This is a genomic window from Paraburkholderia sp. (assembly GCF_047605525.1).
In the GTDB taxonomy this organism is placed as follows: domain Bacteria; phylum Pseudomonadota; class Gammaproteobacteria; order Burkholderiales; family Burkholderiaceae; genus Paraburkholderia.
The window spans coordinates 1-57,671 of sequence record NZ_JASGFN010000021.1 but is presented as its reverse complement, the minus strand read 5'-3'; the positions used below and the strand labels follow the sequence as shown (position 1 = coordinate 57,671).

Genomic DNA, 57,671 nt, shown 5'->3' with positions numbered 1-57,671 from the left:
TCGATTCCTCGCAAATAGCGTCAATAAAGCCGGCCTCCGAAGGCCGGCCCACGAAGCGCCGACTAACGCTTGCGCTTATTCAGAATTTCCGTATAACCGAGCCTGGCGGAAACAGCTTCGGCACCCGCCACGATGATCGCCGACAGATTGTGAATTGCGTCCGCACTCGGATAGCGATCCTTCGGTGTCGACACATTGATCGCCGCAATCGCGCGGCCGGCTGCGTCGAAAACGGGAGCGGAAATGGAGAGGTTCCCGGGCATCAACGCATCTTTCGTCACGCAGACCCGTTGCTCGCGGATCGACGCCAGCTCTGCCTGCAGCGCGGAAAATTTCCTGGCTGCATCGTCGTCCTGTGACGAATCCAGATCTAATGCGCTTTTGACTTCCTCGGGCGAAAGCCATGCGAGCAACATCAGCCCCGACGTCGCGAGATTGGCCGGAAAGCGCATGCCAACGGTCACGTTCAGCGAATCGATATGACGCCCCGGGATCGAAGACAGCACAACGATTTCCGCCCCCTCGAGCATGGCGAGCACGCACGTGTCACCGCATTCCTTGTTGATGCTAACCAGTTCATCGTGAGCTTCGCGAACGAGGTCGGACGTCTGCACGAGCGCGTAGCCGCGAAGAAAGACTTTCGACGATAGCCGGTATTTGCGCGTGACCGGATTGCGTCGCAAATATCCGAGCTGCAGCAATGTATACACCAGACGCTGCGCGCCGCTTTTTCCCTGTCCCGCCGCGTCGGCTATTTGCTGAAGCCCCAATTCCGTCGTCATGTCTTCGAAGGCCTCCAACACTTTCAAGCCCTTTTCGAGCGAACTGATAAACAGTCGTTCGTCCCGTTCCGTACCTTCCATACCGTTCCTTGTTTTCGTCGCCATAGTGCATGTTTCAGTCGAGCAACCACTCGGAGAATCGCGCATTCAGCTTCTCGTAATGATCTGCCCAATACGTGTCGCTAATGAAGATGTGCTGCTTGTCGTTGATGTCCGGCATCCATCGGCGTGCGGAAGGGTCGACGAGCTCGAGCGCACCCTTCGCGTTCGGTATTGCAGTGATGTAGTACGCGAAATTCGCCTGCCGGACGGGATTGAGCGCAAAGTTAATGAAGCGCATCGCGGCATCTCTGTTCCGACTGTTTCGCACTACCCCGAGATATTCGGAGCCTATCACGCACTGGCTCAGCGACATGTCCAGCGGAATGCCGGCACGCTGCGCCTCGCGCACCCGGCTGTTATAGACGTAACCAAAATCAACTTCGCCAGTTTGCAGCAGGGCAGTCAATTGCGGCGTTTCTCCAACCCATTTGCGAATATTAGGCTTAATTTTATCGAGCATCGCAAAGCCACGATCGACATCGAGCGGGTACAGCTTGCTCGGCTCGACGCCCGAACCAACGAGCGCGAGTTCGAGCGTTTCGGCGATGCGCGAGCGAAGCGTGCGTGCACCGGGAAAGCGCTTGAAATCGAAATATTCCTGCACGTTGGTCGGATGCGAGCCGGCCGCGTATCGTTTCGAATCCCATCCCACTCCGCCGGCGAACGTTGACATCCGGACAAGGTAAGGCGACGGGCTGGCGATGACGAGTCCGGATTGATCGACGATATTCGGATCGACTCTTTCGAGCAGGCCTGCGTGGGCGGCCGTCACGGCCATCGCGCCCGGCAGGTCGACCAGATCCCATCCCGGGTTGCCGCCTTGCACCTGTGCTTTCATCTTCGCGAGGTCTGGGCCGTCAGCGATCGTGACCGGAATGCCGGTTGCTGCCGTGAACGGCTCCGCCCATGCGACGCGCGTGGCCTTCGTCGCGAGGCCGCCCCATGTTGCGATGACGAGCGGTGTCGCTGCCCGCGTGCGGCGCGGAATGATCAGCGCCGGCGCGGCGACGGAAAGCAGGGCGCCTTTAACGAAAGTCCGCCTGGAGTTCGACTGGTCGTTCATGTAGAAGCCATCCTTGTGTGGCGTTGGGGTGTAGCGTAACCGCGGACAGGAAGCAAAAGCGGACAGCCGTTCAGGTTCGAATGGATTCAACTTGCCGAATGAAGGAATCCCGCAGAAGTCCGATATCGGAGCCGATCGTCAGCATCAGGTGTCCGCGTGCGATGAGCTCGTCGACGGTATAGGGGCCATGGGGCGCCGTACCCAGAATCTTGCCTGCCATCCTGGTTCCGTTTTCGATTGCGTCGAGACATTGGCGATAACGCGGATTGGCAAAATCGCCGATCGAGCCGAGGTCGCCGGACAAGTCAAATGGGCCGACGATCACCGCATCGACGCCGTCGACGGAAGCGATCTGCGACGCACACGAAGACGCGAATTCGCTTTCGATCATCGTTACGATGATGAAATCGTTCACCGATGAATCAGATGCGTGTTGAGGGTCTACACCATATTTCAAGGCGCGGACAGTACTTGCATGGCCCCGTGTTCCGAGTGGTGGGTAGCAGCAGAGCGAGACCAATTCTCTGGTTTGCTCGTCATCTTTGACATTCGGAACGAGCACGCCGTCATAACCTAGATCCATGATCTTTTCGATCGAGCGCCGGTCGCCGCCGGGCACTCGTACTAACGCACTGGTACGGCCGCCTTCCAGGGCGAGCCGCAACTGAAACAGCACGTCGTCGTCGACGAAGCCATGTTCCATGTCGACGACGACGAAATCGTATTGCGCGATCTTCGCCAGTTCGGCCGCGACGACGCTTCCGCTTGCCAGTACGATTCCATAAGCAGGCTTGCGATCTCGCCAAAGTGACTTCAGATGCTGATTGCCGTTCATTCGGATTTCCTTCCGCTCGAATCGGTTTATCGGAGTGCGTTTTGACCACTGTTCATGGGAGGGGGAATATCGCCCGATACGCCTTTGTGCGCTGCATCGCGTCATGCTGCATCACCATTGCCAGACGTCCGTGTCCCGAATGTCCCAGATTTCGAACGGCGTCTTTCCGGCCGGCTGCCGTGTAACCGACAACCGTCCGTTGATGACGCGAGCCGCGGTGGTGAAAAACTCGAAATGCGAGCGCCTGGTCTCCTCGCGCAACTCGTCGTCGAATGGCTGTAAATGCGGCGAAACGTGCATCCGGATGTGACTGGACGTCGACGTGACGATCTCGTGATCCTGTTCGCACGCGGTCAGCAGTGAACTGACGAAGGCACCATACGCCGCTGCACCGGAACCCTCGATCGCCTGGGACTTCATCAGTGCACCGGTAAACTGCACAGCGAGGCATCGCTGGCTTTGCGCGAGAAGGTATTGCGCAACCGTCTCACCGTGGCGTGCAACGAGTGATTCGAAAGCGGCTTTGAAATAACTGCCGACATATCGTCTCCGCGCCTTGAGCACGCGAGCCTGCGGCCACAGAATCGCATCGAGCTTCGGCTGTTCCGACACGATACATTCGGGCGTCCGCCCGGCCACCTCGTAACGCACGCGTTCGTCGGTGCGCAAGTCGTATGGGTATTCGAAAAAATAGCCTTCGTCATACGGATGACCTTCGGTCATCGTCTTCGTAATCACCCAGCCGAGACGCGCGGATCCCAGCAATGCGCCGTCGTTCGGATGCCAGATACCCATAATTTCGCGGCGTATCGTCGAGGGGATGGAGAGCATCGATAGACCCGGAAACGCCCACATCGGCCCCAAGTTTCTGTTCCATACGCGGCTCTGCGATTCCTCGATGTACTGCATATGCAAACCGCCGATCAGGTTGGTAAAGAAGTGATACTTGCCGGCGACGACCGCGGGCGGTCCAGAGCTATCGATGCCTAGTTTCTCCAGACCGCGAAGAAACTGCGACTGAGACGATGCGCCCAGCAGGCCGCGCCAGAGATGGCCGAGTTCCGCTGCGCCTTTCTCCCGATACGTAATCAGATTGAGTGCCGAAAATTGAAGCTGCCATAGCCGGCACGCTAACGCGCATCGCGCCGCATCGGGTGCCGTAGGATCGTGGATCAAAAGATCTTTCATGTCCGATCCGAAATGATCTTCATCGCTTCATTCGCCCATCCGAGGCGTACGCCGTCGCCCGGTTTTAGATCGATCTCGTCCGTTCCTGTCGGTTGTTTCGCGACGATGCTGTGCCCGTTGATCGAAGCGCTGATTCGCGTCTGACCGCCGAAAAAGATAACGTCGTCGACTGTCGCGGAGACTACGTTGTCCGCATCGCTGCGCTCGTCAAGTATCCGTACGTTCTCTGGCCGCAGCAGCAGCAGATGGTTACTATCGATGGCGGCATCGGTCGAAGGCGGCAGGTAAAGTGTCTCGCCGCCCAGTCCTTCAAAGCGTGCGCGGTTTCGCTGACCGACGAACTTTACTTCGAGCAGATTTGCTTCGCCGAGGAAATTCGCCGCGAACTGCGATCGCGGTCTGAAATAGAGGTCTTTCGGGCTGTCGATCTGGACGATTCTTCCCGCATCCATCAGGCAAATGCGGTCCGACATGGACATCGCTTCGTCCTGATCGTGTGTCACATACAATGCGGTGAAGCCGAGCCGATCGTGCAGGCGCTTGATCTCGATTTGCAACTGCGTTCTCAGTTTCTTGTCGAGTGCGCCGAGCGGTTCGTCCATCAGAATGATCGACGGCTCGTACACGAGGCAGCGTGCGATCGACACGCGCTGTTGCTGTCCACCCGACAACTGTTTCGGACGGCGATCGGCGAATTGCTCCATGTCGACGAGCGAAAGCGCACGTTCGACGCGCGAACGAATCTCGGCTTTCGCCATTCTGCGGATTCGCAGCGGAAACGCGACGTTCTCGAACACGGTGAGGTGTGGCATCAACGCATAATTCTGAAACACCATGCCGATGCCGCGTTGGCCCGAGGACAAGTTCGTCACGTTGCGACCGTCGATCCATAGTTCACCGTCGCTTGGTTCAGTAATACCGGCGAGAATGTTCAGCAGCGTCGTTTTACCTGAACCGCTCGGTCCGAGCAGCGTCAGAAACTCACCGGCACGGATATCGAGATCAGTTGGCGCCAGCACGGTGCTGTTGCCATAGCACTTTTGTACGCCGCGAAACGAAATCTTCGTTTCTCTTTGCTGGGCAGTGGGTTCGGCGCGCTTTTCCGATGTCGGTTTGGCATTACGACGAAGCTTATAACCGGACGCATCGAGATCCCAGCAATCGTTAAGGGATCGGGGTAAATCGGGCTTCCTGATGCGATGCGTGGGCGTGCGAGGAAAGTCGTCGACGAACGTTACGTAGCGTGGAATCTGGAAGTACGGCATTTTGTCTTCGCACCACCGGATGAGGTCTTCCGGCTGGAGTGTCGCGCCGGCCGTAGTCCGAATGAAGATTTTCAGATCGTCCTCGCCGACGTCGCTCGGCACACCGATCAGCGCGGATTCCTCGACGCACGGATGCTGATTGATCACCCGCTCGACTTCCCACGCAGAGATGTTTTCTCCACGGCGGCGCACGCTATCTTTCTTTCGACCAACGAAATAGAAATATCCATCTTTATCCCGGTAGCCGAGATCGCCGGAAAAGAATTGGCCGTCACGCGTCATTGCGGCACTCGCTTCGGGGTTGCGGAAATATCCTTTCGAAGTCAGACCGGGAAATTCCGGCCGTACGACGATTTCTCCCGTCACGTTATCGCCGACCGGTCGACCGGCCTCGTCCACGATATAGACGTTAAAAGGCGAAATGGCCTGGCCAATCGATCCTTCGCGTCCGGTCCGGTTCGCTGTGACGAAACTCGTCACTTCCGTGAGGCCGTATCCTTCGCGGATCGTCACGCCGAAGCGTGCTTCGGCTGCATGCCAAACCTGCGCCGGGCAGCCGCCGCCCCATGCGATCCGAACGCGGTGATCGGACTCGGCCGGGCTTGGCGGTTGCTTTAGCAGGATGGGCAGTACGCCACCGAGATAATGAATATGCGTGACGTTATAAAGCTTCGCATCGGACCAGAAGCGCGACGCGCTGAAATTCCTGACAAGTGCGAATGTCGCTTTTTTCAGCAGTGCAATGAGCGGAACCTGCCCGCCCGCCAAATGGTGGAGCGGCTCCCACAACAGCATGACGTCGCCTGCTTCCATACCGGCCACATGGATGCATGTTCCGGCGCTGGCACGCAACGCGCGATCCGTGACGAGCGAGCCTTTCGGCTCGCCAGTCGTGCCGGAGCTGTAACTGAGACACAGCACGTCGTCGGGTGCCGGCGACGGCAACGCGTTTCTCGTCGGAGGTGTGTTCAGCATCTGTTCGAAGCTGAGTTTGGACGTGCCGCCGTCACGCCAGATGACGAGTGGAATCGATTGCGTTTCCAGCAGCCGTTCGAATGTATCGCGATATGTGGCGTCGACGATAGCGGCGGCGGGATCGGCATGGCCGGCCAGAAACGCCAATGCGTCGCCTTTGCTGTGAATGTTGATCGGCACCCAGATTATGCCGGTCCGGAGCATCGCGAAGATCGTGATCACATGATCGATGTGCTGTGGCAACATTACGAGCACACGCTGGCCTGCTTCGATTCCGGTATCAAGCAGCGCGGATGCAAGACGATCGGCTTTCTCCGAGAGTTCGCGAATTGTATAAGCGCGATTCTCAAAATGGCAAAGCACATGATCAGGATCGCTTTCGACGAGCCCGTCGATTAGCTTGCGAATCGTGTAGTCGGAAATGAAGTCTTGAATGGCGCTGGATTGCACTTCGACGTCTCCGGAAAATGACGACTAATACTAAAAATCAGGCGATCGGCTTTTCGGACCGGCTGAAAAATGCCGCGACGCAGATCAGCAACGATCCCATGGTCAACACCGTGGAGACAGCGGCGAGCACTGGCGAAACTTCCCATTGAATCGAGCTGTACATCTTGACTGGCAGCGTCTGCGTGCTGGTACCCGTAATGAACCACGCGATCACTACTTCGTCGAACGACATCAGGAACGCGAGCAATGCGCCGGAAAACACCGAATGCCACATCTGCGGAAGCGTTACCCGAATGAAAATCGTGAACCAGTTCGCGCCCATCAGCCTCGCCGCGACTTCGGCGCCTTGCTCGACCTGCTTTAATCCGGAGGTCGCGGTGACGAAAACGTACGGCATGATGAATGCGGCATGTGCGAAGACGAGTCCGTACAAAGAATCGATCACATGCAGCGGCGAAAAGAGCAGATAGATACCGAGCGCGATGACGACCGTCGGCAGCACGAGTGGACCGACGAACGTCCCGTTCAGGAAGGAGCCAATGAACGTCCGGTAGCGGCCGCGCAATACACGATTGAGCGCGAATGCAGCCGGAACGCCGGTCAGTATCGCGATCGCCGTGCTGCAGACGGCGACGATCATGCTGCGTCCCAGCGCATCCGTCCAGGCCGAGTCGCCGAGGAACGCGCGATAGAGGTCCAGTGACGGATGCGACAGCGCAAGCGTGCCGGTCGGGCTGAACGAGATTGGAATGACGATCAGTGTCGGCAATAGCAGGAACGCATAAATTAGCGTGACGAGAATATTGAGCGGCCGGAATGCCGTGCGCAGCGACGCGGACTTGCGTTGCGATCCCATCGTCAGATCTCCGACTTGTATCGGCGCAGCAACCGCGACCCGACAATCAACAGGCCGGCGATCACGGTCAACGTGATTGCGATCGCCGATGCACCAGGCCAGTCCAGTGTTTCGCGCAGCCGAAGGTCGATCAGGTTGGCGATCATCAAATCGGAGCGACCGCCGAGAAGGGCAGGGGTGATATAAGCGCCGAGACCCAACGTGAACGAAATCATGAACGCCGCGGCGATACCGGGCAACGTCAGTGGTAGCGTCACGCGCCAGAAGACTTCGAATGGCGATGCACCCATAAGCTTTGCGGCGCGCAGAAGGTTCTGATCGATCGACAGAAGATTCGACAGCAACGGGAGTACAACGAACGGAATGATCTGGTGCGCCATCGCGATCGCCACGCCTGTCCGCGTAAAAAGCACCTCGACCGGACCGAACGGGAAAAAGGATGCACGCAGGGCCTGATTGAGCAAACCATCACGCCCAAAGATCACGATAAAGGCATAGCTCTTGACCAGAATGCTTGTCCAGAACGGAATGAGGACGAGCATCGTAAGAAAGCGGCGCGTTCGTTCGCTACGCGCCGACATATGCAGTGCGAGCGGATAGCCAAGCAATATGGCTGCGATGCTTGAAAAGAATGCGATCTGAAACGTGTTGTCGATTACGCGCCAGAAAAGCGAATTCTTCGCGAGCAACCTATAGGCCTCGGTCGTCCAACCATCCGCGCCGTGGAAGCTCGTCCAGATTGCGAGGCCGAGCGGCAGAAGAAAGGCGACCAGCATGATCGCGGTACCTGGCGTCAAGAACACGACAGTGTGTGAATACTTCGGTTGGCGAACTAAAGTTATCACTCGTTCGGCTGGCTTTTGACGGATGCTGCTCACGTCACTCTGATGACGGGGTATCGCGGTCATATTCGTAAGATATATTGATATCCAATATATGTGTTGTGCTTTGCAATACTATTGCTTGCCAAAACGGCAAAGTCAAGCGTCCATGGTGCGGGGTCGATGCACGACGCGATGCGCGGCCTGGCGACGGCAGCGAAGGAAACGGAGCGCTCGAGGCCGCTCGTTGTCGATCCGCCAAAGCCGGTCAGAACCGCGTGCGAAGCCCGAGCGCGACCTGTGTGCTGGAGCGTCCGCCGTTGAAGGTGCCTGACGGTACGAACTTGTCGTTGATCTCCGCTCCGCTGAGACGCGTAAATGCGGCCTCCACATACACGTCGGTCCGCTTTGACAGTAAATAGTCGAGGACCGAATAGACGGTCGTCACGTCGCCTCGTCCGCCGTCGATAGCACCGCTGACGTGATCGCGAAAGAAGCCCACCGAGCCCTGCAATGCCGGCACGAAAAGATAGCTCGCGCCGAGCACGATCACGCCGTCGCGGCGCGTGTTGGGATTGCCGGCGTTGGAAAGCAGGCTTGCGTTTGCCAGCGGCGTGGTCGTGCCCGACGCACCAGGCGTGAAATCCGGGTCACGCAGCGAAAGCAGATATTGCGCATAGAGTTTGGCGTTGCCGAGTGAGAGCCCGGCGTGAATACCGGCGTAATTCATCGTTTTATCGTTCGCGTCGCGCGATTTTTCGAATGTTCCGCCAAGTGTGAAAGGCCCGGTTGAATACATCGCACTGCCGGCCAGGGTGGAACCGACAGTGACGCTGCCCGGTGTGCCGCCGACCGAATATTGGAGCATCGTATTAATCCCGTAGCCGCTGAAGCTGTATTGAATCGTATTGTCGAAACGGCAACCCATCAGCAACGAGGGCCAACTCAACGACAGCGGGTTCGCCCATTGCAGCGCGTCGAACAAGCTCGAGATCAGGAACGGTGCCGTGTACTGACGCCCGAAGGTCAGAGACTGCGTCGTAGCGCTGCCTTTATACGATAGTCCGACGAATGCCTGGCGGCCGAAAAGCTGGCCTTGCTGGCCAAGCTTGCCGTTATAGACGGCGAAGCCGTTTTCCAACGTGAAAATCGCTTTCCAGCCGCCGCCGAGTTCTTCGGCGCCCTTCAGGCCGAAGCGGCTGCCCTGTAGCGCGCCTTCGCTCATCATCGTCTCGCTGCCACCCGCTACGCCTGTCTGGTGATAGACGGCGACGTCGATGAGGCCGTACAGCGTCACGCTCGACTGCGCGTGTGCCGACGACGTACCGCAGCTCACTGCCGCGATCGCCAGAGCCATGCATGGAACGCCGATGGATTTCCGGCGAGTGAATGTGCTCGACGATGAGCGCGTACATTCATGCGTAAGTCGTTCGGCTTTGTTGTTCACATATTCATTGGTATCACGCATTTCGATCAATCCTGACATGGTGTTCCCCGTTGACGGTGAGATGATGGAAATCCTGACGGCAGCACATCGTTCCAGGATCATGTTTGTGAAATGTTAATTAGTAAAACTGAAAAAATTAGGCGCGTTGTCCGTCAAGTTGTTCTAAAAATAGACGGTGAAAGATCTCCAGGAATGCGCAAGACGTCTGCGTTTCGCCTTGGCTGACGGTAAATCAGTGTTGATGCAGGCTTTAGAGATTTTCCGAGGATGTTCCTAGCTCAGCATCCATTCCATGAAACGCGCGTTCAATGCGTCGTAGTGCGTTGCCCAGTAGACATCGTCAACGACGATGTGATTCGGGTCAGCGAGATTCGGAATCCATTTGAGCGCGGAAGGTTGCATCATTTCGCGCGCTGTTCTCGTATTAGGGATGCCGCTCATCGCATTGCCGAATGCAGCCTGCCTGTCGGGTCGCAGCGCGAAGTTGATGAATTTCATTGCCGCTTCCTTGTTTTTGCTGCCTTTGACTACGCAGTAATAAATCGAGGCAAGCGTGCATTGCGCCAAAGACATATCGAGCGCGATGCCGGACGCCTGCGCTGCACGGATCCGGCTGTTGTACGCGTAGCTGAAATCGACTTCGCCCGTCTGCAGAAGACTCGTCATTTGCGCCGTTTCGGCTGCCCATTTACGAACGTAGGGCTTGATTTGATCAAGCGCGCGGAAACCGCGTTCGACATCGAGCGGATAAAGGCCTTTCGGCGAGACACCCGATCCGACGAGGGCCATCTCGAGCGTTTCGCTGACCCGTGCGCGTAGCGCACGCGCACCGGGGAAGGCCGCGGTGTCGAACAATTGCGGGAAGTTCACGGGATGCTTGCCCGCTGCCGCATGCTTGGAGCCCCACGCGGCGCCGCCCGGATAGAGGTACATCCGCACCATGTCGTGTGACGTGCTGGGGAGCAACGCTTTCGACTGGTCGACGATATGTGTGTCGACGGTCTCCCAGAACCCGTTCCGTGCGCCGGCCATCGCCATCGAACCGGGCATGTCGACGATATCCCAGTCGATATTGCCCGTCTGAATCTGTGCCTTAACTTTGGCGAGATCGGGGCCTTCTGCGATGATTACCGGGATTCCCGTTTCCTGCGTGAATGGATCGCTCCATTCGCGTTTGATCGTTTGCGCGGCAAGGCCGCCCCAACTGACGAGAACGAGCGGTTTCTGACTCGCGCGTACGCGGCCCGGAATCAGAATGAAAGGTGCCGCAATCGCTGCGCCGGCCGCTCCGACGAATGCCCGGCGCTTCAACGATATGTTCGAATCCGAAGAACTTGACATGGAATCTCCCGCAATTTTCAACATCGTTTCGCAATCGCGAGCGGCGTTTCGACTGCCGCCCGAGCGACCCCGTCTCACTCGTCGCGTATTTCCGCGGCTGAGCGTAGAGCGCTCGCAATGAAACCGATATCGGGCTGTGTTTCGAGCGTCTTTACCTTTTCCAGCAATTCATGCGCGCCGTGGGGTGGCAGCAGCGCGGACACCTTGTCGGCGAGTTCCTTGTCACCCCAGCGTGTTTCTGCATTCCACGGATCGCCCCACGCGTAATCGCTCTCCGCGCGGAACGTATCGGTACGGGTCCGCAAAACGATCGCGCTCGGCATGTACTTGACGATGCGGTCGCTCGATTTCTCCATCGATTCGAGAAATTCCGACGCGCGGGCGTGTTCGACGACCTTCACGCAATCGCGCAGACGTCGCACGCGCGGATCGTTATCGACGTTGGCGGATAGCCATTGTTCACCGGGTGGCACGTTTAGAAGCCTCATCGCGGTTGCATGAGGATAACTAAACTGTCTACTGATGAAATTGGACGGATTCGGATTCAAAAAACGCTCCGACATCGCACAGAAATTCGTTTCGATGACAATTTCTTCGATGTCTTCCGGCACGATCGTGTGCTGCTCGAGTAGGTGTTCGAGGGCGGTGAGCGGGTAGTGCATCCAGCGGCAGCAGGGCCATGGCTTGTACATGATGTCGCGCAACAGCCAACGCTCGCCGAGACGGTCGAGCAGTGCGTCGAAATCCGGTTCCATGATCGCCGTCATCCGAAACAGCCCGCGCGGGCCGTCGAGAAGCGTCGGTATGGCGGTTGAGCCGGCTTCGGCCGACAACGCGCCGAATACGCCGGCCAGCGTGCACCAGCCGGTGTCGCAATATTTGGTGTTCGGCAGATCGACTTCGACCGACCATTTCGCACCGATCGGGACGGGCGTGTTCGAGCCCGCGATGCCGAAGGCTTGCGCAATCAGCGGCGTGTCGAAATTGAGTGCCTTCGCCGCCGCGCCGACCGCCGCAAAAACGACGCAGGTAGCGATGCCCCATACGTCGGGCAAGCCGACGACCTGACCGTTTTCGACTTTCAGATATGTGCCGCATGCCTCGGAGATGCGGCCGCCGAGTTCGTATCCGGCGATGACGGCAAGCAGGAATTCGCGGCCAGACAGCTTGCGCGCTTCCGCAATCGCCAGCGCGGCCGCGAACGCACCGCAGCCGAAATGAACGCCGGACGGATAGGCCTCTTCGAAGTCCATCGAGTTGCCGAGCCGGCCGTTCGCGTAAGCGGCCGCGGCGACCGTGAATCGCTGCGCGCTGCCGGCAACTGACGCTTCGCTTCCGCTGCCGAGTATGCGAGCGAGTTCGGTGCTCAAGGGGCCGATTTCCGAGCGGGCGGCCGCGCCGACACACGCCGTCAGATCGAGCACGAAGCGCTTTGCTTCGGCGACAACGTCCGCGGGGACGTCCTCCAGACGCAAGTTTGCAATATAGTGCGCGAGCTGCTCGGTCGGATTGGGTACTGGTTCCGAAGCGACGCCGTTGTCATTCATCAATTCTCTCCGAGCCGTTTTTGCGATTAACGAATTGCCTGGTGCGATCCGACATTTCGCCATGCTCGAGCGCCGCGATTTGCGCGGCCTCGGCAAATTCGAACGCTGCATCGATATGCGATTGTTCCCAGCGGCGAAACCATTCCTTCGTCAGCCGGACCGCAGTCGACGATTTCGAGCCGAGCATTGCGGCGACATCGATCGCTTCCCGTAGAACCTGTTCGCGCGGTACGACGCGGTCAATCAACCCCAGCGCCAGTGCTTCTGTCGAATCCAGGGTTCTACCGCTCAGAGACAGCTCGCGCGCACGCGCGGTGCCAATCCGCAGCGACATGATCAGCGAGCCCGTTATGCTCGGAATGCCCGAATTGATTTCGACCTGACCGATGCGCACGTCGGCATGGGCGACGCGAAAGTCGGCGAGCAAGGCGATCTGGAAACCAGAGCCAACCGCGAGTCCGTTCAGCGCGGCGACGAGCGGCTTGCCGAAGCCGCGAATCGATGCATAAAAGCGTCGCCAGGAATCCAGACTATTTTTGACATCGGAAGGCAAAGCGTGACGCGCGATTTCGCCGATATCGGCGCCGGCACAGAACGACTTCTCGCCGGCCCCCGTCAGCACGACGGCGGCAATATCGGCGTCAGCGTCGGCCGCACGCAATGCAGATGAAAGCTGCTCGCGCATCGGCAGATTCCATGCGTTGAGCTTGTCAGATCTCTGCAGCGTGATAACGAGCACATCGCCACGGAGATCCGTCGAAATATACGTTATCGACGTCATTTGTATTGAATAGCAATATTATAGATTCGATAATCGATACTATCTACAGCTAAAATACCCCTGTCAAGCGCGTCAGGATGGGTATTTAACCTGGATGGAGCCGGAAACCGCGCATGCGCTTGCTTCCGGTCCAAGCGGACGGAAGAGGGCGCGCACGTGCTTGAGGAGCAGAATAGGGACGCGTCTCTTGCGGGCGATATCAATGCATGCCCAGATCAGTCACGCTCAGAAGAAGAGGTACACGCTGGAAGAAATCGTGCAGCGGCTTGCTCAGGACGGAGAGCTTTGTCTCGCTTGCGCTGGCCGATTACCTGCAGAAGCAGGATATCCATGTCGTACTGGTGGAAACCGATACCTCGAATCCAGACGTTTCGTGTGGCCGAATGAAACGTGTGTGACATCGTGCAGTAACGCAGCTACGCCGCTGCTTCGTCGAGATCGGCACGACCCCAAGGCCCGAGCGGCGCAGCGTGGCGACGATCCGGTGCGTGGCTGCACAGGCGCCGCATCTCCGGAAGGCCGGGCGGCCACCCGACAAAAAAGCCAATCGCCGCGACTATCGTTCGCTCACTCCACGGACGCACTACGTCGCCGTAGAGCGGCCGCGTGTTTCCGGCATGCGCAGATAGACTACGAGCGAGATCGCCGCCCACACCGTCACGTACCAGTAGAAGTACGGTTCGTGTCCGCTCGCCTTGAACCGCAAGGCGACGAATTCGGTCGTGCCGCCCAGGATGGCGGTCGTCAACGCGTAGGGCAATCCCACCGCAAGCGCACGGATGCGCACGGGGAACAGTTCCGTTTTCGCGAGCATGTGGACCGACGTGAACCCGCTCAGCATGACGAGGCCGGCGAACGCCAGCAAAAACGCGACCAGCGGATTGTGGGTGACACTCAGCGCGGTGAAGAGCGGCACGGAGAAGACCGCGGTCGACAACCCGAAGCAGATCAGCACCGGGCGTCGCCCGAACACATCGGAGGCCAGACCGAACAGTGGTTGCAGCGGCATATAAAGCAGCAGCGCGGCGGCCGACACCAGCGTCGACATCTCCTTCGAGAGCCCCACTGTGTTCACCAGATACTTCTGCATGTACACGGTGTAGGTGTAGAAGCCGACGGTGCCGCCAACCGTGATGCCGATCGCCAGCAGAATCTGTCGCCAGTGCGTGCGCAGTTGCGTGACGACGGATGGTCCCGCCTCGCGCGCGCCGCGCTGGAACGCCTCCGACTCGACCACGTTGCGCCGCATGTACAGTGCGAACAGCGCGAGCGCGCCACCGACCAGGAAGGGCACACGCCATCCCCAGCGCTCGATCTGGTCCGCGGTCATCAGCAGGTTCTGCATGAGCAGCATCAGCGCCAGCGCGACGAGTTGCCCGGCGACCACGCTGACCTGCAGGAATCCGAGGTAGTACCCGCGGCGATTGGCGGGCGCGATCTCGCTCAGGTAGGTCGCGCTGGTGCCGTACTCGCCGCCCATGCTGAGCCCTTGCAGCAGACGGGCCGCGATCAGCACGGTCGGCGCGAGCACGCCAATCGTCGCATAGCCCGGCGTCAGCGCAATCATCAGTGAGCCGATGCACATCGCGGTCACCGACCACGTCAGGGCCGACTTGCGACCGTGCCGGTCCGCATAGAAACCGATGAGCCAACTGCCGAGCGGACGCGCGACATAGCCGACGGCCGCGATTGCCGCGGTGTTCATCAGTTGCACCGTCGGCCTGTCACTCGGGAAGAACGACTTCGCGAAATAGATCGAGAAAATGCTGTACGCCAGAAAGTCGTACCACTCGATCAGGTTGCCTGCCAGTCCACCGACGATCGAGCGGATACGCGGCCGCGCAGCGACGCCAGCCGGTTGCGTGCCAATCCGCGAATTTCCCATGCCCAAATCGGATCTGTCTGTCACCTCATTCTCTCCTGACGGGTTCTTTTAATGACAAACGAACCAGCGGCCTGCCCGCCGCCGGATCGCATGAAGGTAAGACCAATCGCATCTGAAGTCCAGGAAGCTCGCATCTCCCGCGGGCAGATTGGTAATCTATGAATGCAATGCGCCCCGTGCCACGGGCACGGCGCACTACGCCCCCCAATTCTGGCGAGGAGCAAAGCATGGCCTACCGCAACTATCACAAACGCAAGATTGCCGATCGGGAACTGCACCCTGAAACGCAGATGATGTCATATGGCTACGATCCCTTCCTGTCGGAAGGCTCGGTCAAGCCGCCCGTGTTTCTGACGTCGACGTTTGCATTTCGCACCGCGGAAGACGGCGCCGAATTCTTCGATGTCGTCTCGGGTCGAAAGCCCGCGCCGGACGGAGAAGGCTCGGGGCTCGTGTACAGCCGCTTCAACCATCCGAATCTGGAAATCGTCGAGGATCGTCTGGCGCTTCTCGACGACTCCGAATCCGCGGTGGTGACGTCCAGCGGGATGTCCGCCATCGCGGCCATTCTGCTGGCATTCCTCCGACCGGGCGACTGCGTGGTTCAATCCGCGCCGCTTTACGGCGGAACCGAAACGCTGATTTCGAAGTTCCTGCCCGAATGGGGCATCCGTTCCCAGGTGATCAACGATGGTCTTTCCGTGTCATCGATCCGCGACGCGCTCGAAGCGGCTGCGCGGAAAGGTAACGTGCGTATGTGCTACATCGAGACACCGGCCAATCCGACCAATGCGCTGTTCGATCTGGAAGGTTTGCGCCACGAGATCGATGCGTTCGAAGCGCGGCACGGCTACCGTCCTCTTTCGATATGCGACAACACGTTGCTCGGTCCGCTGTACCAGAAGCCGGCGCGCCAGGGCATCGACCTGAGCGTGTACTCGCTGACAAAGTATATCGGTGGGCACAGTGATCTGGTGGCGGGGGGCGTCACGGGCAGCCGCGCCCTCGTCACGAAAGTGCGCGCCATCCGCAGCGCGCTGGGGTCCCAGCTCGATCCGCATTCGTCGTGGATGATTGCGCGCTCGATGGAGACGCTCGTGCTGCGGATGGAACAGGCCGCTCGCAGCGGCGGCACCGTCGCTCGATGGCTCGCCGGCAATCCCTATCGTCCCGTGCGCGTGCTGCATCCGGAGCTCATCGATGACCCGGCATACCAGGACGTTTATCAGCGTCAATGCAGTGGACCAGGCTCGACGTTCGCTTTCATCCTGGATGGTGGCCGCGAGCAGGCGTTCCGCTTCATCAACCACCTCACGCTGTTCAGGTCGGCCGTCAGCCTCGGCGGCACGGAGTCGCTGATCTGCCATCCTGCCTCGACGACGCACTCCGGCGTTCCGGTCGACGCGCGCGCGGCTGCGGGAGTGTCGGAGGGGCTGATCCGCGTATCAGTCGGTCTCGAACATCCGGACGACCTGATCGCCGACCTTGCATACGCACTGGAGCACTGCTGAAGCAGGGAATTTACTTCTCACTCCAGCCAGCGTGCGGCGCTCCTCATTCAGGGAAAAGAGCGCCGCCCGCCACGTTCACGCGGCTCAGAACGCGTGTCGCAACCCCACCATCCCCACGAACTGCGACGGGCCCGACGAGGGCGTCGTATTCTGCGAGTCGCCGACCACCGCGACCGCGTCGGCAATGCCCACGCCGCTGCCCGCCGCGATCAGCGACTTGCCGCTCGCATGCTGATACGCCTCGAGCGCATACAGCGTCGTGCGCGTCGAAAGGTTGTAGGTCTGTTCCAGCGAGATCTGGTGATAGTGCGCGGGATCGCTGATGCCGTTCGCCTTGCTCGCCTGCGTGAAGCTGTAGCCGCCGCCGACGGTCACGCTCGGCGTGAGCCGGTAGGTCGAAATCACGCCGTACGTGTTGAACACGGCCTTGTCGAGGAACAGCGAGCCGTTACCCGGCGCGTATTGCACGTTCGAGTAGTTGACGCCGACCATCAGGTCATGCCAGCTATAGCGGCCCGCGGCGGCGAACAGTTGCGCGCTGCGCGCGCTCGCGTAGCCGTTGTTGACCGGCGAGTTGATCGCGAAGCTGCCGAGCGCCGCGCTCGTCGCGATGTCCTTGAGCTTCACGTAGCCGGCCGCGACCGACACCGGCTGGTAGTCGTAACGGAACGCCGCGCTGAAATGACTGCCGTTCGCGATGCTGCCCGGCACGCCGCCGAGACCGTATTGCGCGCTTGCCTGCAGGCCCGCGACCGTCGGCGACAGATAGGTGACCGAGTTGTTGAAGCGCAACGTCGTATCGAGTGCATCGATATCGCCGGGGTGCGCGCCGGTCGCGCCGGTCAGCACGCCGGTCGGCCCGAGCGCGCCGACCATCTGGAAGTAGGGTGTGTATTGCCGGCCGAGCGTCACGGTGCCGTAGCGGTCGTTCGCGAGGCCGACATACGCCTGGCGATTGAACAGGTAGCCCGCGGTGCTTTGCGCGCCCGTCAGCGAATTGAAGCCGCTTTCGAGCCGGAAGATCGCCTTCGTGCCGCCGCCGAGATCTTCCGAGCCGAGGAAGCCGAACTTGCTCGCCTGCAGGTTGCCCTGGCTCATGTAGAAATTCGAGTGGCCGTGCTGGTTGCTCACGTAGCTGAACGCGTTGTCGACGACGCCGTACAGCGTGACGCTGCTTTGCGCCGCCGCGCTGGTCGAAAACGCCGCGCCCGCAAACGGCAGGCAGCAGAGGGCGAACGCGCGGGTACGCGTGCACTGGATGGATTTCATGATGGACGTGTCTCCGGATTCAGATGGATGGCCTGATCGCTCAGGCCGCTGCGGTTTGTTTTCAGTGCCTCGTCGTGCTTTCGGGTGCTTCGCGTGCCTTGGTGCTTCGCGGTGCGCCCGTGTTTCAGTGCGGCGGCGCAATCGTCAGGCAGCGCCAGCCGTCCGCGGTATGGTCCGCCTCGAGCGTACCGTTCTCGCAGACAATCGCGCGCGTCTCGTGCATCGGCACGAAGATGCGCACTCGCGGCTGCGCGTGCTGCATCCAGCGTGGACGTTCGACCGAAATGCGCAACGTGCTTGCGTCGCCGCTCAGCGTGACGTTCCAGCGGCCTTGCTCGCCGCTGCGCCATGCTTCGCTGTCGCCGTCGTCCTCGATGCAGCCGCCTTGCGCGGTGCCCGCGCCGGCATACGGCACCGCGAGAAACGCGCGTTCGTCGGCGGGACGGCCGAAGTGCTGCCCGGCGATGTTCAGCGGAATCACGCCGCCTTCGCGCACCAGGAACACGGGCCGCTCGAACGGCGCGGGCAGCGTGACCGTCCGACCGCCGTCGAACGCCTCGCCGCTCCAGTACGACACCCAGCGCGAGCCGGCCGGCAGATAAACGTCGCGCGTGGTCCGGCCCGCGTCGACTACCGGCGCGACCAGCATCGACGAGCCGAGCATCATGTCGTCGCCGTCGGCGAGGCAGCGCGGGTCATGCGGAAACTCCGCGAACATCGGCCGCGACACCGGTTCGTACGCGCTATGCGACTGCCACAGCAGTTCGTACAGATAGGGGATCAGCCGGTAGCGCAGCTTGATCAGGTCCGCCACCTGCCGCGTCACTTCAGGGTGCATCCACGGTTCGTTGACGGTGCCGTCGTCGTTCCACGAGTGAATCGAAAAGCGCGGCAGGAAGATGCCGAACGCGACCCAGCGCGCGAACAGCTCCGGTTCCGGCGCGGGACCCGAAAAGCCGCCGATGTCGTGCCCGCTATTCGACACGCCCGACATCGCCAGTCCGAGGCCCATCTTCAGATTGAAGCGCAGTGTTTCCCACGACGTGTAGTTGTCGCCGGACCACGTCTGCACGTAGCGGTGCATGCCGACGCCGCCCGAGCGCGACACGAGGAACGGGCGCTTGTCGGGCGCATGTTCGCGCTGCGCGTCGCGCGACGCGCGCATCATCAGTTGCGTTTGCAGCACCTTCGCCTGGTGCGCGGGATACGCGTTGCCGAAGCCGCGCGCGATCGCATGCGGCGACCAGATCTCGAACTCGTTGTTGTCGTTCCACGTCGATGCGATGCCGTATTTCAGCAGCGCATCCTTCACGCGTGCTTTCCACCAGTCGATCGTCGCGGGATTCGTGAAGTCCAGATACGCGCCGACTTCGTCCCAGAACTGCACCCATGCAGGTTCGCCGTCGGGCGCTTCGATCAGCATCCCGGCCTGCGCGACTTCATCGAACGCCGGATGGTCCTGCAGCAGGCACGGCTTGATGTTCGCGCACAGACGCACGCCGTGGTCGAGATAGCTCCGCACGAAGCCGTCGATGTCGGGAAACTTCTCGTGATTCCAGTTGAACACGTAGCGCTTCGGACCGATCGACGTATAGCCCGACGACAGATGGAACGAATCGCACAGCACGTCGTGCTCGCGGCAGCGTTCGATGAATTCGCCCATCTGCTGCTGCGCGTCCGGCGCGTCGGTGTAGCTCATCGTCGAGCCCGAGTAGCCGAGGCCCCACTTCGGCATCCACGCGGGGCGCCCGGTGAGCCACGTGAAGCGGCGCACCGCGTCGAGCGGCGTGCCTGGGGACGCGATGAAGTAGTAGTCGAGATCGCCATGCTCGGCGATGAAGTGGCGATAGTGGCCGTGGTAGTTGTCGAGCTCGCGGCCCATGTCGAAGCGGCAATCGGCGAGTGTGTCGTAGAAGATGCCGAAGCCCGTCGACGTTTGCGGCTGCCACGTGACGTAGAACGGAATGTGCTTGTAGAGCGGGTCGGTGGTGCGCGCGCTGTAGCCCATCGCGTCGATGTTGCGCATCTCGAAGCTCTGATGCGCGCGATCGAGCGAGCCGGCGCGCTCGCCGAGGCCCACGTACATTTCGTCGCGGCGCCGCTCGACATAGTGATAGATGCGCGAGTCCCACCAGCCGAAGTTGTACGCCTGGGTCTTGCGGTCGTTCATCACGCGATGCCATGCGCCGTCGTGCTGGATGTCCCACGCGCAGGCGCCGCCGTCGAGCGCGACGCTCACGCGCGCGCGCGGTCTCGATCACGACGTGTCCGGCGTTTTCTGTCACCGTGAACGGCGGCGGCGTGAAGCCGCTCAGGTCGCGGCGCTCGCGGCCTTCGAGCGGCACGTCGTCGGCGCCGGGCGCGATCGCCCAGGTGCGCGGGCCGCGCGTGTCGCCGTCCGGCAGCACGAGCACGCGGATGATGTCTTGCGCGAGCACGAACAGCTCGATGCGGCAGTTCGGCTGCGCGGTGAGAACGATCGGGTTGCCGGCCGTGGACGACAACGCGAAGCGCGGCGGATGTTTGAGATTGGTCAGTGATCGCATGATGAGTCTTCGATAAAGGTCACGCAGCAGGATTGGCGCTGAGCTCGGCGCGGCGCGCGCGGCCGTGGCGCGGCACGCCGCGCATCAGGAAGATCAGCAGCGCCGCGCCGATGATGTCGAACGCGCCGAGCGCGCCGAAGAGCGGCGTATAGCCGATCGAATCGGCGAGCGCGCCGACCATCAGCGAGAAACCGAGGCCGCCGATCCACGCGGCCATGCCCGCGAAGCCGGCGACGGTGCCGACCTCGCCCGGATCGAACACGTCGGCGGCAAGCGTGTTGACGAGCGCCGAGATCATCTGGTGCGCGAAGCCGCCGACGCAGAAGAGGGCGATGGCCTGATAAGGCGATGCGACGAGCCCGATCGACGCCGGGCCGAGCATCATCAGCGCGCCGAGCACGACGCCCGAGATGCGCGACCAGATCAGCGGCACGCGCAGATGCTTCATCAGGAACGGCGACAGGTAGCCGCCGAACAGGCCGCCCAGATCGGCGGCGAGAAACGGTAGCCACGCGAACATCGCGATCTGCTTCAGATCCATATGACGCTGTGTGGCGAGGTAAAGCGGAATCCAGAAGCTGAAGGTTTGCCATGCGGGCTCGGCGAAAAAGCGCGCCTGCGCGATCGCCCAGAAGCGGCGCGTGCGCAGTACCTCGCGTACTTTCGCGCGCTGCGGCGCGGGCGGCGCCTGGCCGTCGAGGATTTTCGTGCGTTCGGCTTCGGTGACGCGCGTGTGATCGGCGGGCGAACGGTACAGCAGATACCACGCGGCGGCCCACACGAAGCCGAGCGCGCCGGTCACCGCGAACGCGCTCTGCCAGCCGTAGCGCAGCGACAGGAACACGACGAGCGGCGGCGCGAGCAGCGAGCCGAGCGACGTGCCCGCATTGAAGTAGCCGACCGCGACGGACTTCTCGCGATCGGGAAACCATTCGGCGACCACCTTCATGCCGGCCGGAATCGCGACCGCCTCGGAGAGGCCCATCAAGCCGCGCAGCGCCGCGAGCGACAGCCAGCCGCTCGCGAAACCGTGGAACACGCCGGTCAGCGACCACAGGCAGGCGAAAAGAGCAAAACCGAGCCGCAGACCGATCAGATCGATGATCAGGCCGCACACCGGCTGCATCAGCGTATAGCCGGCCTGGAATGCGCCCACCACATACGAGTACTGCCGCGTGCTCATGTTCAGCAGCTTCATCAGCTCGGGCGCCATCACGCCGAGCGCGTTGCGCGACAGATAGTTGACGATCGTCCCGACGCACACGAGGGCGATGATCCACCAGCGCAATCCCTTGATCGTTTTCAAAATCAGTCTCCGTGGCACATGGAGCCGCCGCCGGGAGACGGACGGTCATGCGCGAATTCGAACATTTGTTAGTCTTCAGTGTCGGTCATCCTATCACTAGGAACGAACGTTGATATAAGGGGAAACCATGATGTATCGGGTAATGTTCCTTGATTTACAGGAAAAATTTAACGAATACCTCATCAGGCAAGAAGAGTGATCTGATGACTGCATGTAAGAATATAGGTCGTTAATTTTCTTTCGAACATAAAAATGTTCGTTTGTGATGAGTGAGGCAAGCGCAGGCGCCGGGACCATGCGGATCGCCGTTAACGGCGCCCTTTGCGGCGTTTTTTCACCACCGTCTGTCCGATGTAACCAGACGTTACCCGTCGGCTGAACGCGCGATTTTCAGCATCAGTTATTACAAAGTTGAAATACGCGCCACGCTGCCTTGCGCTATATTTCCGCCAACAAAACACGTTCCTATAAAGGGTGATCAATGAAGTCCGCTCGTCTTGTTCCGCTTCTGCTCGGGGTGTTGACGTTGGGTGCATCGGGCGCCGCGATGGCTTCCGGCCTCAATGTCGGCGTCAATATCGGCATTCCCGCACCGGTCTACGTTGCACCGGCTCCGGTCTACGCACCGCCGCCGCCTCCGCCGCCGCCCGTCGTCTATCAGCCGGCGCCCGTGTACGGCGGTCCGGCAATCGTGATCGGCTGGCATGGCGACCGCTATTGGGACGGCCATCGCTACTGGGCGCGCGATGACTGGTATCGCCACCATCCGCCGGGCCGCGGCTATGGTCACGACCGCTACGATCACGGTCGCGGCTGGCATTGAGTTGCGCCGCGCCGATGAAAGGAACCGCCCGCAAGGGCGGTTTTTCTTTGGCGCGCGCGTTTGACGGCGGGGCAGGTCGTTGCATCGAGCCGGCTGACTGCGCGGACGAATTGGGTAGAATTCCCCCCACCGCCATTGCCCACTCACCAGCAAGACCTCTATGACAACTGGCTCGCGACGGGTTCAAACGCCTGCTGCATTTCGACACAGCGTGATCCACGGACCCTTGCGCGCCGCGCTCGCCATCATGCTGGCCTTCGCCAGTCTGCTTGCCGCGCCGCGGGCCTACGCGGTTCATGCGATCGCGCAATACGGCGAGCCGAAATATCCGGCCGGCTTCAAACATTTCGATTACGTCAATCCCGATGCGCCGAAGGGCGGCACGCTGGTACTCGCGAACCCGAACCGTCTGACGAGCTTCGACAAGTTCAATCCGTTCACGCTGCGCGGCAATCCGGCGCCGGGCCTCGAATTGATGTTCGAGAGCCTGACGATCGGCAGCGCCGACGAAGTCGCGTCCGCATACGGGCTGCTTGCCGACGACATCGTCGTCGCGCCCGATGGCCTGTCAGTCACGTTCCACATCAACCCGCGCGCGCGCTTTTCGAACGGCGACGCCGTCACCGCCGACGACGTCAAGTTCTCGCTCGACACGCTGAAAAGCCCGCAGGCCGCGCCGCAATACGCGTCGATTTTCGGTGAGATCAAGCGCGCGGTCGTCGTCGATCCGCACACGGTGCGTTTCGAGTTTCGCGATCGCAACCGCGAGTTGCCGCTACTCGCGGGCAGCATGCCGGTGTTCTCGCGCAAATGGGGGATGAAGCCGGACGGCAGCCGCACTCCGTTCGATCAGCTCGCGTTCGAAAAGCCGATCGGCAGCGGCCCGTATCTGATCGAGAGCTACGACAACGGCCGCACGATCACCTTCAGGCGCGACCCGAACTACTGGGGCGCCGATCTGCCGGTGCGCGTCGGCACGAACAACTTCGAGCGCATCGTCTACAAGCTGTATGCCGACCCCACCGCGCGGCTGGAAGCGTTCAAGGCCGGCGAGTACGACGCGCTCGTCGAGTACGTCGCGCGCAACTGGGTGCGGCGCGACGTCGGCAAGAAATTCGACAGCGGCGAGCTGATCAAGCGGGAATTCCCGCAACACAACGGCACCGGCATGCAGGGCTTCATCCTGAACACGCGCCGGCCGCTGTTCCAGGACGTGCGCGTGCGCCGCGCGCTCGATCTCGCGCTCGATTTTCAATGGCTGAACCGGCAACTGTTCTTCAATCAATACACGCGCATCGACAGCTATTTCGCCAACACCGAATGGCAGGCGAAGGGGCTGCCGTCGCCGGGCGAACTCGCGCTGCTGGAACCGTGGCGCGACAAGCTCGACCCGGCCGTGTTCGGCCCGATGCCGAAGCAGCCCGATACCGATCCGCCCGGCTCGCTGCGCGCCAATCTGCTCGAGGCGCGCGATCTGTTGCAGCAGGCCGGCTGGGTCTATCGCGACGGCGCGTTGCGCAACGCGAAGGGCGAGCCGTTCCAGTTCGAGATCCTCGACGATTCGGGCTCGGCCGCGTCGATGGAGCCGATCGTCGCGACCTTCACGCGCAATCTGCAGAAGCTCGGCATTACCGCGACGTTTCGCGCGGCGGACTACGCGGTGTATCAGAAGCGTCTCGACGCGTTCGATTTCGACGTGACGACGATCCGCATGCCGGACGTGCAGGTGCCGGGCTCCGAGCAGATCAACCGCTTCGGCAGCAAGGCCGCCGATACGACCGGCTCGGACAATGTGATCGGCGTGAAGTCGCCCGCGGTCGACGCGGTGCTCGACGCGCTCGTGCATGCGCAAACGCGCGAGCAGTTGACCGACGCGGCGCATGCGCTCGACCGTCTGCTGATGCATGGCTACTATGTGGTGCCGCACTGGTACAGCGGCACGCACCGTGTCGCGTTCAAGCGCGGCCTTGCGTGGCCGAAGACCTTGCCGCTGTACTATGGCGCGGAAGGCTGGATCACCTCGATGTGGTGGTACGGGGAGCCGCAAACGGATGCGCAAACGCATGCGCAAACGCCGCCGCCGGCCGACATACAGCCGAAACCGTAGCCGCGCCGACGCATCGGTCGCGTATCGACGATTGCCGACTGATTGATCTGATCGCTTACTCCAACGCCTTCGCACCGGAATACCGTCTATGTGGAGCTACATCCTCAAACGCCTGCTGCTGATGATCCCCACGTTGCTCGGCGTGCTGACGCTGACCTTCGTCGTGATCCAGTTCGTGCCGGGCGGCCCGGTCGAGCAGATGCAGCATGAGTTGCGCAAGGGCGCGGAGAGCGCGTCGCCGTTCGGGCTGCGCGCGCATAGCGGCGTCGACGCGCAACAGCTCGCGCAACTGAAGCAGCTCTACGGCTTCGACAAACCGCCGCTCGAACGCTATGTGCTGATGCTCAAACGCTTCGCGACCTTCGATCTCGGGCAGAGCTATTTCCGCCATCAAAGCGTGTGGTCGCTGATCGTGTCGAAGCTGCCGGTGTCGATCAGCATCGGTTTATGGACGTTCTTTCTCACGTATCTGATATCGGTCCCGCTCGGCATCGCGAAGGCGGTACGCAACGGCTCGCACTTCGATGTCGCAACCAGTCTCGTCGTGCTGATCGGCTACGCGATTCCGGGCTTCGTGCTCGGCGTACTGCTGCTCGTGCTGTTCGGCGGCGGCACGTTTCTGCAGCTCTTCCCGTTGCGCAACCTCACCTCGGACAACTGGGATCAACTGAGCACCGTCGGCAAGATCCTCGACTATCTGTGGCATATCACGTTGCCGGTCACCGCGTCGGTGGTCGGCAGCTTCGCGGTCGTCACGATGCTGACCAAGAACGCGTTTCTCGACGAAATCCGCAAGCAGTACGTGTTGACCGCGCGCGCGAAGGGGCTGTCGGAAAAACGCGTGCTGTGGAAGCACGTGTTCCGCAATGCGCTGCTGCCGCTGATCGTCGGTTTCCCGGCGGCGTTCATCGGTGCGTTCTTCACCGGCAGCCTGCTGATCGAAACGCTGTTTTCGCTCGACGGGCTCGGGCTGCTGTCGTATGAGTCCGTGATGCGGCGCGACTATCCGGTCGTGCTCGGCACGCTGTACGTGTTCACGCTGATCGGCCTCGTGACGAAGCTGATCTCCGACCTCTGCTATGTGTGGGTCGATCCCCGCATCCAATTCGAACAGCTGGAGCGCTGATGAATCGAGCCCGCCTTTCCGCCGACGCGGCGGCGCGCACCGAACCCGCGCGCGCACTGGTATCGCCGACGCCGGCGCGCCGCGTATGGCGACGTTTTCGCCAGCAGCGCCTCGGCTACTGGAGCCTGATCATCTTCGTTGTCGCATTCGCGGCGAGCCTCGCGGGGCCGCTATGGTCGAACGACAAGCCGCTCGTGGTGCGCTACGACGGTCACCTGTATTTCCCGATGTTCAGGACCTACGCGGAGACCACCTTCGGCGGCGACTTCCCGACGCCGGCCGATTATCTCGATCCGTATATCAAGCATCGTTTCGACGCGCCGGGCAACTTCGCGCTGTATCCGCCCAACCGCTACTACTACGACACGCTCAATTACTTCTCGAAGGTGCCGAACCCGGCGCCGCCGTCGCGCGATAACTGGCTCGGCACCGACGACCGCGGCCGCGATCTGTTCGCGCGTCTGCTCTATGGGTTCCGCGTGTCGGTCGAGTTCGGTCTCGTGCTGACGTTGATCGGCACGATACTTGGCATCGCCGCGGGCGCCGTGCAAGGTTATTTCGGCGGGCGGACCGACATCATCGGGCAGCGCCTGATCGAAATCTGGAGCGCGATGCCCGAGCTGTATCTGCTGATCATTTTTTCGGCGATCTTCGAGCCGGGTTTCATTCTGCTGATCGTGCTGCTGTCGCTGTTCGGCTGGATCGGACTGTCCGATTACGTGCGCGCGGAGTTTCTGCGCAACCGCCAGCAGGACTACGTGCGCGCGGCGCGCGCGATGGGGCTGTCGAACTGGCAGATCATGTGGCGCCACGTGCTGCCCAACAGCCTGACGCCGGTCATCACGTTTCTGCCGTTCCGGATGAGCGGCGCGATTCTCGCGTTGACGAGTCTCGACTTTCTCGGCCTCGGCGTGCCGGCGCCGACGCCGAGCCTCGGCGAACTGCTCGCGCAAGGCAAGGCGAATCTCGACGCGTGGTGGATCTCGGTGTCGACCTTCGGCGTGCTGGTGGCGATGCTGCTGTTGCTCACCTTCATGGGCGACGCGCTGCGCAATGCGCTCGACACGCGTATCTCCGACGCGATGCGCGCGGGAGGCAATCAATGAGCGCATTGCCGCAAAACCATCCGCGGCAGACGGATACGCCGCTGCTCGAACTCGACCGTCTGCATGTCGCGTTCGGCGATACGGTCGCGGTGAACGACGTATCGCTCGCGATCGCGCGTGGCGAGCGTGTCGCGCTCGTCGGCGAATCGGGCTCGGGCAAGAGCGTGACCGCGCTCTCGGTGCTGCGCCTGCTGACCGACGCGCGGGTGAGCGGCACGATCCGCTTCGACGGCGAGGACCTGCTTGCGAAAAGCGAACGCGCGATGCGCGGCCTGCGCGGCTCGGATATCGCGATGATCTTCCAGGAGCCGATGACCGCGCTCAATCCGCTGTATACGATCGGCGACCAGATCGCGGAGACGATCGTTGCGCATGACGGCGTGAGCGCGAACGAGGCGGCGAAGCGCGCGGTCGCGCTGCTCGCGCGCACCGGCATCGCCGAGCCGGGCAAGCGCGTGAACAGCTATCCGCATGAGCTCTCCGGCGGGCAGCGGCAGCGCGCGATGATCGCGATGGCGCTCGCGTGCCGGCCGCGTCTTTTGCTCGCCGACGAGCCGACCACGGCGCTCGACGTGACGATCCGCGCGCAGATCGTCGAGCTGCTGCTCGAACTGCAGCGCGACGAAGCGCAAAAGCGCGGCATGGCCGTGCTGCTGATCACGCACGACCTCAATCTGGTGCGTCACTTCGCGCAGCGCGTCGCGGTGATGGAGCAGGGCGTGCTGGTCGAAACCGGCCCGGTCGAGCAGGTGTTCGACGCGCCGCGGCATCCGTATACGCAGCGCCTGCTCGCGAGCCGGCCGCAGCGCACGGTGGTGCCGGTGCTGCCGATTTCGCCGGTGCTGCTCGAGGCGCGCGACGTATCGGTCGATTTCAGGACGAAGCTGCCCGGCCTGCGCGGCTGGTTCGGCTCGGGGCGGTTTCGAGCAGTCGAGCGGGCGAACGTGTCGGTGCGCCAGGGGGAGACGCTCGGGATCGTCGGCGAATCGGGGTCCGGCAAGTCGACCCTCGCGATGGCGCTGCTCGGCCTGCAGCGCACCGCGCACGGCGAGATCGAGTTTCAGGGCAGGACGCTCGGCAGCTATCGGGGTATCGAAAAGACTGCCTTACGGTCGAATATGCAGGTCGTCTTTCAGGATCCGTTCAGCTCGCTTTCGCCGCGGCAGACGATCGAGCGGATCGTCGGCGAGGGGCTTGCGCTGCACCGGCCGCAGATGACGCCGCAGGCGCGCCGCGACAAGGTGGTGGCGGTGCTGCGCGAAGTCGGTATCGACCGCACGGCGCTGTATCGCTATCCACACGAATTTTCAGGTGGCCAGCGCCAGCGCATCGCGATCGCGCGGGCACTGGTACTGGAGCCGCGCCTGCTGATCCTCGACGAGCCGACGAGCGCGCTCGACGTGTCGATCCAGCAGCAGGTGTTGAAGCTGCTCGCCGGTTTGCAGCAGAAATACAATCTCGGCTTCGTGTTCATTAGCCACGATCTCGAGGTGATCGGGGCAATGGCGCATCGTGTCGTGGTGATGCAAAACGGATCGATTGTGGAGACCGGCGACGTCGAGAAAATTTTTGCGGCGCCATCGCATCCTTACACGCGAAAGCTGCTGAAAGCAGCGCTTGACCATTGATTTTTCACCCATTCACCAATTAAGTGCGTTACTCGATTGATTTTTTCTATTTCTTTTGACACACAAATACTTACTGGCTAGTATCGAGCAAACTTTTTTTCGCAGACCACTGATTTTCAGGCAAAAACTACCGACCAATGCAGCACAGAAACCTAACCCAGGCTCGCACGCGCGTCGTCGCCGGGATGTTCATTGGCGTCTTGATGGCAGCAGCTCCCGGCGCGTTCGCCGACGAAGTCAGCAGTTTCAATCAGACAGTCTCCTCTTCGACCACCACCGGGTCGAATTCTTTCTCCCTCTCCAGTCCCCAGACCCCGGCTGCCAGCAGCGATAGCGGCGGCGCGAGGTCGTTTCTTTCCGGCATGGCTGGCAAAGCGGGTGACGTCGTGGTCGGCGCGCTGAACATGATCGGCGTTCGCTACCGTTGGGGGGGCAATACGCCCGATTCGGGGCTCGATTGCAGCGGTTTCGTGCGTTACGTGTTCCAGGACACGCTCGGCCTCGCGTTGCCGCGCCGTGCCGAGGAGATGAGCCGCATAGGCGAGAAGGTGCGCGTGAGCGACCTGAAGCCGGGCGATCTGGTGTTCTTCAATACGATGCGCCGCACGTTCTCGCACGTCGGCATTTATATCGGCGACAACAAGTTCGTGCATTCGCCGTCCACCGGCAGCACGATCCGCGTAGACGACCTGGATGACGGCTACTGGGAAAAACGCTTCACGGGTGCACGCCGTATCGAGACCTCGTATCAGGGCGACGATCTGCGCAAGCGCGTGAATGCGACCATCGGCGGGAATAACTGATTCCGGTCTGAACTGACGATAAAAAAGCCTGCTTCATCGAAGCAGGCTTTTTGCTTTGTGAGTTCGGGCGCGGATTTCCCGGACGGCGCCGATGCCGTCCGCACCGATTACGTCGACATCCGACGCGCCGCGAGCTTGCGCTGCAGCTCCGGCATCATTTTCGCGACCGCTTCCTCGCCCGCGAGAATCGCCGCGTTACGTTGCGAGAAATCGCTGCCGCTCATTGCGGCGAGATTCGGACGGATCACGACGTCCGCATATTTGTCGAGTTCGTAGGCCTTGATCGTCTGGCCCATGATCGTGAAGGTCTGCATCAGCACGTCGAACGAACTCGTGGTCACGCCGGTTTCCGGACGCTGCGAGATATCGACGGCGATCACGAAATCGGCACCCATGCGGCGCGCGAACGAGGCCGGCACCGGACTCACCAGCCCGCCATCCACATACTCGTGACCGCCGATCTTCACCGGCTCGAAAATCGACGGCACGCTGCACGACGCGCGCACCGCGACACCGGTGTTGCCGCGCTGGAACAGGATCGGCTGACCGGTCTGCAGATCGGTCGCGACCACGCCGAGCGGTTTGGCCATCTTTTCGATCGGACGGTTGTTCAGCGTCGTGTTCAGGTAGTTCTGCAACGCGACGCCTTGCAGGAAGCCACGCGTGCGAAACGGCATCGCCCAGTCGCTGATCGACGCTTCGTCCATGCTGAGCGCGAGCTTGTTCAGCGCGAAGCCGTTCATCCCCGATGCGTACAGCGCGCCGACCACCGAGCCGGCGCTCGTGCCGACGACCAGGTCGATCTGGATATTGCGCGCCTCGAGCGCCTTGATTACGCCGATGTGCGCGAAGCCGCGCGCGGCGCCGCCGCCGAGCGCGAGCGCGATCCGTACCTGCTTCCGCGCTTTGTCGGGCGACGGCGGCGGGACGGTGGGCGTGGCGGTGATCGGTGCGCTATCGAGTTTGCCGCCGGTCGTGGTGCAGGCGGCGAGTACTGCGGATGCGGCTGCCAGCGAAAAATTGCGGCGACTCAATCGTGGAAATGAGCGTAGGGATGAGCGTGGGGACGGGGGTTTCAACGAGTTCTCCAGCAACGGCGCGGGCGAAGCATGCGAGCTCACGCGTGCCGCGATCAGGCAGAGGATCAAACCAGGCGGACCGCCGGCGATGATTCCGCGCGCCAGCGAGCGTGCGTGTGCAACCGGTATTCAGCCGGTGCCCACTCGCAGCGCGCGCACATCATAAAGCAAAGGATCGGCTTGCGCGGTGGGCTGTAATGAAACGTTGCAGAGGAAGTATTCGGGAACGGCGCGGGGACGGCGACGCGCTTTTTCAGGACAGCTTGGGCGAGATGCGGGATGGTGCGCGCGCCAGCGCCACAATGAGTGAGATGCGGCGCTGAAATGCGGATTTTTCGAATCGCATCCGCGCCGCGGGAGGCCTTGCGCGCATGCGCCATCGGCCATCCGGACGAGGGCGGCAACGCATGTGCGGAAGGTATAATCCGGCTCTTGTACTTATTTCCTTTGTGTTCATGCGCGGCATCGCGCGCGGCATGGGCACGCTTCGCTGCCGCGCTTCGCGCGGCATGTTTGCCTGGGCGCCGGCGCCTGCTTTCCGAGTAACCGCTAATGACCACCTCCGTTCGTACCCGTTTCGCACCGAGTCCCACCGGCTTCATCCACCTCGGCAACATCCGCTCCGCGCTCTATCCGTGGGCGTTCGCGCGCAAGATGAAAGGGACCTTCGTGCTGCGGGTCGAGGACACCGACGTCGAGCGCTCCACGACCGAATCAGTCGACGCGATTCTCGAAGGCATGGCATGGCTCGGTCTCGATTTCGACGAAGGCCCGTTCTACCAGATGCAGCGCATGGACCGTTACCGCGAAGTGCTCAGGCAGATGCAGGACGCCGGGCTGGTCTACCCGTGCTACATGTCGACCGAGGAACTCGACGCGCTGCGCGAGCGGCAGCGCGAGGCGGGCGAGAAACCTCGCTACGACGGCACGTGGCGCCCGGAGCCGGGCAAGGTGCTGCCGGAGCCGCCGGCGGGCGTGAAGCCGGTGCTGCGCTTCCGCAATCCGTTGACGGGCGTGGTCGCATGGGACGATGCAGTGAAAGGCCGCATCGAAATCTCGAACGAAGAACTCGACGATCTCGTGATCGCGCGTCCGGACGGCACGCCGACGTATAACTTCTGCGTCGTCGTCGACGATCTCGACATGCGCATTACCCACGTCATTCGCGGCGACGACCACGTGAACAACACGCCGCGTCAGATCAATATCCTGCGCGCGCTCGGCGGCGAACCGCCCGTGTACGCGCACCTGCCTACCGTGCTGAACGAGCAGGGCGAGAAGATGAGCAAGCGTCACGGCGCGATGAGCGTGATGGGTTATCGCGATGCCGGCTATCTGCCGGAAGCGGTCGTCAACTATCTGGCGCGCCTCGGCTGGTCGCATGGCGACGCGGAGATTTTTACGCGCGAGCAGTTCATCGAATGGTTCGATCTCGAGCACCTCGGCAAGTCGCCGGCACAGTACGACCACGACAAGCTGAACTGGCTCAACGCGCACTACATCAAGGAAGCGGATAACGCGCGCCTTGCTGAACTGGCGAAGCCGTTCTTCGCGGAACTCGGCATCAGCGCGGACACGCTTGCGCAAGGCCCGGATCTGACGGGCGTGGTGGGCCTGATGAAGGACCGCGCGTCCACGGTGAAGGAGATCGCGCAGAACGCCGCGATGTTCTATCGCACACCAGCGCCGGATGCTGAATCGCTCGCGCAGCATGTGACCGATGCGGTCCGTCCGGCGCTCGCCGAGCTGGCCGCCGCGCTGAAGAGCGTCGAGTGGACGAAGGAGGCAATCGCCGCCGCGCTGAAGACCACACTCGGCGCGCACAAGCTGAAGATGCCGCAGCTCGCGATGCCGGTTCGTCTGCTGGTCGCGGGCACGACGCATACGCCGTCGATCGATAGCGTGCTGATGCTGTTCGGGCGCGAGGTCGTCGTTAGCCGCATCGAAAAAGCGCTCGGTTAATGAGTACGTTCAGCCGCGTGAAGAGGACTTGCACGTGACCTGAAAAAATCCGCATGTAATTGCTCAAAGGGTATTTACAAAGCGCAGATTGGTCTCTAAAATCTCGTTTCTCTGATGCAGGGGGTATAGCTCAGCTGGGAGAGCGCTTGCATGGCATGCAAGAGGTCAGCGGTTCGATCCCGCTTACCTCCACCAACAGAGCAGAGTAAAGTGGTTGCGAAGTCTTGAAGTTGTAGTAAAAAGACTTCACAAATTACCGAAGCGTAGTTAAAATAGCGGTCTTCACAGTTGACGGAAAAACAACTAGCGAATTAACTGAAAAGTTAGCGCGAGTTGAAGAAAGTTAGCGGTGAATCAAGACAGATCTGAAAAGATTATGTCCCCTTCGTCTAGAGGCCTAGGACATCACCCTTTCACGGTGAGTACAGGGGTTCGAATCCCCTAGGGGACGCCAGACATCAGCGTCGCTTTAGTGTTCGAGTCGTAGCAGTAAAGCAGCGCAGCTTGCAGAGAATTAACCGACGCTCGCAAGCAAGGGTGTAAAGACTGGAGTGGTAGTTCAGTCGGTTAGAATACCGGCCTGTCACGCCGGGGGTCGCGGGTTCGAGTCCCGTCCACTCCGCCAGACAAAGCCCGTTCAAGCAAACCTGAACGGGCTTTTTCATTAAAGGTGTAAGCAGTACGTTGTCCCCTTCGTCTAGAGGCCTAGGACATCACCCTTTCACGGTGAGTACAGGGGTTCGAATCCCCTAGGGGACGCCAGAACATCGGCGTCGTTCGGTTGGAAGTTTGAACGGTGCAGCAGGTAAGCGGACATGACACCGCAAGCTGCGATGGCAGATCTGGAGCGGTAGTTCAGTTGGTTAGAATACCGGCCTGTCACGCCGGGGGTCGCGGGTTCGAGTCCCGTCCGCTCCGCCAGATTTGAGAAAGCCCACTTCGAGAGAAGTGGGCTTTTTTACTTCTACTGCGTTATTTCACAACCTGTCGCGTGTCGCCTCGAAACGGCTCGGGACAAACAGCCATTGCCAGCGCGCGTAGCCTGTTTTACCGTTGATCCGATTCATCCTCGCGGTCTCGTCATGTTCGATCCTACCGAAGCCCCGTCACCGTTTCACCTGCGCACGGCCAGCATGGATGATTTCGAGTTTGCCGAGGCGCTGACGCGCAACAACATGGGTGGCTATTATCGCCGCCATCATCTGGTCTGGCGAAGCGATCTGTTTCTCGGTAGCTGGCGCGAGTCGGAGAATTTCATTCTCGAAGTGGATGGCGTGCCGATGGGGGTGCTACGCATCACCGAAGAGGGCGATTCGCTGCACATCCGCGACGTACAGATCGCCGAGGGTTATCGGCGGCTCGGCGCGGGGACGTTTCTGCTCGACATCTCGCATCAATGGGCACGCGAGCGCGGACTGCGCGAGTTGCAGTTGCGCGTGTTTGTCGATAATCCCGCGGCGCGGTTGTATCAGCGCAAGGGGTATAAGCTCGCCGGGCCAAGGCTCGCGCAGTTAGGCGCAATCCGTCATCTCGCGCGGCGGGTTTGAGGCGGGGCTGAAACCGGTAGCTGGCATTCGGCATCCGGCATTCTGGGCTCTCCAGGCGAGCGTTCGTCGCGTATCTGCTATTCAGCGCCCGGCACCACCCGTTGTGTCTCCGCGATCCTGCGCCGTTTCTTCATCCTCCGGCGAATCATCATGTTCGCCATTGGCCGCGCGATGCTCGGCCCCTCGCTCGATAAACGCGCGCGGGCTCGCGCCGAACGCGCGCCGGAACATCGCGGAAAAAGCGCTCTGGCTTTGATAGCCCAACTCCTGCGCCACATGCGACAGCGGCCGCCCCTGGCTAAGCAGCGGAATGGCGCGCGCGAGAATCGCCTGCTGGCGCCATTGCGAAAAACTCACACCGAGTTCCTGACGGAATAGCCGCGCGATCGTGCGCGTGCTCGCGCCGACCGTCGACGCCCATTGTTCGAGCGACTCGCCATGCGTCGGGTCTGCGATCACGGCCTCGCAGAGCGCGCGCAGTCTCTTTTCGTTGGGCATCGGCACGGACAGCGGCAGCGGCTCGGAGCGCGTCAGCTCATCGAGCGCGAGTGCTCCAAGCAACTGCTCGCGCGCGGCGGAGAGGCCGGGTGTGTCGAGCGCGGCGATCACTTCGCGCAGCAGGTTCGACACCTCGACGACGCGCGGCGTATCGAGCCCGGCCGGCACGGTACTTTCGGTGATGTAGAGCGTGCGCAGGAACGCATCCTCGACGGCAATCACTTCGTGCGTCACATGCGGCGGCACCCAGATCGCGCGCGACGGCGGCACCATCCACGTGCTGCCCGTCGTCGCGACGCGCAACACGCCGCGCGACGCATACGCCACTTGCGCCCATGCATGCGTATGACGCGGAATATGCCAGCCGGCCGGCATCGGCCGCGAGCGCACGCGGATCGGGTGGATCTGCGTCGGCGCAAACTCGGGCGGAATCTCGGCGAAGCGGACGCGGCTCAACAACTCTGAGTCGGTGGACGAAGTCATGGCCAGACCGGTTTGGATAACGGCGTGCGGCGGGCAACGGACGAAGCGTTCGGCCGCCGCCACTTACCGCGGATCTCACCATTGTAGAGGCTGCCCGCGCCCGATGTTCTCCGCGAGACGCATTGCCCGGCCCGGTGCGACCTGCCCACGGCCGTTGCATAATGTGCCGGTTGCCTCGCGCCTCCAGGAGACCCTATGAGCTTTGCTACCGCGGACTTGTGCGATGCGCACGAAGAGCAGGGCGCAGGCCGTGTGCTGGCCGCCGATGGCGTGCTCGTCGCGAACGCGGCGCTGGACTGAAGCCGCAACTGACACGGCTCTATCCCGACCCCCCAACACTTACTCCCCAGGAGACTCAACGACGATGCAGACCGTCTTTGTCTACGGCACGCTGCGTGCCGGTGAAGCGAACGATATCAGCGAAGCCGCGGCGCGCAACGACATCGCCGCGCCGACCCTGCTCGGCAGTACGACTGTGCGCGGCCATCTGTTCGACTTTGGCAGCTATCCTGGCCTCGTCGTCGACGAAGCGGGTGTCGACGTGCGTGGCGACGTCTACGAAATCGACGATGCGCTCGTCGCGGTGCTCGACGAAATCGAAGCGGTGTACCCGGGCGTCGAGGATCGCTTCCTCGCGCGCGACGTGATGGTGAAAGTGGACGGCAACGTTGTGAATTGCCGCTTCTATCCGGTCACGCCGAGCGCGGTGAAGGGGCTGCCCGAGATTCGATCGGGCGACTGGGTCGAGCATCGGCGCACGCGCTGACCGCGCGCCGACGCGAAGCGAAATGAAGCGAAGCACGTCAGACTCTGGGCATCACCCCACGAGCCGCCACATCGGCCACCTCAGATTTCCTCATAAAGCGGCAGCGTCAGAAAATCGGTGAACTGCTCCGCGGTCGACATCTGCTCGAAGATCTGCGCGGCGCGCTCGTAGGGCTTCGTGTCGCCGCCGACCGTCTGCTTCACCTTGTCGAGTTCCTGCACCGCCAGCTCGCGCACCAGTTCGACCGTCACCTTGCGGCCGTCATCGAGCTTGCCCTTCTGCGAGCGGATCCACTGCCACACTTGCGAGCGCGAAATTTCCGCGGTCGCCGCGTCTTCCATCAGGTTGTGAATCGGCACGCAGCCATTGCCCGCGAGCCACGAGCCGAGATAGTGAATGCCGACGTTGATGTTGTTGCGCAAGCCCGCTTCGGTGATTGGCGTTTCCGGGCAGAAGTCGAGCAGATCGGTGGCCGTCACGAGCACGTCGTCGCGTTGCTTGCCGATCTGGTTCGGCTTGTCGCCGAGCACCTTGACGAACTCTTCCATCGCCACCGGCACGAGGCCCGGATGCGCGACCCAGCCGCCGTCGTAGCCGTCACCCGCATCGCGCGCCTTGTCCGAGCGCACGCCGGCCATCGCCTTGTCGTTGGCCGCCGGGTCGTTCCTGATCGGAATCAGCGCGCTCATGCCGCCGATCGCCGGCGCGTTGCGACGGTGGCAGGTCTTCAGCAGCAGCAACGCGTACGCGCGCATGAACGGCGACGTCATCGTGATCTGCGAACGGTCGGCGAGACAGAAGTCGCGGTCGGCCTTGAACTTCTTGATCGCGGAGAAGATGTAGTCCCAGCGGCCGGCGTTCAGGCCCGAGCTATGTTCGCGCAGCTCGTACAGGATCTCGTCCATTTCGAACGCGGCGACGATCGTTTCGATCAGCACCGTCGCGCGAATCGTGCCGAGCGGCACGCCGACCGCTTCCTGCGCGGCGACGAAGATGTCGTTCCACAGACGCGCTTCGAGATGGCTCTCCATCTTCGGCAGATAGAAGTACGGGCCCGAGCCGCGCGCGACCAGTTCCTTCGCGTTGTGCACCATGTACAGCGCGAAATCGAAGATGCCGCCCGACACGCGCTTGCCGTCGACCGTCACGTGCTTCTCGTCGAGATGCCAGCCGCGCGGACGCACGATCAGCGTCGCGGTCTTGTCGTTGAGCCGGTACGACTTGCCGTTCTGCTCGAGCGCAATCGTGCGGCGCACCGCGTCCTTCAGATTGATATGGCCGGTGATCTGGTTGTCCCAGCTCGGCGCATTCGAATCCTCGAAGTCGGTCATGTAGGAATCCGCGCCGGAGTTGAGCGCGTTGATGATCATCTTGCGCTCGACGGGACCCGTGATCTCGACGCGCCGGCATTGCAGATCGTGCGGCAGCGGCGCGATGGTCCAGTCGCCTTCGCGCACGCTCTTCGTGGCGGCGAGGAAGTCGGGCCGCTCGCCGGCGTCGAGCCTTTGCGCGCGCTCGATGCGCGCCTGCAGCAACTGCTGACGGCGCGATTCGAACGTGCGATGCAACGCGGCGACGAGTTCCAGTGCCTCGCGCGTGAGGATCGCCTCAAAGCCGGGCTTGATGTCGCCGGTGATTTCCATGCCCTGCGGCAGCGACAGCGAGTTCGTCATGTTTTCTCCTTGGTCGGTCAGATTGCAGAAATGAGAAGGTTGAAAAGTAATCCGTGTGTTGCCGGATGCGGTGGCCGTCGTCATACGCGCGGGCTGGCGCGCTTGCGGCTCGCGCTGCCGTGAGTTCCGGTTTGACGGCTGCCGGGTAACGGCGGGGTCGAGGGGGAGCGCGCCGGAAGCGTCCGCAGAAAGTCCGGCAGATCGCTCATGCCGCTACCCGTGCCATGCGGCGCGACACCGAGTTCCTCGACCGGCGCGTTCTGCCGGTTGAGCCAGAACGTCGTGAAGCCGAACCACGTTGCGCCCGCCACGTCCCAGCCGTTCGAGGACACGAAGACGATCTCGCGCGCGGACACCCCGAACGCTTCGGGAGCAAGCGCATAGGCGGCGGGCGACGGCTTGTACGCGCGCACGGCGTCGACGGACAGCACGTGGTCGAAGAGGGTGCTCATGCCCGCGCTCTTGACCGCGATGTCGAGCATCTGCGGATTGCCGTTCGAGAGAATTGCGAGACCGATACGCGGCGCGTCGGTGGGCTCGCGCAATGCGCGCAGCACCGGCACCGTATCGGGAAACGCTGACAGGCACGCGTATTCGTCCATCAGACGTTTTTCGGCCGTGCGGCCCAGCGTGAGCTGCAGTTTTTTCGCGGCGAAGCGCAGCGCGTCGAGTGTGATGTCCCAGAACAGGCGGTAGTGTGCGCCGGGTGCGTCGGCCCGCGCGGCGAGCGTGCGCAGTTGCGTGTATTCGATCTGCTTCTGACGCCACAACTGCGACAGCGCATCGCCGTGGCCGGGGAACAGTTGCTCCGCGGCGGCGATCACCGAATGCACGTCGAAGAGCGTGCCGTAGGCGTCGAAGATCACTGCTCGCGGGAAAGGTGTCGTTGTGGCCGACATTGCCGTGCGCTCCATTCAGAGGTCGGGATCGATTGTATTGGTGGTATTATAGGTAAAGAAATAGGCTAAATATCACTTGATCTTTTACTTTTATATATCTAATCTGACGCGCACCACCTACTTTGCCGCGTGACTGCGGCGCGCATCGTTCATGGACCGTTTCAAGCAGATCGAGACTTTCGTCATCGTCGCGGCGAGAGGCAGCCTGTCCGCGGCGGCGCTCGCCGAGGGCGTCGCGCCCGCGATCATCGGCCGCCGCATCGATGCGCTCGAGGAGCGTCTGGGTGTCAAGCTGCTCGTGCGCACGACCCGCAAGATCACGCTGACCTTCGAAGGCTCGGCGTTTCTCGAAGACTGCCAGCGCATCATTCACGACATGCAGAACGCGGAGGCGAGCGTATCGGCGGGCGGCGTGAAGGCGAGCGGCCATCTGCGGCTGTCGGCGCCGGCCGGCTTCGGGCGACGACACGTCGCGCCGCTCGTGCCGGCGTTCACGGTCGCGCATCCGGATGTGTCGATCACGCTCGATCTGTCCGACCGCCTCGTCGATCTGGTCAACGAAGGCTTCGATTGCGCGGTGCGTCTCGGTGAGTTGCCGGATTCGTCGCTCGTGTCGTTGAAGCTCGCCGAGAACCGCCGCGTGTGTGTCGCGTCGCCTTCGTATCTGAGCCGGCGCGGCGCGCCGCATAGCCTCGCCGATCTCGCGCGTCACAACTGCCTCGCGCTCGGCGCGAGCGCGAACCAGCAGCGCGGCTGGATGTTCCAGCAGGACGGCAAGGTCGTGTCGATCAAGGTGTCCGGCACGATGGAATGCTCGGACGGCGCGGTGCTGCACGAATGGTGTCTGGCGGGACATGGTCTCGCGTGGCGCTCGTGGTGGGAGGTCGGCGCGGAGATCTCCGCCGGCCGCCTCGTCAGTGTGCTCGATGAATTCGCCGCGCCGCCGATCGGCATTCACGCGGTGTTTCCGCAGCGCCGCCATTTGCCGCTGCGGGTGCGACTGTTTCTCGACTTTCTCAAGCATACGTACGGCGAACCGGGTTACTGGGACTGATTGCGCTGATACAGGCGCGTGTTCGGCCGCGCGGCACGACGCGACGACGCAATGCGCAATGGATTTCCGATATCCGGACAGACCCTCGACTGGTCGTTACCCCCATTCGCGCGCACTACAATCGATTCGAGCGGCCCGCGGGCCGGGCTTCGTTGAACGCTGACGCCGCGCTGCGCGCAGCCGGCGACGGAGGACATCATGTTCACGCACATCCTGGTTCCGACCGATGGTTCAGACCTGTCACGCAAGGCGATAGCGGGCGCGATCGATCTCGCGCAGGCGGTCGGCGCGCGTGTCACCGCGTATGCGTGTCTGCCGCAATATCCGTACTCGCCGTTCTCCGACGTCGTGGTCGAACCGCCCGGCGAGTTCCTGCAGCGCAGCGAGCGCGAGGCGCGCGTGCATCTGCGCGAAGTGGAATTGGCCGCGCACCGCGTCGGCGTGAGCGTCGAGAGCCGCGCCAGCGTGCATCCGGCGCCGTATCTCGGCATCATCGAAGCGGCCGAGCAGGGCGGCTGCGATGTGATCTTCATGGCTTCGCACGGGCGGCGCGGGCTCGGCAGCCTGCTGATCGGCAGCGAAACGCAGCGGGTACTCACGCATACGAAGATTCCGGTGATCGTGTATCGCTGAAACGGCGCGCCGTTCGCATCATCCCGCTCTGATGGTTTCGAAAAAAAACGCGCCGGCGGTCACGCCGGCGCGTTCAGGTGCGCCGCACGCTTCGAGCGTGCTGGCTTCTCTCAGATTCTGGCCGCCGGAGCTTGCTCCAAGGCTTACTGCTCATTCACCACGGCACAGTTTCCTCCCTGTGTCGGCGGCACTCTGCCGGCGCCGCTCGACGTTTTGCCGATCGTTCCTGCGATCAGGTGGCGGAACCGGCAAGCGGCCGGTCCGTCTGCCCTCAGCGTCAGGCAACCTTTTTGTCGAAGAACTGCTCGTCTTCCGTCGAGCCATGCAGCGCGGTCGTCGATGCTTCGCGCTCGACCGTCTGCGTCACCGCGTCGAAGTAGCCGGTGCCGACTTCGCGCTGATGCTTCACCGCGGTGAAGCCCTTTTCGGCCGCCGCGAATTCCGCCTGCTGCATTTCGACGAAGGCGGTCATCTGGTTGCGGGCGTAGCCGTGCGCGAGGTTGAACATCGAGTAGTTCAGCGCATGGAAGCCCGCCAGCGTGATGAACTGGAACTTGTAGCCCATCGCGCCCAACTCGCGCTGGAACTTCGCGATCGTCGCGTCGTCGAGGTTCTTCTTCCAGTTGAACGACGGCGAGCAGTTATACGACAGCAACTGGTCCGGGTACTCCTTGTGAATCGCGTCGGCGAATTTCTTCGCGAACTCGAGGTCCGGCTTGCCGGTTTCACACCAGATCATGTCCGCATACGGCGCATACGCGAGACCGCGCGAGATCGCCTGCTCGAGACCCGGCCGGGTGCGGAAGAAACCCTCCACGGTGCGCTCGCCGGTCAGGAACGGGCGGTCGTTGTCGTCGATGTCCGAGGTGACGAGGTCGGCGGCTTCCGCATCGGTGCGCGCGAGCAGCACGGTCGGCGTGCCCGACACGTCGGCGGCCAGACGCGCGGCGGTCAGCTTTGCGACGGCTTCGCGGGTCGGCACCAGCACCTTGCCGCCCATGTGGCCGCACTTCTTGACCGACGCGAGCTGATCTTCGAAGTGCACGCCCGACGCGCCGGCTTCGATCATCGCCTTCATCAACTCGAACGCGTTCAGCACGCCGCCGAAGCCGGCTTCCGCATCGGCCACGATCGGCGCGAAGTAGTCGACATAGCCTTCGTCGCCCGGATTCTTGCCTTCCGACCACTGGATCTGGTCAGCGCGCGTGAGCGTGTTGTTGATGCGCTTCACGACGAGCGGCACTGAGTTGGCCGGATACAGCGACTGGTCCGGGTACATTTCGCCAGCGACGTTCGCATCGCCCGCCACTTGCCAGCCCGACAGGTAGATCGCCTTGAGGCCGGCCTTGACCTGCTGCATCGCCTGGTTGCCGGTCAGCGCGCCGAGCGAATTCACGAACGGCTCGTTGTTCACGGCGGCCCACAGTTTTTCCGCGCCGCGTTTTGCGAGCGTGTGCTCGACCTGCACCGAGCCGCGCAGACGGACCACGTCTTCGGCCGAATAGGTGCGCTTGACGCCCTTCCAGCGCGGATCGGTTTCCCATTGTTGCTGGAGCTGCTTCACTTGCTGCTCGCGGGTCATGGTCATGATGTGCTCCTTCTTTGCCTGTTATGGAGGATGAGTGAACTCTGTCTTCGTCGAAGCATTGGGCCCGGTTGGGCGTTCTGTTTCGTGAAGTCTTATATAAGAGTCTAGGCAAATCGATGATCCCGCAATAGACGCCGCAAAGCGTTTTCCAAATATTTATTTTTTATAAAAATCAATGCGTTGAATTCAGTGTTTCGTATTGAGAAACGATATTTTCCATATTGCAATTGCGATCTTGTGCCTTGCAACATGATTTTTTACGACGCAAAAAATTTTTTTATATCGTGAAATTTGGGGTGGGCGAGCTGGGGACGAAAAAAAACCGGTGCCTGAGCACCGGTTTTTTCTTCGACTGATGGACGGTACGAAACCGTCCGGGTCTACCGTATCGGGATGGTCGTGTGGCAGGTAGCAGCCCTGGTGGGCCGCTGGCCTGCGTTTCGCCGCGATTAGCGGCGATTGACAACGATCAATGGCGATTAACCGCCGCGACGTGCCGAACGCGGGCCGTCGTTACGGCGCGCGCCGTAACCGTCACGCGAGCCGTAGCCGTCGCGGGAACCGCCGTAGCCTTCGCGCGAGCCATGGCCGCCTTCACGCGAACCGCCGGCCGACTTGTTGCCCCAGCTATTGCCGTTGCCGTTGCGCGAGCCTGCGTAGCCGCCCGGCTTGCCCGAACCGCTGCCGAAGCGGCGGCCATTGCCGCCCGGACGGCCGCGGCCGCCGAAGCCGGGACGGCCATTGCCCGAAGGCGGCGCCTTGCGCGGCTCGAAGCCTTCGACGACGTTGACCGGCAACGGCGTGCGCACGAAACGCTCGATGCGCTTGAGCGCGCCCTGTTCCGCGTGATGCACGAGGCTCACCGCGACACCCGAGCGGCCCGCGCGGCCGGTACGGCCGATACGGTGCACGTAGTCTTCGGCGAACTTCGGCAGGTCGTAGTTGAACACGTGCGTGATGCCGGGGATGTCGATACCGCGCGCGGCGACATCGGTGGCCACCAGCACGCGCACGCGGCGCTCGCGCAGCGCGCGGATCGTGCGGTTACGGGCGCCTTGTGGCAGGTCGCCGTGCAGCGCGGCCGATTCGAAGCCGGCGTCGGCAAGACGGCCCGCGAGCTGATCGGCGTCCATCTTGGTGGCCGTGAAGACGATGGCCTGATCGAGACCGGCGTCGCGCAGCAGATGGTCGAGCAGACGGTCCTTGTGATCGCGGTCGTCGACGTAGTGGACGGTTTGCGCGATGTTGGTGCGCTGCTCCATGCGCTGGACGATCTCGATACGCTCCGGATCCTTCAGCAGACGGCCGGTCAGCGAACCGATCTTGCCGTCGAGCGTGGCCGAGAACAGCATGGTCTGACGCGTGGCCGGCGTTTCGGCGACGATCGTGTCGATGTCGTCGATGAAGCCCATGTCGAGCATGCGGTCGGCTTCGTCGAGCACGAGGATCTGCAGTTGCGACAGGTCGATGCGGCCGCGCTCGAGGTGGTCGATCAGACGGCCCGGCGTGGCGACGAGGATTTCGGGGTTCTTCGCCAGCAGCATCAACTGCTGGCCGTACGCGACGCCGCCGAGAATGCTGACGGTGCGCAGGCGTTTCAGGTGCTTGCCGTACGTCGCGGCGGCGGTCGTGACCTGCATCGCGAGTTCGCGGGTCGGCGTCAGGACCAGCATGGTCGGGCGCGCGACCGGCTGCGGACGGCGGCCGCGGCCACCGTCGGCCGGGCGCGGTTCGCGCGGCTGGCCTGCCTGGGTCTTTTGCAACTGCGCGAAACGCTCGATTGCGGGCAGCATGAACGCAGCGGTCTTGCCCGAGCCCGTCGGGCTCGAAACCAGCAGGTCGCGGCCGGCGATACCGGCGGGCACCGCGCGTTGTTGAACGGGAGTCGGGTACTCGTAGCCGGCGGCGGTCAACGCGGAGACGACTTCCGCGGACAGGCCTAGCGACGCGAAGGTCGGCTTGGCGGCTTCAGCCGGGGCATTGGTTGCAGCGGGGGCAAGACCGAGCGCCTCGTCGGCGATGGCGTTCAACGGGCTGCTGGAAGTGTTGCTCAAAGTCATGTGAATCCTTGAAAACGATCCTGGGAGGTTCATCAAATGAAAACGTCAACGCCAATCGGCATACCCAAGTCGTCGGATTCAGCGAGCAAAGAAGCAGCGAGCAAATCAAAAAACGGGGGCAACTCGCGACAATGAAGGCGAGCTTTTCGTTAGAAGCTGTATCGAATGCGACATGCCACTATGGCGTGCCGCCAGCCTGGGACTTGAGCCCGTAGGGGGCTAGGCAGAAGGGGACAGGTTCTAAACTGGATTGGAGCAAACGCTATGGGACGCTGCGCCGCGAGAGCCACCTGGGAAAGTAAGGCCACGCAGTGAAGCGCAGGCGGCATTATAGCGGGATTTGTTGCACTGCGCCACTATCCGCACATTTTCTGAGAAAAAGAGTGCCGGAATGAGGCGAGGAGGCCGCGGGCCGCGACTCGAGGCTTGTCGCCTGGGAAGTGTTCCGAAGCCGCCCCGAGGCTGCCACCGCGTTGCCGGGTGGTCATCCTGGGGCAGTGGGGCAAGCATAATGGTCTCAGGCCGCGGCGCCGCTCTTCAACGATTCGACGAGTTCGACGTATTGCTGCTTCGCAGCGTCGTGCGCGGTACCCTTCAGCGCGGCCCAGGCGTCGTACTTGTATTTGCCGACGATGTCGGTGAAGCCCGGCTTGTCGCCGTGCACGTCGCCTTCACTGGCCTGCTTGAAGAGCGCATAGAGACGCAGCAGCGTGAGATTGCCCGGGCGCTCGGGCAGTTGCTTGACGTCTTCCTGGGCTTGCGCGAACTGGGTATTGATATCGGTCATGGTCGTTTGACCCGCGAGGCGGGATTGGATGAGATCGGCTGAAAATCATAACAACGGAGCGACGTCACGGGGCCGAGGACTTATTCCAAACGGCGGCGGTTGCGAACGCGAGCCGCGCACCCGCGCAAACCGCCCGCAAACCACCATCCGCGCGCACGGTGCCGATTACAATACGGTCCATGACTCAAACAGTGCTCCTTGCCCTCGATACCTCGACCGAATTCTGTTCGGCGGCGTTGCTGTCCGTGTCCGTCGATGCCGCTGGTCAGCCCACCGCCGAACCTCGCATCTGGTTGCGCCACGAACAGACCGGCGCGGTTTCCAGCACGCGCCTGCTCCCCGCGATCCGTGAACTGTTCGACGAAGCCGGTCTCGCGCTCGGAGACTGCGATGCGATCGCATTCGGTTCCGGTCCCGGCTCGTTTACCGGTCTGCGCACGGCGACCGGCGTCGCGCAGGGGCTCGCATTCGGCCTGAATCTGCCGGTCGTGCCGATCGGCACACTGCTCGCGTGCGCGGAGAGCGCCCGCCTGCGCAATCCGTCGACCACGCGCGTGCTCGCCGCGCTCGACGCGCGCATGGACGAAATCTATTGGGCCGACTACGCGTGGGACGACGCGCAGCGCGAATGGCGCACGGTGCAGGCAGCTTCGCTCGATGCGCCGGACCGGCTGGTGCTGCCCGACGTGCCGTTCACGCTTGCCGGCAACGCGGCCGCCGCGTTCGGTGAACGGTTGCCCGCGGTCGCGGCTGCGCGGAATGTCGATGGCGAAGCGCTGCCGCATGCGGTGCCGCTCGCGTACGCGGCACTGCGCGCGTTTCACGCCGGGCGCACGGTGTCCGCGGAGCAGGCCGCGCCCGAATACGTGCGCAACAAGGTCGCGCAGACCACGGCCGAGCGCATCGCCGAGAAGGCGGCCAAAGCGGGGCAGGCGGCCAGGCGCTCGCGCGACGGCGCGCCCGCGCACACGCCCAGCGACGAGGCGCGTCCATGAGCGGCGTGCTGCTCGCGGACCGCTACATGTCGCCGATGACCGAAAGCGACCTGGACGAGGTCGCCGCAATCGAGAAGCTCGCGTATGAATTTCCGTGGAGCCGCGGCAATTTCGGCGACTCGCTGCGCAACGGCTATTTCGGCGTCTGTCTGCGGCACGTCACCGGGACGCTGATCGGTTATTGCGTGCTGATGCCGGTGGTCGACGAAATGCATCTGCTCAACCTATGCGTCACGCCGCAGGCGCAGGGCGCGGGCGCGGGCCTCGCACTGCTGCGCGAGGCGGTGCGCGTCACGCGCGCCGAAAAGCTCGAGGGTCTGCTGCTCGAAGTGCGGCCGTCGAATCATCGGGCGATCCGGTTGTACGAACGCTTCGGCTTCGCATCGATCGGTCGGCGCAAAAATTACTATCCGGCGCGTCATCGCGGCCGGGAAGACGCGATCGTGATGCGTCTTTCGTTTGTCACGGAGGGCGCAGATGGCGCTGCATGAATCGGTGCTGGAAGAATTCGGACTCGCGCCGTTGTGGGTGCGTCGCGGGATGGCGGCGGGGGAGGCAGCGGCTGAGGCGGGCGCTGCGCAGGATGCCGCCGCGTCGACGCAAGCGGATGCGGTGTCGCAATCCGCGCAGGAAGGCCCGCGCAGCGCACCTCGCGCGGAGCCCGCGCCGCAGGCCGCTGGCGAGCCGACGCGCGCATCCGCCGACATACGGCAGCCACAGGCACAACGTAACTCGGCGCCGCCATACGAAGACGCCGCGCCGCGGCAGCAGGCAACGCAACAGCGGCCGCCATTACCCGAACCGCCACACTTCGACGCTCCACCCGACGACGACTTCGCGTGGTTCGACGATGCAGCCGCGAGCGCGCCCACACCCACCGAAGCGCATCGCGACGCGCCCGCGCTGCCGGCCATCCACACGCTCGACTGGGATGCGCTCGCTGCGCGCGTTGCCACATGTCAGTCGTGCCGGCTCTGCGAGAGGCGCACGAACACGGTATTCGGCGTCGGCGATCGCAATGCCGACTGGATGCTCGTCGGTGAAGCGCCCGGCGAGAACGAGGATCGCCAGGGCGAGCCGTTCGTCGGCCAGGCGGGCAAGCTGCTCGACAACATGCTGCGTTCGCTCGCGCTCGCGCGCGGTACGAACGTCTATATCGCGAACGTGATCAAGTGCCGTCCACCCGGCAACCGCAATCCGCAGCCGGACGAAGTCGCGCGTTGCGAGCCGTATCTGCAACGCCAGGTGTCGCTCGTGAAGCCGAAGCTGATCGTCGCGCTCGGCCGTTTCGCCGCGCAAAGCCTGTTGAAGACCGAGGCGAGCATTTCGTCGCTGCGCGGCCGCGTGCACAAATACGAGGGCGTGCCGGTGATCGTCACGTATCACCCCGCGTATCTGCTGCGCAGTCTGCCCGACAAGTCGAAGGCCTGGGCGGATCTGTGCCTCGCGCGCGATACGTGGCTCGCGGGCGGCGGCGCGCCGTCGAACGAATCAAAGTGACCCCGCGCGATGAAGAGCCGGCGGCGCGTGATGCCGCCGTGCCCCCCCGCCGTGCCGAGCTTTTCGGCGCGCTGCTCGGTATGCGAGGCGATGCGCGGTTTGGCGTGCATTCCGGCATTCGATCCGGTATGCCGTTCAGCGTAACGCCCGATTCACCACGCGATCTGCCGCGCGAGCCACTGCGCGACCCGGCCGTCCGCGATCTTGCGTGGCTGCTGCTGAGTCCCGATCTGCTGCGCCCGCAACTTCCGATGGGCGCGCTCGCGAATCCCTTCGACACGCCGCAAGAATTGCCGGCCACGATCGACTGGCTATATGCGCTCGACGCCGTGCCCGAGCCGCTGCATCGCGATCTCGCGGCGACGCGCATCACGCGTCTTGGCCGCTACGCCGAACGGCTGCTCGGCTGGTTCCTGCAGCATGGCCCGGCGGCCCGGCTCATTGCGGCCGGTGTGCCTTTGCGGCACGCGGGCGTCACGCTCGGCGAATGCGATTTTCTGGTGCAGAGCCGGCAGGGCGCGCGGCTGCATTGGGAGCTCGCGGTGAAATGCTATCTGCATGCGGGCAATGCAGGCGATTCAGCGACGGGACGTCTCGCCGATTACGTCGGTCCCAATCTGAAGGACCGCTTTGACCTCAAGCTCGCGCATCTGCTCAATCATCAGTTGCCATTGAGCGCGCGCGACGAGTTTGCATCGACCGGCTATGCAGGGACGTGGACGCCGCAGATGTTCGTCAAAGGCTGGCTGTTCTACCGGCATGGCGACACGCCGCAGGATCCGGTCGAACTCGACCCGGCGCACGGTCGCGGCTGGTGGGCGACGCGCGGCGACTGGCCGGCTTTCGCGCTCGCGCATGCAAACAGGTGGCGCGCGTTGCCGCGGCTCGAATGGCTTGCGCCGCGATCGACGACGGTGCAACGCGAGCAACCCGAAGCAGCGGATGCGTCGTACGTCGATGCACTTATGCTCGCCGCGCAGATTTCAGATCAGCATGGACCGGTCATGGTTGCCGCGTTCGCCGAAGACGACGCGGGCCATCTGATCGAACGCTCGCGCGGCTTTATCGTGCCCGACGAATGGCCCGCGCAGGCACGGCGTTACGCGCAGCAATAACGCGGCGTCGCAAGAGGCGAACCCGGCCCGTCACCACCACCGATGAAAATGATGCACGGGCCCAACCCCGCTGCCGACATCGAGCCGTTCGCTCGCCTGCAGCGCGCCGGTCAGATAAACCTTCGCATCCGCGACCGCGCCCGCCAGATCGTCACGCTGCGGAATCAGCGCCGCGATTGCCGACGACAGCGTGCAGCCTGTTCCATGCGTATTCTTCACCGGCACGCGCGGGCCGCCGAGACGCAGCGTGCCGCTTTCCTGCACGAGCCAATCGGGGCTGTCGGCCGCGCTCAGATGGCCGCCTTTCATCAGCACCGCGCGTGCGCCGAGCGCGCGTAGCGCCTCGCCCTGTTCGACCATGCCGGCTTCGTCGGTAGCGGGCTGAGTGCCGAGCAGCGCCGCCGCTTCCGGCAGATTCGGCGTCAGCAGATCGGCGAGCGGCAGCAGTTCGTCGCGCACCGCCGCGACTGCATCGGGCAACAGCAGCGCATGATTGCTCTTCGAGATCATCACCGTGTCGAGTACGATGTGTTTCGGTTTGTGACGCCGCAACGCGTCGGCGACCGCGCGCGCGATCGGCGCATTCGCGAGCATGCCGATCTTCACCGCGTCGATGCGGATATCGTCGAACACCGCATCGAGCTGCGCGGTGACGAAGCCGGCATCCGGCGCATGAATCGCGCTCACGCCGCACGTGTTCTGCGCGGTCAGCGCGGTAATCACGCTCGCGCCATAGGCGCCGAGCGCGGAGAAAGTCTTCAGATCGGCCTGGATGCCGGCGCCGCCGCCGGAATCGGAACCGGCGATCGTCAGCACATTGGGAATCGGTTGGGTCATGGTCGGGCGAGGAAGAAGGAGGGCGCGCGCAGGTTTGCCGCGGCCGGCTGGCGATTGAAACGGCCCGCCGGCTAGTCGCGGTTCAGTGCTTGGCTTCGCCGATCAGCGCGACGGAATCGAACGCGCGCTGGTTCGCCTGGTGGCGCCGCATCACGAGCCACATCATCAGGCAGACGAAGGTGCCGAACAGCACGATCACCGCGGTGACCGGCACGTCGAGCCACACGAGCACCGCATACAGGCACAGCATCACGAGCACCGACAGATTTTCGTTGAAGTTCTGCACGGCAATCGAGTGCCCCGCCGACAGCAGCACGTGCCCGCGATGCTGCAGGAGCGCGTTCATCGGCACGACGAAAAAGCCCGACAGCCCGCCCACGAGCATCAGGAATATGTACGCGAAGACCAGATAGCCCGGTATGTGCATGCGGCCGAAATAGACGCCCCAGTGCGGCGGGAACAGCTCGCGCGTGTAGAACGCCATCAGCATCACGGCGATGCCCATCATGATGCCGACCGGCAGCACCGACAGCGACTTCTTCAGCGGCACGCGCGAGGCCGCGAAGATCGCGCCGCCCGCCACGCCGACGGCCACCACCGCCTGCAGGATCGCCGCTTCGGAGAGCGACATGCCGAGCGACACCTCGGCCCACTTCAGCACGATGAATTGCAGCGTCGCGCCCGCGCCCCAGAATAGTGTCGTCACGGCGAGCGAAATCTGCCCGAGTTTGTCGCGCCACAGGACGAGAAAGCAGTCGGCGAAATCGGTGATGAGACGGATCGGCCCGTGCTCCTGTTTCGGATAGCGCGCGCCGGTGTCGGGAATGCGCAGATTGAAGAGCGCGGCGACGATATAGATGCCCATGATCACGAGCATCGCGGCTTCGGCCGGAGTATTGACGGTGGGAATATGCTGCCTGAGAACCGGCGCGGCGATATGCGGGCTGATCAGCGCGCCGCCGAGCACCGTGCCGAGAATGATCGAGCCGACCGTGGTGCCCTCGATCCAGCCGTTCGCGGCGACGAGCCGGTCAGGCGGCAGCAGTTCGGTGAGAATGCCGTACTTGGCGGGCGAGTAGGCCGCCGCGCCGAAACCGACGATGCCATAGGCAATCAGCGGATGCGCGCCGATCAGCATCGTCACGCAGCCGACGACCTTGATGGTATTGGTGATGAACATCACGCGTCCTTTCGGACGGGAGTCGGCGAAGGCGCCGACGAAGGCGGCAAGAACGACGTACGACAGCACGAAGAACAGCTTGAGCAGCGGCGTCATCCAGTTCGGAGCGTGAAGATCTTTCAGCAGTGCGATAGCGGCGATCAGAAGCGCATTGTCGGCCAGCGACGAAAAAAACTGCGCGGCCATGATGGTGTAAAAACCTTTTTTCATCTGATGCGATGCTGTCCTCGCTGCGGTCTGTCCGCCCCGGCCGTTTGTCATGCGTCCGGGCTTATGCCGATCGAAATGGGTTGTGCGCACGGCTTTATATCATGAAAATAGCTGGATTCAGACTAGCAGAATCCTTGATCGCACCGCCCAGCGGGCCGCTGAGCGCTGAAAACGCCCTGTAAGCCGCTGATTCGCAAGTGTCTTTACGAAAAATTCCCATGCCGCGCCCCCTCTCAGCCACGATTCATACCGCCGCTCTCGCCAATAATCTCGCCGTCGCCCGGCGTTATGCGCCGAAATCCAAAATCTGGGCCGTCGTGAAGGCCAATGCGTACGGGCATGGCCTCGCGCGCGTGTTTCCGGGTTTGCGCGCAACCGACGGCTTTGGGTTGCTGGACCTCGAAGAAGCGGTGAAGTTGCGTGAATTGGGGTGGGCGGGCCCGATTCTTCTGCTTGAAGGCTTTTTTCGTCCGACCGATATCGATGTGATCGACCGCTACAGCCTGACCACCGCGCTGCATTCGGACGAGCAGTTGCGCATGCTCGAAATGGCGCGCCTGTCCAAACCGGTCAATATCCAGTTGAAGATGAACACCGGCATGAACCGGCTCGGCTATACGGTCGAAAAATTCCATGCCGCGTGGGAACGCGCGCGCGCGTGCCAGGGCGTCGGCCAGATCACCTTGATGACCCATTTTTCCGATGCCGATGGCGAGCGCGGCATCGCGTATCAGATGGAAGCGTTCGAGCGCGGCGCGCAAGGCATTGCTGGCGCGCGCAGCCTCGCGAATTCGGCGGCGACGCTGTGGCACCCGAGCGCGCATTTCGACTGGGTGCGTCCCGGCATCATCCTGTACGGCGCGTCGCCGTCGGGCGTGACGGCCGCGATCGAGGGCACGGGCCTGCAGCCCGCGATGACGTTCGCGGCGGAACTGATTGCCGTGCAGACGCTCAGCGAGGGCAGCACGGTCGGCTACGGTTCGTCGTTTACCGCGCGCGGGCCGATGCGCATCGGCGTGGTCGCGTGCGGGTACGCGGACGGCTATCCGCGTATCGCGCCGGAAGGCACGCCGGTGATCGTCGACGGTGTGCGCACGCGGATCGTCGGGCGCGTATCGATGGACATGCTGACGGTCGACCTGAGCCCGGTGCCGACCGCCAATGTCGGCTCGCGCGTCGAGCTGTGGGGCAACGCGCTGCCGATCGACGACGTCGCGCAGGCCTGCGGCACGATCGGCTACGAGCTGATGTGCGCGATCGCGCAGCGTGTGCCGGTCCGCGCGGAGTAACGTGTGGCGAAACCGAAGACGTTGTACGTTTGCAGCGAATGCGGCGGACAGTCGCCGAAGTGGTCCGGTCAATGTCCTGCGTGCCAGGCGTGGAATACGCTGGTCGAATCGGTCGCCGAGACGCCGTCCACGCACCGTTTCCAGTCGCTCGCGAAGAATACGCCGGTGCGGCGTCTCGCCGACATCGAAGCCTCGGACGTGCCGCGCTTTTCCACCGGCGTCGGCGAATTCGACCGCGTGCTCGGCGGCGGCCTCGTGCCGGGCGGCGTGGTGTTGATCGGCGGCGATCCGGGCATCGGCAAATCGACGCTGCTGCTGCAATCGCTCGCGGAAATCGCCGCGGACAAACGCGCGCTGTATATCAGCGGCGAGGAATCGGACGCGCAGATCGCGTTGCGCGCGCAACGGCTCTCGCTGCTCGAACCCGGTTCGAAGGCGAGTGAGCTGCAATTGCTCGCGGAAATCCAGCTCGAAAAAATCCAGGCGGCGATCGCCGGGCAGCAGCCCGACGTCGCCGTGATCGACTCGATCCAGACCGTCTATTCGGATGCGCTGACTTCGGCGCCGGGCTCGGTCGCGCAGGTGCGCGAGTGCGCGGCGCAGTTGACGCGCATCGCCAAGCAGTCGGGCACGACGATCATCATGGTCGGCCACGTGACGAAGGAGGGCGCGCTCGCCGGTCCGCGCGTGCTCGAGCACATCGTCGATACGGTGCTGTATTTCGAGGGCGACACGCATTCGTCGTATCGCCTCGTGCGCGCGATCAAGAACCGCTTCGGCGCGGTCAACGAGCTCGGCGTATTCGCGATGACCGAGCGTGGCTTGCGCGGCGTGGCGAATCCGTCGGCATTGTTTCTGTCGCAGCATGAGCAGTCGGTATCGGGCTCGTGCGTGCTGGTCACGCAGGAGGGCACGCGGCCGTTGCTGGTCGAGGTGCAGGCGCTCGTCGACGCGGCCAACGCGCCGAATCCGCGGCGCCTCGCGGTCGGCCTCGAACAGAACCGGCTCGCGATGCTGCTCGCGGTGCTGCATCGCCATGCGGGCATTGCCTGTTTCGATCAGGACGTGTTTCTGAACGCGGTAGGCGGCGTGAAGATTTCCGAGCCCGCCGCCGATCTCGCGGTGCTGCTCGCGATCCATTCGTCGATGCGCAACAAACCACTGCCGAAGGGGCTCGTCGTGTTCGGCGAAGTCGGGCTCGCCGGAGAAATCCGGCCGTCGCCGCGCGGTCAGGAGCGTCTGAAGGAAGCGGCCAAGCTCGGCTTTTCGGTGGCGGTGATTCCGAAGGCCAATGCGCCGAAACAGCCGATCGAAGGCTTACAGGTCGTCGCGGTCGAACGGATCGAGCAGGCGATCGACCGGGTCCGCTCGCTCGACTAGATGGGCTTGCGGGGGGAGCACGCGCGAGGGACGCGTGGCGAACCTTGCACGCCGTAATGCCCCGTAAATATCTCCATATTGTCTGTAACCTGGCCGCCATGCCTTTTTTCTAAGCTGCGGGGGAATGCATCCCTTCCGATGCCCGAAAAAGGATCGCGCTTTGAAACAACCATACGAAACCGCAGCCGAGCGTCCCATCCACGTGCGCGGCTGCCGGGTCTCCGCACCGATTCTCCAGCCTTGGGGCGGCGCCTGCCGGATCGTCGAATGGATCGACACGACCGGGCAGATATCGCGGCGGGTGGTGGCCGAAGACGTGACGGCCGCCGAAGTGCGCGCCACGATCAGCCGCCATGTGGAAGGCCGCAAGCATCTGCTGTACGACGACGAAAAATCGCCGCGCCAGACTCTGCCGAGACAGACTGTGACGCGGCGCTGAAGGTAGGGGCGGGCGCTTGATTTGCTGTTTATCTGCATCCGCTGTGATTCGTGCTCATGCGTTGGCGGGTGGTTGGCCCGTTGTTTTACTCGCCGTGTTTTTTCCTGCCGAGCGATGGCGACTCGAGCTCACTCCATCTCGCTACATTTTTCCCGCAACTTTCGATAAACCCGCCTGAAGCCACGGCGAGCCTTCTCTCTTCATGGCTTCCGTGGCCTGGCCGTCGGCGCTAGTCCACCCGGCCGGTGCCGCTGCTCGCACCGTTGTCCGCTTCGTCTACGCTCCCACTTGCCGCCGCCGTATACGTCCGCGGATCGAACAGCGGATGCCGCGCGGCTTCGGCCGGCGTCAACACCGGCGACACGCAGCAGTCGAGCGATTCGAGCGCCTGTACCCACTCGTCGAGCGTACGCGTGCCGATCACGCCGGCGAGTTCCTGAATCAGCGCCACCGAGTCCGGCCCGCCGATCGCCTGACCGAGACTCCAATGACGCGTCGCCCACTCGGGCCGATCGAGCGCCATGCACAGCGTTTCCCAGAACTTCAGCTCGAGCGCGCCGACCGCGAGCCAGCGGCCGTCGCTGGTGCGATACAGGTTGTAGCAGGGCACGCCGCCGTTGAGCAGACCGGCGCCCGCGGCCGGCGCGGTGCCGTCGTTGGCGAGCGCGACCTGCGCGACGACGTTGTGCGCGTAGCTCGCGTGCGTCATCGATACGTCGACGAAGCGGCCTTCGCCGCCGCGCGCGACGTGCCACAGCGCGGCGAGAATCTGCGTGACCGCGGCGAGCGCGCCGCCGAGCAGATCGGCGATCTGGAAGTTGGGCAGGATCGGCGCGCCATCGCGGCCCGCCAGTTGATCGAGCACGCCCGCATAGCCGATGTAGTTCAGATCGTGGCCGGCGTGGTCCGCGAACGGGCCGCTCGCGCCATAGCCGGTGATCGCACAATAGACGAGCCGCGGATTGGCCGCGCGCAGCGTGTCGTAACCGAGGCCGAGACGTTCCATCACACCGGGCCGGAAGCTCTCGATCAGTACGTCGGCTTCGGCCGCGAGCGCGCGCAGCACGTTGCGTCCCGCGTCCGATTTGAGGTCGAGGCGCGTCTCGCGCTTGCCGCGGTTGACCATCCGGTAAAACGCGCCGGGCCGGCCCGCGACGCGGTCGCTCGACGATTGCATCATCGTGCGCGTCGGGTCGCCCGCACCGGGCGCTTCGATTTTCAGCACGTCGGCGCCGAGCTCGGCGAGGCGCAGCGCGGCCACCGGGCCGGGCAGCAGACGCGTGAGGTCGAGCACGCGCAGCCCTTGCAACGGCGGCGGCGCGGGCGGCGCCGTGAGCGTCTGCGCCGCCTGTGACCCGGACGATGAGTTCGCAAATGACAAAGCCAAGCTCCCGTGGATGCCGGCGCGGCGCGGCCAACAACGCGTCGCCAGGTGCCGCTAGCCGATCTGTTCGAGTTCCTCGTGCGTCTCGAGCCATTCGGCTTCGAGCGTGTCGAGGCGCGCGTTCACGTCTGCCTGACGGCGGATCGCGTCCGTCAGCCTGCTCTTGTGCTCGGGCTCGTAGCTCGCGGGATTGGCGACGAATGCATCGAGCGTCGCCTTCTCCGCGTTGAGCGCGTCCATTTCCTTTTCGATCTTCGCGATACGGCTTTGCAGCGGCTTTTTCAGATGCGAGAGCTTCTGACGCGTTTCCGCTTCGAGGCGGCGCTGCTCCTTGCGATTGACCCCGTTGTCGGCATTGCCCGCGCCGTTCGCCGTACCGGCCGCGCCCGCACCGGCTTTCAGCGCCGTGCGCTGCTCGGCCGCGTGCTGCAGCAGCCAGTCGCGATAGTCGTCGAGATCGCCGTCGAATTCCTGCAGACGATGCTTCGCGACGAGCATGAACTGATCCGTGGTCGCGCGCAGCAGATGCCGGTCGTGCGACACCAGAATCAACGTGCCTTCGAATTGCGCGAGCGCCATCGTCAGCGCGTGCCGCGTTTCCAGGTCGAGGTGGTTGGTCGGCTCGTCGAGCAGCAGCAGGTTCGGCTTCTGCCAGATGATCAGCGCGAGCGCGAGGCGTGCCTTCTCGCCGCCGGAGAACGGCGCGATCTTCGCGGTCGCCATGTCGCCGGAGAAGTTGAAGCTGCCGAGGAAATCGCGCAGTTCCTGCTCGCGCGTATCCGGCGCGAGGCGCGCGAGATGCTGCAACGGCGTGTCGTCCGGGCGCAGCGTTTCCAGTTGATGCTGCGCGAAGTAGCCGATGCGCAGCCCCTTGCCTTCGCGCACATGGCCGCTCAATGCTTCGAGCGTGCCCGCGAGCGTTTTGATCAGCGTCGACTTGCCCTGACCGTTCGCGCCGAGCAGACCGATGCGCTGACCGTTCTGGATCGACAGCATCACGCGCTCGACGATCGGAATCTCGCTGCCGTCCTCGCCACGATAGCCGCAGCGCACGTCCTCCATCACCATCATCGGATTCGGTGCGGAGTCGGGCGTGCGGAACTCGAACGTGAACGGCGAAGCCACGTGCGCGGGCGCGATCAGCTCCATCTTCTCGAGCGCCTTCACACGGCTTTGCGCCTGGCGCGCCTTGGTGGCCTGCGCCTTGAAGCGGTTGATGTAGCTCTGCAGATGCGCGACCGTGCGCTGCTGCTTTTCGTACGCGCTCTGTTGCAGCGCCATCTGTTGCGCGCGCAGCACTTCGAATTGCGAGTAGTTGCCGCCGTAACGCCTGATCTGCTGGTTCTCGAGATGCAGCGTCACGTTGCAGACGGAGTCGAGAAACTCGCGGTCGTGCGAAATCACGATCAGCGTGCCCGCGTAGCGATGCAGCCAGTCTTCGAGCCAGACGATCGCGTCGAGGTCGAGGTGATTGGTCGGTTCGTCGAGCAGCAGCAGGTCGGAGCGGCACATCAGCGCCTGCGCGAGATTCAGGCGCATGCGCCAGCCGCCGGAGAAGCTGCCGACCGGCTCGCGGGTCTGTTCGAGCGTGAAGCCGAGGCCGAGCAGCAGCGCTTCGGCGCGCGCCGGCGCGGTATAGCCGTCGGCATCCGCGAATGCCGCGTGCGCCTCGGCTTCGGCCGCGCCGTCGTGCGCCGCGGACGCGGCGGCGATGCGTGCCTCGATGTCGCGCAGCGCGGCGTCGCCGTCGAGCGTGTAGGCGAGCGCGGTTTTGTCGACGGCGGGCGTTTCCTGCGCGACGTGCGCGATGCGCCAGGTCGGCGGGATCGAGAAATCGCCGCCGTCCGCATGCAGCTCGCCGAGCAGCACGGCGAACAGCGTCGACTTGCCCGCGCCGTTCGCCCCGACGAGGCCGGCTTTTTCACCGGGGTTCAGGGTGAACGTGGTGTTGTCGAAAAGCGGCTTGGTGCCGCGCGCGAGGCTGAACTGATTGAAGCGGATCACGACGTGGCCGGCTGAAGAAAACCGCTATTCTAGACTGCCCGGCGCGTCGCCGGGCGGCAGGCGACGATCGCCCGGCTGTCGCTTCGCGCCAGGCCGCCATCGGCCATCCGGCCGACTGTATCGGCGAGGCTTTTGGCATAGACTGACGGCTTTCACGGGGAGGGCACATGACATCGATCTATTCGTTTTCGGCGCGCACGCTCGGCGGCGAGGAAGTGAGTCTCGCGCAATATCAGGGCAAGGTTCTGCTGATCGTCAATACCGCGAGCGAATGCGGATTCACGCCGCAGTACGCGGGCCTGCAGAAGCTCTACGATTCGTACGCGGCGCGCGGGCTGGCGGTGCTCGGTTTTCCGTGCAACCAGTTCGGCAAGCAGGAGCCGGGCGACGCCGCGCAGATCGGCGCGTTTTGCGAAAAGAATTACAGCGTGACTTTCCCGATGTTCGACAAGATCGACGTGAACGGCTCGAACGCTCATCCGCTGTTCCGCTATCTGACCGGCGAGGCGCCGGGGCTGCTCGGCCTCGAGGCGATCAAATGGAATTTCACGAAGTTCCTGATCGGCCGCGACGGCAACGTCGTCAAGCGCTATGCGCCGCTGACGAAGCCCGAGGCGATCACCGAGGATATCGAAGCGCTGCTGTAACGCCGCTCACCGCGCCCTGCTCGTTGCGAATACCGCCAGGGCCTGTGAACAGGCCCTAGCAGGCTGTTGAATTTGGATCCCGTGTAAACGGGGTTTGAG

General features: G+C 62.9%; 45 protein-coding genes, 5 tRNA genes and 1 pseudogene. 25 read left to right on the top strand and 26 right to left on the bottom strand.

What is annotated here, in order from left to right:
• Positions 1–62: 62 nt before the first annotated feature.
• The 12 genes from QM685_RS26635 to QM685_RS26580 all read right to left on the bottom strand — a co-directional run bounded on the left by QM685_RS26635 (position 63) and on the right by QM685_RS26580 (position 15,362).
• On the bottom strand, positions 63–929 hold the full coding sequence (locus QM685_RS26635; protein WP_415121048.1) for an IclR family transcriptional regulator: 867 nt from the start codon (positions 927–929) through the stop codon (positions 63–65).
• The gene (locus tag QM685_RS26630; RefSeq protein WP_415121046.1) at positions 898–1,947 is read right to left on the bottom strand and encodes an ABC transporter substrate-binding protein; all 1,050 of its coding nucleotides are present in this window, start codon (positions 1,945–1,947) and stop codon (positions 898–900) included. Before QM685_RS26630 ends, QM685_RS26635 begins: the two co-directional genes overlap by 32 nt.
• 70 nt (positions 1,948–2,017) lie before the next feature.
• Positions 2,018–2,782, bottom strand: a complete 765-nt coding sequence (locus QM685_RS26625; protein ID WP_415121044.1) for an HpcH/HpaI aldolase family protein — start codon at positions 2,780–2,782, stop codon at positions 2,018–2,020.
• 111 nt (positions 2,783–2,893) lie between these two features.
• Complete coding sequence (locus QM685_RS26620) at positions 2,894–3,970, bottom strand: hypothetical protein (RefSeq protein WP_415121042.1); 1,077 nt, start codon at positions 3,968–3,970, stop codon at positions 2,894–2,896.
• Positions 3,967–6,660, bottom strand: coding sequence for an AMP-binding protein (locus QM685_RS26615; RefSeq protein ID WP_415121040.1), 2,694 nt, complete (start codon positions 6,658–6,660; stop codon positions 3,967–3,969). Before QM685_RS26615 ends, QM685_RS26620 begins: the two co-directional genes overlap by 4 nt.
• 37 nt (positions 6,661–6,697) lie before the next feature.
• Entirely contained in the window at positions 6,698–7,516 is an 819-nt protein-coding gene (locus QM685_RS26610; RefSeq protein ID WP_415121038.1) for an ABC transporter permease, read from the bottom strand.
• Positions 7,517–7,518: 2 nt separating this feature from the next.
• Positions 7,519–8,292: an ABC transporter permease gene (locus QM685_RS26605; protein ID WP_415121036.1), complete on the bottom strand. Its 774-nt coding sequence runs from the start codon at positions 8,290–8,292 to the stop codon at positions 7,519–7,521.
• A gap of 313 nt (positions 8,293–8,605) precedes the next feature.
• Positions 8,606–9,886, bottom strand: coding sequence for a porin (locus QM685_RS26600; RefSeq protein WP_415121034.1), 1,281 nt, complete (start codon positions 9,884–9,886; stop codon positions 8,606–8,608).
• A 171-nt stretch (positions 9,887–10,057) separates the two neighbouring features.
• A complete protein-coding gene (locus QM685_RS26595) occupies positions 10,058–11,125 on the bottom strand; it encodes a polyamine ABC transporter substrate-binding protein (RefSeq protein WP_415121032.1) in 1,068 nt (355 codons plus the stop codon).
• Positions 11,126–11,199: 74 nt separating this feature from the next.
• Positions 11,200–12,672, bottom strand: coding sequence for an MmgE/PrpD family protein (locus QM685_RS26590; protein WP_415121030.1), 1,473 nt, complete (start codon positions 12,670–12,672; stop codon positions 11,200–11,202).
• Positions 12,665–13,453: an enoyl-CoA hydratase/isomerase family protein gene (locus tag QM685_RS26585; RefSeq protein WP_415121029.1), complete on the bottom strand. Its 789-nt coding sequence runs from the start codon at positions 13,451–13,453 to the stop codon at positions 12,665–12,667. The genes QM685_RS26590 and QM685_RS26585 overlap by 8 nt, the downstream gene beginning before the upstream one ends.
• A gap of 583 nt (positions 13,454–14,036) precedes the next feature.
• Positions 14,037–15,362, bottom strand: coding sequence for an MFS transporter (locus tag QM685_RS26580; RefSeq protein ID WP_415121027.1), 1,326 nt, complete (start codon positions 15,360–15,362; stop codon positions 14,037–14,039).
• A 203-nt stretch (positions 15,363–15,565) separates the two neighbouring features.
• Between QM685_RS26580 and QM685_RS26575 the strand changes: the two genes are divergently transcribed.
• Complete coding sequence (locus tag QM685_RS26575) at positions 15,566–16,849, top strand: cystathionine gamma-synthase family protein (RefSeq protein ID WP_415121025.1); 1,284 nt, start codon at positions 15,566–15,568, stop codon at positions 16,847–16,849.
• 84 nt (positions 16,850–16,933) lie between these two features.
• On the opposite strand, the gene QM685_RS26570 is transcribed toward QM685_RS26575, so the two are convergent.
• The 3 genes and pseudogenes from QM685_RS26570 to QM685_RS26560 form a co-directional block, all read right to left on the bottom strand.
• On the bottom strand, positions 16,934–18,118 hold the full coding sequence (locus tag QM685_RS26570; protein ID WP_415121023.1) for a porin: 1,185 nt from the start codon (positions 18,116–18,118) through the stop codon (positions 16,934–16,936).
• A 124-nt stretch (positions 18,119–18,242) separates the two neighbouring features.
• Positions 18,243–20,664, bottom strand: a pseudogene (locus QM685_RS26565) (TIM-barrel domain-containing protein).
• 19 nt (positions 20,665–20,683) lie between these two features.
• Entirely contained in the window at positions 20,684–21,970 is a 1,287-nt protein-coding gene (locus QM685_RS26560; protein ID WP_415121021.1) for an MFS transporter, read from the bottom strand.
• Between the two features lie 481 nt (positions 21,971–22,451).
• Between QM685_RS26560 and QM685_RS26555 the strand changes: the two genes are divergently transcribed.
• The 6 genes from QM685_RS26555 (at position 22,452) to QM685_RS26530 (ending at position 29,563) form a co-directional block, all read left to right on the top strand.
• A complete protein-coding gene (locus QM685_RS26555; protein ID WP_415121019.1) occupies positions 22,452–22,793 on the top strand; it encodes a hypothetical protein in 342 nt (113 codons plus the stop codon).
• A 247-nt stretch (positions 22,794–23,040) separates the two neighbouring features.
• Positions 23,041–24,900, top strand: a complete 1,860-nt coding sequence (locus QM685_RS26550; protein ID WP_415121210.1) for an extracellular solute-binding protein — start codon at positions 23,041–23,043, stop codon at positions 24,898–24,900.
• 88 nt (positions 24,901–24,988) lie between these two features.
• Entirely contained in the window at positions 24,989–26,026 is a 1,038-nt protein-coding gene (locus tag QM685_RS26545) for a microcin C ABC transporter permease YejB (protein WP_415121017.1), read from the top strand.
• Positions 26,026–27,132, top strand: coding sequence for an ABC transporter permease (locus tag QM685_RS26540; protein ID WP_415121015.1), 1,107 nt, complete (start codon positions 26,026–26,028; stop codon positions 27,130–27,132). Before QM685_RS26545 ends, QM685_RS26540 begins: the two co-directional genes overlap by 1 nt.
• Positions 27,129–28,760: an ABC transporter ATP-binding protein gene (locus QM685_RS26535; protein WP_415121014.1), complete on the top strand. Its 1,632-nt coding sequence runs from the start codon at positions 27,129–27,131 to the stop codon at positions 28,758–28,760. Before QM685_RS26540 ends, QM685_RS26535 begins: the two co-directional genes overlap by 4 nt.
• A gap of 137 nt (positions 28,761–28,897) precedes the next feature.
• A complete protein-coding gene (locus QM685_RS26530; protein WP_415121012.1) occupies positions 28,898–29,563 on the top strand; it encodes a C40 family peptidase in 666 nt (221 codons plus the stop codon).
• A 107-nt stretch (positions 29,564–29,670) separates the two neighbouring features.
• On the opposite strand, the gene QM685_RS26525 is transcribed toward QM685_RS26530, so the two are convergent.
• Positions 29,671–30,657, bottom strand: coding sequence for a patatin-like phospholipase family protein (locus QM685_RS26525; protein ID WP_415121208.1), 987 nt, complete (start codon positions 30,655–30,657; stop codon positions 29,671–29,673).
• 537 nt (positions 30,658–31,194) lie between these two features.
• Between QM685_RS26525 and gltX the strand changes: the two genes are divergently transcribed.
• From gltX to QM685_RS26490, 7 genes are all read left to right on the top strand, one after another.
• Complete coding sequence (gene gltX / locus QM685_RS26520; protein WP_415121010.1) at positions 31,195–32,604, top strand: glutamate--tRNA ligase; 1,410 nt, start codon at positions 31,195–31,197, stop codon at positions 32,602–32,604.
• 119 nt (positions 32,605–32,723) lie between these two features.
• Positions 32,724–32,799 (top strand) — tRNA-Ala (locus QM685_RS26515).
• A gap of 183 nt (positions 32,800–32,982) precedes the next feature.
• Positions 32,983–33,058, top strand: a tRNA-Glu gene (locus tag QM685_RS26510).
• 94 nt (positions 33,059–33,152) lie between these two features.
• A tRNA-Asp gene (locus tag QM685_RS26505) sits at positions 33,153–33,229 on the top strand.
• A gap of 61 nt (positions 33,230–33,290) precedes the next feature.
• Positions 33,291–33,366, top strand: a tRNA-Glu gene (locus QM685_RS26500).
• 82 nt (positions 33,367–33,448) lie between these two features.
• A tRNA-Asp gene (locus QM685_RS26495) sits at positions 33,449–33,525 on the top strand.
• Between the two features lie 161 nt (positions 33,526–33,686).
• A complete protein-coding gene (locus QM685_RS26490) occupies positions 33,687–34,151 on the top strand; it encodes a GNAT family N-acetyltransferase (RefSeq protein WP_018417609.1) in 465 nt (154 codons plus the stop codon).
• Positions 34,152–34,232: 81 nt separating this feature from the next.
• On the opposite strand, the gene QM685_RS26485 is transcribed toward QM685_RS26490, so the two are convergent.
• Positions 34,233–35,132 (bottom strand): AraC family transcriptional regulator, encoded by a 900-nt coding sequence (locus QM685_RS26485; protein WP_415121008.1) that lies wholly within the window; start codon positions 35,130–35,132, stop codon positions 34,233–34,235.
• 364 nt (positions 35,133–35,496) lie between these two features.
• Between QM685_RS26485 and QM685_RS26480 the strand changes: the two genes are divergently transcribed.
• Positions 35,497–35,898, top strand: coding sequence for a gamma-glutamylcyclotransferase family protein (locus QM685_RS26480; RefSeq protein ID WP_415121006.1), 402 nt, complete (start codon positions 35,497–35,499; stop codon positions 35,896–35,898).
• An 80-nt stretch (positions 35,899–35,978) separates the two neighbouring features.
• On the opposite strand, the gene aceB is transcribed toward QM685_RS26480, so the two are convergent.
• The gene (aceB, locus tag QM685_RS26475) at positions 35,979–37,571 is read right to left on the bottom strand and encodes a malate synthase A (protein ID WP_415121004.1); all 1,593 of its coding nucleotides are present in this window, start codon (positions 37,569–37,571) and stop codon (positions 35,979–35,981) included.
• A gap of 80 nt (positions 37,572–37,651) precedes the next feature.
• Positions 37,652–38,470, bottom strand: coding sequence for a haloacid dehalogenase type II (locus QM685_RS26470; RefSeq protein WP_415121002.1), 819 nt, complete (start codon positions 38,468–38,470; stop codon positions 37,652–37,654).
• A gap of 151 nt (positions 38,471–38,621) precedes the next feature.
• Between QM685_RS26470 and QM685_RS26465 the strand changes: the two genes are divergently transcribed.
• Both QM685_RS26465 and QM685_RS26460 read left to right on the top strand, forming a co-directional pair.
• The gene (locus QM685_RS26465; RefSeq protein WP_415121000.1) at positions 38,622–39,524 is read left to right on the top strand and encodes a LysR family transcriptional regulator; all 903 of its coding nucleotides are present in this window, start codon (positions 38,622–38,624) and stop codon (positions 39,522–39,524) included.
• A gap of 198 nt (positions 39,525–39,722) precedes the next feature.
• Complete coding sequence (locus QM685_RS26460; RefSeq protein WP_415120998.1) at positions 39,723–40,157, top strand: universal stress protein; 435 nt, start codon at positions 39,723–39,725, stop codon at positions 40,155–40,157.
• A 277-nt stretch (positions 40,158–40,434) separates the two neighbouring features.
• Here QM685_RS26460 and aceA read toward each other — a convergent pair whose 3' ends face one another.
• The 3 genes from aceA to QM685_RS26445 form a co-directional block, all read right to left on the bottom strand.
• Positions 40,435–41,739, bottom strand: coding sequence for an isocitrate lyase (aceA, locus tag QM685_RS26455; RefSeq protein WP_415121206.1), 1,305 nt, complete (start codon positions 41,737–41,739; stop codon positions 40,435–40,437).
• A gap of 485 nt (positions 41,740–42,224) precedes the next feature.
• Entirely contained in the window at positions 42,225–43,805 is a 1,581-nt protein-coding gene (locus QM685_RS26450; RefSeq protein WP_415120996.1) for a DEAD/DEAH box helicase, read from the bottom strand.
• A gap of 517 nt (positions 43,806–44,322) precedes the next feature.
• Positions 44,323–44,592, bottom strand: a complete 270-nt coding sequence (locus QM685_RS26445; protein ID WP_415120994.1) for an acyl-CoA-binding protein — start codon at positions 44,590–44,592, stop codon at positions 44,323–44,325.
• 179 nt (positions 44,593–44,771) lie between these two features.
• Here QM685_RS26445 and tsaB point away from each other — a divergent pair, with 179 nt between their 5' ends.
• The 4 genes from tsaB (at position 44,772) to QM685_RS26425 (ending at position 48,202) form a co-directional block, all read left to right on the top strand.
• Positions 44,772–45,587, top strand: a complete 816-nt coding sequence (tsaB, locus tag QM685_RS26440; protein WP_415120992.1) for a tRNA (adenosine(37)-N6)-threonylcarbamoyltransferase complex dimerization subunit type 1 TsaB — start codon at positions 44,772–44,774, stop codon at positions 45,585–45,587.
• Positions 45,584–46,078: a ribosomal protein S18-alanine N-acetyltransferase gene (rimI, locus tag QM685_RS26435; RefSeq protein ID WP_415120990.1), complete on the top strand. Its 495-nt coding sequence runs from the start codon at positions 45,584–45,586 to the stop codon at positions 46,076–46,078. The genes tsaB and rimI overlap by 4 nt, the downstream gene beginning before the upstream one ends.
• Positions 46,065–47,087, top strand: coding sequence for a uracil-DNA glycosylase family protein (locus QM685_RS26430; protein ID WP_415120988.1), 1,023 nt, complete (start codon positions 46,065–46,067; stop codon positions 47,085–47,087). The genes rimI and QM685_RS26430 overlap by 14 nt, the downstream gene beginning before the upstream one ends.
• Before the next feature lie 128 nt (positions 47,088–47,215).
• Positions 47,216–48,202, top strand: coding sequence for a DUF1853 family protein (locus QM685_RS26425; protein ID WP_415120986.1), 987 nt, complete (start codon positions 47,216–47,218; stop codon positions 48,200–48,202).
• Positions 48,203–48,232: 30 nt separating this feature from the next.
• Here the strand turns inward: QM685_RS26425 and thiD are convergent, their stop codons facing one another.
• Both thiD and lplT read right to left on the bottom strand, forming a co-directional pair.
• Positions 48,233–49,039 carry a bifunctional hydroxymethylpyrimidine kinase/phosphomethylpyrimidine kinase gene (gene thiD / locus QM685_RS26420; RefSeq protein WP_415120984.1) on the bottom strand — a complete coding sequence of 269 codons (807 nt, stop codon included), beginning with the start codon at positions 49,037–49,039 and terminating at the stop codon, positions 48,233–48,235.
• A gap of 82 nt (positions 49,040–49,121) precedes the next feature.
• The gene (gene lplT / locus QM685_RS26415) at positions 49,122–50,429 is read right to left on the bottom strand and encodes a lysophospholipid transporter LplT (protein ID WP_415120982.1); all 1,308 of its coding nucleotides are present in this window, start codon (positions 50,427–50,429) and stop codon (positions 49,122–49,124) included.
• A 218-nt stretch (positions 50,430–50,647) separates the two neighbouring features.
• Between lplT and alr the strand changes: the two genes are divergently transcribed.
• The 3 genes from alr to QM685_RS26400 all read left to right on the top strand — a co-directional run bounded on the left by alr (position 50,648) and on the right by QM685_RS26400 (position 53,537).
• On the top strand, positions 50,648–51,718 hold the full coding sequence (gene alr / locus QM685_RS26410; protein ID WP_415120980.1) for an alanine racemase: 1,071 nt from the start codon (positions 50,648–50,650) through the stop codon (positions 51,716–51,718).
• Between the two features lie 3 nt (positions 51,719–51,721).
• Positions 51,722–53,098 carry a DNA repair protein RadA gene (gene radA / locus QM685_RS26405; RefSeq protein WP_415120978.1) on the top strand — a complete coding sequence of 459 codons (1,377 nt, stop codon included), beginning with the start codon at positions 51,722–51,724 and terminating at the stop codon, positions 53,096–53,098.
• Between the two features lie 160 nt (positions 53,099–53,258).
• Positions 53,259–53,537, top strand: a complete 279-nt coding sequence (locus QM685_RS26400; protein ID WP_415120976.1) for a DUF2866 domain-containing protein — start codon at positions 53,259–53,261, stop codon at positions 53,535–53,537.
• A 229-nt stretch (positions 53,538–53,766) separates the two neighbouring features.
• Here the strand turns inward: QM685_RS26400 and QM685_RS26395 are convergent, their stop codons facing one another.
• Together QM685_RS26395 and QM685_RS26390 are read right to left on the bottom strand one after the other, a co-directional pair.
• Entirely contained in the window at positions 53,767–54,846 is a 1,080-nt protein-coding gene (locus QM685_RS26395; RefSeq protein ID WP_415121204.1) for a CaiB/BaiF CoA transferase family protein, read from the bottom strand.
• 129 nt (positions 54,847–54,975) lie between these two features.
• Positions 54,976–56,925 carry an ATP-binding cassette domain-containing protein gene (locus tag QM685_RS26390; RefSeq protein ID WP_415120974.1) on the bottom strand — a complete coding sequence of 650 codons (1,950 nt, stop codon included), beginning with the start codon at positions 56,923–56,925 and terminating at the stop codon, positions 54,976–54,978.
• Between the two features lie 167 nt (positions 56,926–57,092).
• Here QM685_RS26390 and QM685_RS26385 point away from each other — a divergent pair, with 167 nt between their 5' ends.
• On the top strand, positions 57,093–57,572 hold the full coding sequence (locus QM685_RS26385) for a glutathione peroxidase (protein ID WP_415120972.1): 480 nt from the start codon (positions 57,093–57,095) through the stop codon (positions 57,570–57,572).
• Positions 57,573–57,671: the final 99 nt, after the last annotated feature.

What these genes read in the sequence shown, in the direction of transcription:
- QM685_RS26600 (WP_415121034.1), bottom strand. Translation starts at nt 9,886, where the DNA reads ATGATCCTGGAACGATGTGCTGCCGTCAGGATTTCCATCATCTCACCG.
- QM685_RS26630 (WP_415121046.1), bottom strand. Translation starts at nt 1,947, where the DNA reads ATGAACGACCAGTCGAACTCCAGGCGGACTTTCGTTAAAGGCGCCCTG.
- QM685_RS26530 (WP_415121012.1), top strand. Translation starts at nt 28,898, where the DNA reads ATGCAGCACAGAAACCTAACCCAGGCTCGCACGCGCGTCGTCGCCGGG.
- QM685_RS26445 (WP_415120994.1), bottom strand. Translation starts at nt 44,592, where the DNA reads ATGACCGATATCAATACCCAGTTCGCGCAAGCCCAGGAAGACGTCAAG.
- QM685_RS26625 (WP_415121044.1), bottom strand. Translation starts at nt 2,782, where the DNA reads ATGAACGGCAATCAGCATCTGAAGTCACTTTGGCGAGATCGCAAGCCT.
- aceA (WP_415121206.1), bottom strand. Translation starts at nt 41,739, where the DNA reads ATGACCCGCGAGCAGCAAGTGAAGCAGCTCCAGCAACAATGGGAAACC.
- QM685_RS26535 (WP_415121014.1), top strand. Translation starts at nt 27,129, where the DNA reads ATGAGCGCATTGCCGCAAAACCATCCGCGGCAGACGGATACGCCGCTG.
- QM685_RS26605 (WP_415121036.1), bottom strand. Translation starts at nt 8,292, where the DNA reads ATGCTGGTCGCCTTTCTTCTGCCGCTCGGCCTCGCAATCTGGACGAGC.
- QM685_RS26480 (WP_415121006.1), top strand. Translation starts at nt 35,497, where the DNA reads ATGCAGACCGTCTTTGTCTACGGCACGCTGCGTGCCGGTGAAGCGAAC.
- QM685_RS26555 (WP_415121019.1), top strand. Translation starts at nt 22,452, where the DNA reads ATGAAGTCCGCTCGTCTTGTTCCGCTTCTGCTCGGGGTGTTGACGTTG.
- QM685_RS26425 (WP_415120986.1), top strand. Translation starts at nt 47,216, where the DNA reads ATGCCGTTCAGCGTAACGCCCGATTCACCACGCGATCTGCCGCGCGAG.
- QM685_RS26430 (WP_415120988.1), top strand. Translation starts at nt 46,065, where the DNA reads ATGGCGCTGCATGAATCGGTGCTGGAAGAATTCGGACTCGCGCCGTTG.
- QM685_RS26490 (WP_018417609.1), top strand. Translation starts at nt 33,687, where the DNA reads ATGTTCGATCCTACCGAAGCCCCGTCACCGTTTCACCTGCGCACGGCC.
- QM685_RS26465 (WP_415121000.1), top strand. Translation starts at nt 38,622, where the DNA reads ATGGACCGTTTCAAGCAGATCGAGACTTTCGTCATCGTCGCGGCGAGA.
- rimI (WP_415120990.1), top strand. Translation starts at nt 45,584, where the DNA reads ATGAGCGGCGTGCTGCTCGCGGACCGCTACATGTCGCCGATGACCGAA.
- QM685_RS26595 (WP_415121032.1), bottom strand. Translation starts at nt 11,125, where the DNA reads ATGTCAAGTTCTTCGGATTCGAACATATCGTTGAAGCGCCGGGCATTC.
- alr (WP_415120980.1), top strand. Translation starts at nt 50,648, where the DNA reads ATGCCGCGCCCCCTCTCAGCCACGATTCATACCGCCGCTCTCGCCAAT.
- QM685_RS26460 (WP_415120998.1), top strand. Translation starts at nt 39,723, where the DNA reads ATGTTCACGCACATCCTGGTTCCGACCGATGGTTCAGACCTGTCACGC.
- QM685_RS26545 (WP_415121017.1), top strand. Translation starts at nt 24,989, where the DNA reads ATGTGGAGCTACATCCTCAAACGCCTGCTGCTGATGATCCCCACGTTG.
- gltX (WP_415121010.1), top strand. Translation starts at nt 31,195, where the DNA reads ATGACCACCTCCGTTCGTACCCGTTTCGCACCGAGTCCCACCGGCTTC.
- lplT (WP_415120982.1), bottom strand. Translation starts at nt 50,429, where the DNA reads ATGAAAAAAGGTTTTTACACCATCATGGCCGCGCAGTTTTTTTCGTCG.
- thiD (WP_415120984.1), bottom strand. Translation starts at nt 49,039, where the DNA reads ATGACCCAACCGATTCCCAATGTGCTGACGATCGCCGGTTCCGATTCC.
- QM685_RS26450 (WP_415120996.1), bottom strand. Translation starts at nt 43,805, where the DNA reads ATGACTTTGAGCAACACTTCCAGCAGCCCGTTGAACGCCATCGCCGAC.
- aceB (WP_415121004.1), bottom strand. Translation starts at nt 37,571, where the DNA reads ATGACGAACTCGCTGTCGCTGCCGCAGGGCATGGAAATCACCGGCGAC.
- QM685_RS26570 (WP_415121023.1), bottom strand. Translation starts at nt 18,118, where the DNA reads ATGAAATCCATCCAGTGCACGCGTACCCGCGCGTTCGCCCTCTGCTGC.
- QM685_RS26575 (WP_415121025.1), top strand. Translation starts at nt 15,566, where the DNA reads ATGGCCTACCGCAACTATCACAAACGCAAGATTGCCGATCGGGAACTG.
- QM685_RS26470 (WP_415121002.1), bottom strand. Translation starts at nt 38,470, where the DNA reads ATGTCGGCCACAACGACACCTTTCCCGCGAGCAGTGATCTTCGACGCC.
- QM685_RS26620 (WP_415121042.1), bottom strand. Translation starts at nt 3,970, where the DNA reads ATGAAAGATCTTTTGATCCACGATCCTACGGCACCCGATGCGGCGCGA.
- QM685_RS26550 (WP_415121210.1), top strand. Translation starts at nt 23,041, where the DNA reads ATGCTGGCCTTCGCCAGTCTGCTTGCCGCGCCGCGGGCCTACGCGGTT.
- tsaB (WP_415120992.1), top strand. Translation starts at nt 44,772, where the DNA reads ATGACTCAAACAGTGCTCCTTGCCCTCGATACCTCGACCGAATTCTGT.
- QM685_RS26385 (WP_415120972.1), top strand. Translation starts at nt 57,093, where the DNA reads ATGACATCGATCTATTCGTTTTCGGCGCGCACGCTCGGCGGCGAGGAA.
- QM685_RS26590 (WP_415121030.1), bottom strand. Translation starts at nt 12,672, where the DNA reads ATGAATGACAACGGCGTCGCTTCGGAACCAGTACCCAATCCGACCGAG.
- QM685_RS26585 (WP_415121029.1), bottom strand. Translation starts at nt 13,453, where the DNA reads ATGACGTCGATAACGTATATTTCGACGGATCTCCGTGGCGATGTGCTC.
- QM685_RS26485 (WP_415121008.1), bottom strand. Translation starts at nt 35,132, where the DNA reads ATGACTTCGTCCACCGACTCAGAGTTGTTGAGCCGCGTCCGCTTCGCC.
- QM685_RS26610 (WP_415121038.1), bottom strand. Translation starts at nt 7,516, where the DNA reads ATGGGATCGCAACGCAAGTCCGCGTCGCTGCGCACGGCATTCCGGCCG.
- QM685_RS26540 (WP_415121015.1), top strand. Translation starts at nt 26,026, where the DNA reads ATGAATCGAGCCCGCCTTTCCGCCGACGCGGCGGCGCGCACCGAACCC.
- QM685_RS26635 (WP_415121048.1), bottom strand. Translation starts at nt 929, where the DNA reads ATGCGCGATTCTCCGAGTGGTTGCTCGACTGAAACATGCACTATGGCG.